This window comes from Streptomyces sp. NPDC059852 (genome assembly GCF_042731455.1).
In the GTDB taxonomy this organism is placed as follows: domain Bacteria; phylum Actinomycetota; class Actinomycetes; order Streptomycetales; family Streptomycetaceae; genus Streptomyces.
Genome location: NZ_JBHWJK010000032.1, coordinates 1 through 53404, shown reverse-complemented (window position 1 = coordinate 53404; position 53404 = coordinate 1). Strand labels below are relative to the sequence as shown.

Annotated in this window: 58 protein-coding genes (1 of these 58 cut by a window edge); 26 read left to right on the top strand and 32 right to left on the bottom strand. The window is 73.7% G+C overall.

From position 1 onward, the window contains the following. A protein-coding gene (locus ACFV46_RS29895; protein ID WP_376727831.1) for an Fpg/Nei family DNA glycosylase crosses the window boundary here: on the top strand, positions 1-489 show its 3' portion. 375 nt of this gene lie to the left of the window's left edge; 489 of the gene's 864 nt are visible here — the last part of the coding sequence; its start codon lies beyond the left edge, outside the window; its stop codon occupies positions 487-489. A 4-nt stretch (positions 490-493) separates the two neighbouring features. On the opposite strand, the gene ACFV46_RS29890 is transcribed toward ACFV46_RS29895, so the two are convergent. The 5 genes from ACFV46_RS29890 to ACFV46_RS29870 all read right to left on the bottom strand — a co-directional run bounded on the left by ACFV46_RS29890 (position 494) and on the right by ACFV46_RS29870 (position 5156). Continuing rightward, positions 494-2599, bottom strand: coding sequence for a caspase family protein (locus tag ACFV46_RS29890; protein WP_385500526.1), 2106 nt, complete (start codon positions 2597-2599; stop codon positions 494-496). Beyond that, the gene (locus tag ACFV46_RS29885; RefSeq protein WP_361936622.1) at positions 2596-3003 is read right to left on the bottom strand and encodes a hypothetical protein; all 408 of its coding nucleotides are present in this window, start codon (positions 3001-3003) and stop codon (positions 2596-2598) included. Before ACFV46_RS29885 ends, ACFV46_RS29890 begins: the two co-directional genes overlap by 4 nt. A gap of 140 nt (positions 3004-3143) precedes the next feature. Next, entirely contained in the window at positions 3144-3797 is a 654-nt protein-coding gene (locus ACFV46_RS29880; RefSeq protein WP_385500523.1) for a zf-HC2 domain-containing protein, read from the bottom strand. A 151-nt stretch (positions 3798-3948) separates the two neighbouring features. After that, positions 3949-4464: a hypothetical protein gene (locus tag ACFV46_RS29875; RefSeq protein ID WP_361936618.1), complete on the bottom strand. Its 516-nt coding sequence runs from the start codon at positions 4462-4464 to the stop codon at positions 3949-3951. Positions 4465-4610: 146 nt separating this feature from the next. After that, entirely contained in the window at positions 4611-5156 is a 546-nt protein-coding gene (locus ACFV46_RS29870; protein ID WP_361936616.1) for a sigma-70 family RNA polymerase sigma factor, read from the bottom strand. A 212-nt stretch (positions 5157-5368) separates the two neighbouring features. On the opposite strand from ACFV46_RS29870, the gene ACFV46_RS29865 reads away from it, so the two are divergent. Next, complete coding sequence (locus ACFV46_RS29865) at positions 5369-6514, top strand: CapA family protein (protein ID WP_361936614.1); 1146 nt, start codon at positions 5369-5371, stop codon at positions 6512-6514. A gap of 6 nt (positions 6515-6520) precedes the next feature. Here ACFV46_RS29865 and ACFV46_RS29860 read toward each other — a convergent pair whose 3' ends face one another. After that, positions 6521-6994 carry a MarR family winged helix-turn-helix transcriptional regulator gene (locus ACFV46_RS29860; RefSeq protein ID WP_385500522.1) on the bottom strand — a complete coding sequence of 158 codons (474 nt, stop codon included), beginning with the start codon at positions 6992-6994 and terminating at the stop codon, positions 6521-6523. A gap of 57 nt (positions 6995-7051) precedes the next feature. Between ACFV46_RS29860 and ACFV46_RS29855 the strand changes: the two genes are divergently transcribed. Then, on the top strand, positions 7052-7867 hold the full coding sequence (locus ACFV46_RS29855; protein WP_385500520.1) for an alpha/beta fold hydrolase: 816 nt from the start codon (positions 7052-7054) through the stop codon (positions 7865-7867). A gap of 19 nt (positions 7868-7886) precedes the next feature. Here ACFV46_RS29855 and ACFV46_RS29850 read toward each other — a convergent pair whose 3' ends face one another. Beyond that, a complete protein-coding gene (locus ACFV46_RS29850; RefSeq protein WP_361936608.1) occupies positions 7887-8348 on the bottom strand; it encodes a universal stress protein in 462 nt (153 codons plus the stop codon). A gap of 199 nt (positions 8349-8547) precedes the next feature. Here ACFV46_RS29850 and ACFV46_RS29845 point away from each other — a divergent pair, with 199 nt between their 5' ends. Further along, positions 8548-9399: a polysaccharide deacetylase family protein gene (locus ACFV46_RS29845; RefSeq protein ID WP_376727825.1), complete on the top strand. Its 852-nt coding sequence runs from the start codon at positions 8548-8550 to the stop codon at positions 9397-9399. A 31-nt stretch (positions 9400-9430) separates the two neighbouring features. On the opposite strand, the gene ACFV46_RS29840 is transcribed toward ACFV46_RS29845, so the two are convergent. Further along, positions 9431-10090: a class F sortase gene (locus ACFV46_RS29840; protein ID WP_385500518.1), complete on the bottom strand. Its 660-nt coding sequence runs from the start codon at positions 10088-10090 to the stop codon at positions 9431-9433. Positions 10091-10421: 331 nt separating this feature from the next. Here ACFV46_RS29840 and ACFV46_RS29835 point away from each other — a divergent pair, with 331 nt between their 5' ends. Beyond that, positions 10422-10910, top strand: a complete 489-nt coding sequence (locus tag ACFV46_RS29835) for a hypothetical protein (protein ID WP_361936602.1) — start codon at positions 10422-10424, stop codon at positions 10908-10910. Between the two features lie 99 nt (positions 10911-11009). Here the strand turns inward: ACFV46_RS29835 and ACFV46_RS29830 are convergent, their stop codons facing one another. The 3 genes from ACFV46_RS29830 to ACFV46_RS29820 all read right to left on the bottom strand — a co-directional run bounded on the left by ACFV46_RS29830 (position 11010) and on the right by ACFV46_RS29820 (position 13126). After that, complete coding sequence (locus tag ACFV46_RS29830) at positions 11010-11519, bottom strand: hypothetical protein (RefSeq protein WP_361936600.1); 510 nt, start codon at positions 11517-11519, stop codon at positions 11010-11012. A 225-nt stretch (positions 11520-11744) separates the two neighbouring features. Beyond that, positions 11745-12509 carry a hypothetical protein gene (locus ACFV46_RS29825; protein ID WP_361936598.1) on the bottom strand — a complete coding sequence of 255 codons (765 nt, stop codon included), beginning with the start codon at positions 12507-12509 and terminating at the stop codon, positions 11745-11747. 17 nt (positions 12510-12526) lie between these two features. After that, on the bottom strand, positions 12527-13126 hold the full coding sequence (locus ACFV46_RS29820) for a hypothetical protein (protein ID WP_385500515.1): 600 nt from the start codon (positions 13124-13126) through the stop codon (positions 12527-12529). 241 nt (positions 13127-13367) lie between these two features. Here ACFV46_RS29820 and ACFV46_RS29815 point away from each other — a divergent pair, with 241 nt between their 5' ends. The 7 genes from ACFV46_RS29815 (at position 13368) to ACFV46_RS29785 (ending at position 21535) form a co-directional block, all read left to right on the top strand. Further along, positions 13368-14348 carry an SCO0930 family lipoprotein gene (locus ACFV46_RS29815; protein ID WP_385500514.1) on the top strand — a complete coding sequence of 327 codons (981 nt, stop codon included), beginning with the start codon at positions 13368-13370 and terminating at the stop codon, positions 14346-14348. A gap of 303 nt (positions 14349-14651) precedes the next feature. Further along, positions 14652-15464, top strand: coding sequence for an SAM-dependent methyltransferase (locus ACFV46_RS29810; protein ID WP_361935266.1), 813 nt, complete (start codon positions 14652-14654; stop codon positions 15462-15464). Continuing rightward, positions 15422-17596: an EAL domain-containing protein gene (locus ACFV46_RS29805; protein ID WP_361935269.1), complete on the top strand. Its 2175-nt coding sequence runs from the start codon at positions 15422-15424 to the stop codon at positions 17594-17596. Before ACFV46_RS29810 ends, ACFV46_RS29805 begins: the two co-directional genes overlap by 43 nt. A 112-nt stretch (positions 17597-17708) precedes the next feature. Then, positions 17709-18611 carry a LysR substrate-binding domain-containing protein gene (locus ACFV46_RS29800; RefSeq protein WP_361935272.1) on the top strand — a complete coding sequence of 301 codons (903 nt, stop codon included), beginning with the start codon at positions 17709-17711 and terminating at the stop codon, positions 18609-18611. 139 nt (positions 18612-18750) lie between these two features. Then, positions 18751-19758, top strand: a complete 1008-nt coding sequence (locus tag ACFV46_RS29795) for an alcohol dehydrogenase catalytic domain-containing protein (protein WP_385500513.1) — start codon at positions 18751-18753, stop codon at positions 19756-19758. Between the two features lie 29 nt (positions 19759-19787). After that, on the top strand, positions 19788-20666 hold the full coding sequence (locus tag ACFV46_RS29790; protein WP_376727819.1) for an SDR family oxidoreductase: 879 nt from the start codon (positions 19788-19790) through the stop codon (positions 20664-20666). Between the two features lie 89 nt (positions 20667-20755). Next, positions 20756-21535: an oxidoreductase gene (locus tag ACFV46_RS29785; protein ID WP_361935280.1), complete on the top strand. Its 780-nt coding sequence runs from the start codon at positions 20756-20758 to the stop codon at positions 21533-21535. A 22-nt stretch (positions 21536-21557) separates the two neighbouring features. Here the strand turns inward: ACFV46_RS29785 and ACFV46_RS29780 are convergent, their stop codons facing one another. After that, complete coding sequence (locus ACFV46_RS29780) at positions 21558-22445, bottom strand: LysR substrate-binding domain-containing protein (protein ID WP_361935282.1); 888 nt, start codon at positions 22443-22445, stop codon at positions 21558-21560. A gap of 83 nt (positions 22446-22528) precedes the next feature. Here ACFV46_RS29780 and ACFV46_RS29775 point away from each other — a divergent pair, with 83 nt between their 5' ends. The 3 genes from ACFV46_RS29775 to ACFV46_RS29765 are packed head-to-tail and all read left to right on the top strand — an operon-like array spanning position 22529 to position 25937. After that, positions 22529-23236 (top strand): succinate dehydrogenase, encoded by a 708-nt coding sequence (locus tag ACFV46_RS29775; RefSeq protein ID WP_086867517.1) that lies wholly within the window; start codon positions 22529-22531, stop codon positions 23234-23236. A 2-nt stretch (positions 23237-23238) separates the two neighbouring features. Continuing rightward, a complete protein-coding gene (locus ACFV46_RS29770) occupies positions 23239-25194 on the top strand; it encodes a fumarate reductase/succinate dehydrogenase flavoprotein subunit (protein WP_385500512.1) in 1956 nt (651 codons plus the stop codon). Beyond that, positions 25191-25937 (top strand): succinate dehydrogenase/fumarate reductase iron-sulfur subunit, encoded by a 747-nt coding sequence (locus tag ACFV46_RS29765; RefSeq protein ID WP_361935289.1) that lies wholly within the window; start codon positions 25191-25193, stop codon positions 25935-25937. Before ACFV46_RS29770 ends, ACFV46_RS29765 begins: the two co-directional genes overlap by 4 nt. Before the next feature lie 100 nt (positions 25938-26037). Here the strand turns inward: ACFV46_RS29765 and ACFV46_RS29760 are convergent, their stop codons facing one another. Genes ACFV46_RS29760 through ACFV46_RS29725 form a run of 8 tightly spaced genes read right to left on the bottom strand, consistent with a single transcriptional unit; the run spans position 26038 to position 29595 of the window. Next, on the bottom strand, positions 26038-26331 hold the full coding sequence (locus ACFV46_RS29760; protein ID WP_361935292.1) for a gas vesicle protein K: 294 nt from the start codon (positions 26329-26331) through the stop codon (positions 26038-26040). Continuing rightward, on the bottom strand, positions 26328-26549 hold the full coding sequence (locus ACFV46_RS29755) for a gas vesicle protein (protein ID WP_361935294.1): 222 nt from the start codon (positions 26547-26549) through the stop codon (positions 26328-26330). Before ACFV46_RS29755 ends, ACFV46_RS29760 begins: the two co-directional genes overlap by 4 nt. Beyond that, the gene (locus ACFV46_RS29750) at positions 26546-27379 is read right to left on the bottom strand and encodes a GvpL/GvpF family gas vesicle protein (RefSeq protein ID WP_376727817.1); all 834 of its coding nucleotides are present in this window, start codon (positions 27377-27379) and stop codon (positions 26546-26548) included. The genes ACFV46_RS29755 and ACFV46_RS29750 overlap by 4 nt, the downstream gene beginning before the upstream one ends. Beyond that, positions 27376-27732, bottom strand: a complete 357-nt coding sequence (locus tag ACFV46_RS29745; protein WP_376727816.1) for a gas vesicle protein — start codon at positions 27730-27732, stop codon at positions 27376-27378. Before ACFV46_RS29745 ends, ACFV46_RS29750 begins: the two co-directional genes overlap by 4 nt. After that, positions 27729-27992, bottom strand: coding sequence for a gas vesicle protein GvpG (locus ACFV46_RS29740; RefSeq protein WP_376727815.1), 264 nt, complete (start codon positions 27990-27992; stop codon positions 27729-27731). Before ACFV46_RS29740 ends, ACFV46_RS29745 begins: the two co-directional genes overlap by 4 nt. Before the next feature lie 4 nt (positions 27993-27996). Beyond that, positions 27997-28755, bottom strand: coding sequence for a GvpL/GvpF family gas vesicle protein (locus ACFV46_RS29735; RefSeq protein WP_385500511.1), 759 nt, complete (start codon positions 28753-28755; stop codon positions 27997-27999). Then, on the bottom strand, positions 28752-29234 hold the full coding sequence (gene gvpJ / locus ACFV46_RS29730; RefSeq protein ID WP_376727814.1) for a gas vesicle protein GvpJ: 483 nt from the start codon (positions 29232-29234) through the stop codon (positions 28752-28754). The genes ACFV46_RS29735 and gvpJ overlap by 4 nt, the downstream gene beginning before the upstream one ends. Before the next feature lie 37 nt (positions 29235-29271). After that, positions 29272-29595 (bottom strand): gas vesicle protein, encoded by a 324-nt coding sequence (locus ACFV46_RS29725; RefSeq protein ID WP_385500509.1) that lies wholly within the window; start codon positions 29593-29595, stop codon positions 29272-29274. A 216-nt stretch (positions 29596-29811) separates the two neighbouring features. Here ACFV46_RS29725 and ACFV46_RS29720 point away from each other — a divergent pair, with 216 nt between their 5' ends. After that, positions 29812-30582 carry a GNAT family N-acetyltransferase gene (locus ACFV46_RS29720; RefSeq protein WP_385500508.1) on the top strand — a complete coding sequence of 257 codons (771 nt, stop codon included), beginning with the start codon at positions 29812-29814 and terminating at the stop codon, positions 30580-30582. Next, positions 30579-31487, top strand: coding sequence for a lysophospholipid acyltransferase family protein (locus ACFV46_RS29715; protein ID WP_385500507.1), 909 nt, complete (start codon positions 30579-30581; stop codon positions 31485-31487). Before ACFV46_RS29720 ends, ACFV46_RS29715 begins: the two co-directional genes overlap by 4 nt. Here ACFV46_RS29715 and ACFV46_RS29710 read toward each other — a convergent pair. Together ACFV46_RS29710 and ACFV46_RS29705 are read right to left on the bottom strand one after the other, a co-directional pair. Then, on the bottom strand, positions 31477-33810 hold the full coding sequence (locus ACFV46_RS29710) for an ATP-binding cassette domain-containing protein (protein ID WP_385500506.1): 2334 nt from the start codon (positions 33808-33810) through the stop codon (positions 31477-31479). The two genes, ACFV46_RS29715 and ACFV46_RS29710, sit on opposite strands and share 11 nt — an antisense overlap. A gap of 75 nt (positions 33811-33885) precedes the next feature. Beyond that, positions 33886-34884, bottom strand: coding sequence for an LLM class flavin-dependent oxidoreductase (locus ACFV46_RS29705; RefSeq protein ID WP_385500504.1), 999 nt, complete (start codon positions 34882-34884; stop codon positions 33886-33888). A 78-nt stretch (positions 34885-34962) separates the two neighbouring features. On the opposite strand from ACFV46_RS29705, the gene ACFV46_RS29700 reads away from it, so the two are divergent. After that, on the top strand, positions 34963-35454 hold the full coding sequence (locus tag ACFV46_RS29700) for a hypothetical protein (protein ID WP_385500502.1): 492 nt from the start codon (positions 34963-34965) through the stop codon (positions 35452-35454). Between the two features lie 12 nt (positions 35455-35466). Here the strand turns inward: ACFV46_RS29700 and ACFV46_RS29695 are convergent, their stop codons facing one another. The 5 genes from ACFV46_RS29695 to egtA all read right to left on the bottom strand — a co-directional run bounded on the left by ACFV46_RS29695 (position 35467) and on the right by egtA (position 40146). Next, a complete protein-coding gene (locus ACFV46_RS29695) occupies positions 35467-35682 on the bottom strand; it encodes a dodecin (RefSeq protein WP_151787197.1) in 216 nt (71 codons plus the stop codon). A 66-nt stretch (positions 35683-35748) separates the two neighbouring features. After that, positions 35749-36711, bottom strand: a complete 963-nt coding sequence (egtD, locus tag ACFV46_RS29690; protein ID WP_385500500.1) for an L-histidine N(alpha)-methyltransferase — start codon at positions 36709-36711, stop codon at positions 35749-35751. Further along, a complete protein-coding gene (egtC, locus tag ACFV46_RS29685; RefSeq protein WP_361935325.1) occupies positions 36708-37499 on the bottom strand; it encodes an ergothioneine biosynthesis protein EgtC in 792 nt (263 codons plus the stop codon). Before egtC ends, egtD begins: the two co-directional genes overlap by 4 nt. Beyond that, complete coding sequence (egtB, locus tag ACFV46_RS29680) at positions 37499-38818, bottom strand: ergothioneine biosynthesis protein EgtB (RefSeq protein ID WP_376727805.1); 1320 nt, start codon at positions 38816-38818, stop codon at positions 37499-37501. The genes egtC and egtB overlap by 1 nt, the downstream gene beginning before the upstream one ends. Next, positions 38815-40146, bottom strand: coding sequence for an ergothioneine biosynthesis glutamate--cysteine ligase EgtA (egtA, locus tag ACFV46_RS29675; protein ID WP_361935331.1), 1332 nt, complete (start codon positions 40144-40146; stop codon positions 38815-38817). Before egtA ends, egtB begins: the two co-directional genes overlap by 4 nt. A gap of 312 nt (positions 40147-40458) precedes the next feature. Between egtA and ACFV46_RS29670 the strand changes: the two genes are divergently transcribed. After that, positions 40459-41298, top strand: coding sequence for a TIGR02452 family protein (locus ACFV46_RS29670; protein WP_385500499.1), 840 nt, complete (start codon positions 40459-40461; stop codon positions 41296-41298). Here ACFV46_RS29670 and ACFV46_RS29665 read toward each other — a convergent pair. The 4 genes from ACFV46_RS29665 to ACFV46_RS29650 all read right to left on the bottom strand — a co-directional run bounded on the left by ACFV46_RS29665 (position 41283) and on the right by ACFV46_RS29650 (position 44801). After that, entirely contained in the window at positions 41283-41729 is a 447-nt protein-coding gene (locus ACFV46_RS29665; protein ID WP_361935334.1) for a type II toxin-antitoxin system PemK/MazF family toxin, read from the bottom strand. The two genes, ACFV46_RS29670 and ACFV46_RS29665, sit on opposite strands and share 16 nt — an antisense overlap. Before the next feature lie 42 nt (positions 41730-41771). After that, positions 41772-43196, bottom strand: coding sequence for an amidase (locus tag ACFV46_RS29660; RefSeq protein WP_361935337.1), 1425 nt, complete (start codon positions 43194-43196; stop codon positions 41772-41774). 125 nt (positions 43197-43321) lie between these two features. Then, a complete protein-coding gene (locus ACFV46_RS29655; RefSeq protein ID WP_361935339.1) occupies positions 43322-44248 on the bottom strand; it encodes an RNA polymerase sigma-70 factor in 927 nt (308 codons plus the stop codon). 79 nt (positions 44249-44327) lie between these two features. Next, positions 44328-44801 (bottom strand): carboxymuconolactone decarboxylase family protein, encoded by a 474-nt coding sequence (locus tag ACFV46_RS29650; RefSeq protein ID WP_361935341.1) that lies wholly within the window; start codon positions 44799-44801, stop codon positions 44328-44330. A gap of 300 nt (positions 44802-45101) precedes the next feature. Here ACFV46_RS29650 and ACFV46_RS29645 point away from each other — a divergent pair, with 300 nt between their 5' ends. From ACFV46_RS29645 to ACFV46_RS29625, 5 genes are read left to right on the top strand one after another with little or no spacing between them, the layout of a single operon-like run. After that, entirely contained in the window at positions 45102-45287 is a 186-nt protein-coding gene (locus ACFV46_RS29645) for a hypothetical protein (protein WP_361935404.1), read from the top strand. Positions 45288-45318: 31 nt separating this feature from the next. Continuing rightward, positions 45319-46026, top strand: coding sequence for a hypothetical protein (locus tag ACFV46_RS29640; protein ID WP_385500497.1), 708 nt, complete (start codon positions 45319-45321; stop codon positions 46024-46026). Further along, positions 46023-46988, top strand: a complete 966-nt coding sequence (locus ACFV46_RS29635; RefSeq protein WP_385500496.1) for a DUF6895 family protein — start codon at positions 46023-46025, stop codon at positions 46986-46988. Before ACFV46_RS29640 ends, ACFV46_RS29635 begins: the two co-directional genes overlap by 4 nt. Beyond that, positions 46985-47905 carry a DUF6895 family protein gene (locus ACFV46_RS29630; RefSeq protein ID WP_385500494.1) on the top strand — a complete coding sequence of 307 codons (921 nt, stop codon included), beginning with the start codon at positions 46985-46987 and terminating at the stop codon, positions 47903-47905. Before ACFV46_RS29635 ends, ACFV46_RS29630 begins: the two co-directional genes overlap by 4 nt. Further along, positions 47902-48978 (top strand): serine hydrolase domain-containing protein, encoded by a 1077-nt coding sequence (locus ACFV46_RS29625; protein ID WP_385500492.1) that lies wholly within the window; start codon positions 47902-47904, stop codon positions 48976-48978. The genes ACFV46_RS29630 and ACFV46_RS29625 overlap by 4 nt, the downstream gene beginning before the upstream one ends. Positions 48979-49041: 63 nt before the next feature. Here ACFV46_RS29625 and ACFV46_RS29620 read toward each other — a convergent pair whose 3' ends face one another. Continuing rightward, complete coding sequence (locus tag ACFV46_RS29620; protein ID WP_385500490.1) at positions 49042-50415, bottom strand: alpha-lytic protease prodomain-containing protein; 1374 nt, start codon at positions 50413-50415, stop codon at positions 49042-49044. Between the two features lie 211 nt (positions 50416-50626). On the opposite strand from ACFV46_RS29620, the gene ACFV46_RS29615 reads away from it, so the two are divergent. Both ACFV46_RS29615 and katG read left to right on the top strand, forming a co-directional pair. Beyond that, positions 50627-51076: a Fur family transcriptional regulator gene (locus ACFV46_RS29615; protein WP_361935357.1), complete on the top strand. Its 450-nt coding sequence runs from the start codon at positions 50627-50629 to the stop codon at positions 51074-51076. 24 nt (positions 51077-51100) lie between these two features. Then, positions 51101-53317, top strand: a complete 2217-nt coding sequence (gene katG / locus ACFV46_RS29610; RefSeq protein WP_376727796.1) for a catalase/peroxidase HPI — start codon at positions 51101-51103, stop codon at positions 53315-53317. Positions 53318-53404: the final 87 nt, after the last annotated feature.

The following is a 53404-nucleotide window of genomic DNA, read 5'->3' as shown; positions in this document are numbered from 1 at the left end:
TCGGACCCGCGGGAGGTGCCGGGCATCGGCCGCCTCGGCCCCGACCCGCTCGCCGACGACTTCGACGAGGCGCGCTTCGCCGCCCTGCTCGAGGGCGAACGCCGTCAGATCAAGGGCGCCCTGCGCGACCAGAGCCTGATCGCCGGCGTCGGCAACGCCTACAGCGACGAGATCCTGCACGCCGCGAAGATGTCGCCGTTCAAGCTGGCGGCGTCGCTGACCCCGGAGGAGGTCACCCGTCTGTACGAGGCGCTGCGGACCACGCTCACCGAGGCGGTCGAGCGCTCGCGCGGGATCGCGGCCGGGCGGCTGAAGGCCGAGAAGAAGAGCGGCCTGCGGGTGCACGGCCGCACGGGCGAGCCCTGCCCGGTGTGCGGCGACACGATCCGCGAGGTCTCCTTCAGCGACTCCTCGCTCCAGTACTGCCCGACCTGCCAGACGGGCGGCAAGCCGCTGGCGGACCGCCGACTGTCCCGGCTGCTGAAGTAGCCCCTCAGGTCAGGCCGCGCGTGGCCAGCCAGGCGATGAACACCAGGACGGCGAGGAACAGGGCCGGGATCGCCAGACAGCGCGTCAGCGTGGTCAGGGCCGTCGTGGAGGTGGCCGCCCCGCGTGTGTACCGCTCCGGACGGGCCCGCAGCTCATGACGGGCGACCGCGCCGAGGACGAGCGCGACGGCCGCGGTGACGACGGAGGCGACGAGTGAGGGCACCGTGCCCGTCCCGTCGACGAAGGAGCCGAGGCTCCGCGAGTCCCCGCTGCCGGCGTCGGCGAAGTCCCGCACGGCCGGCACCCCGGCCACGACGGCCGCCACGAACGTGGCCACGGAGGCCACGGCCGCCACCAGCGCGGCGCCGGCGACGACGGGCGCCCGACGGGAGCGCGCGGCCCCCTCACCGGACGCCCTGCCGGCCCGGGGCGCCGCCGCCGGCCGGCTGCCGCCCTGCACGACCCGCGTCTCGGCGTCGCGGCGATCCGCGCTCTCGGAGGGGGCGGGCCGTGTCCGCTCCGGGTGCCGTGGCGGGGTCCCCGGGGTCGCGGCGAGCCGTGTCTCGTCGGCGGAGCGGGGAGGGGTCTCGGGCGGGTGCCGTGGCGGGGCTTCCGGGGAGGCGGCGAGCCGGGTCTCGTCGGCCGAGCGGTCCCGGGTCCCGGCCCCCGCCGAGGCGACGCGCGCCGGGGTGGCACGCCCCTCGTCGTCCGGGTGCCGCCGTGCCTGTTGCGGGTCAGGGACCCCGTTCGCCCGCGTGTGCTCCTGCCGGTGGGCGCCCGTGTCGCCGGGAGGGGGCGCGAAGGCGGGGCGGGGAGACGTCCCCGTGCTCCGCGCGGCGGACCGCGCCTGCGGCTCCCTCTCGGCCTCCACATGGATCACCGCCTCGTCGGCCACCCCCTTCAGCAGGATGTCCGCGCTCAGCCGGCCCTCGGCCGCCGGGTCGAGCGTGACGTCCAGGCCGTCGGTCACCTCCGTGACCCGCAGCCAGGACTCCGTCGGCTGCGGCACGCACGCGCGGGCGAGCGGGAGGCCGCCGAGCGTCACCGTCCTGTGCGGCACCGGCGCGTCCCCGCGCAGCAGGCCGAAGTCGAGCCGGGACGTCGACGGCTGGAGCCGTGTCTCCCGCAGATGGGCGCGCGCGGTGTCCGCGATCTGGCGCATGTCGTTGTCGGCGACGTCCAGGAGGGCCTGCCGCGCGCCCTCGGCGACGGGCAGGGACTCGCTCGCCAGCCGGTAGCGCAGCTCCGCGACCGCTCCCATCCGGGTGAAGTGGTTCTTGCTGCGCAGTGCCGCCCGCCAGGACTCGGGGACGGGCTCGGCCGCGATCTCCACCCGGCGGTGGCGCCGGCTGTGCGCGAGGTGCAGGTCGCCCTGCATCTCCACGGTCTTGCCCGGCGTCTGATGGGGGTTCTGTCCCCGCACCCGGTCGTAGACGTAGTCGTACAGATCGTCCAGGGAGATCTCGCCGTCCGCGTCGAGGTCCGCCTCCCCGGTGTCGAGGCCCCGCACCACGGCACCGGTGAACACGGAGGGGCGCGGGGCGCGGTCCTCGGTGAGGTCGCCCCCCTCGACGGCGTACTCCATGGAGCTGGACGCGGTGATGACGGCCCAGCCGCGCCCGCCGGCCGGCTTGTCCGTGGCGAAGGAGTCGAGGACGTTCACGTCACCGGTGGCCCGCACCCCGGACGAACTGCGGGAGAAGGCCCCGCCGTAGCAGCAGTCCAGGAACAGCACGGTCCGGCCCGCCCGGCTGCGCGACATGCACCGGCGCACGAACTGCGCCGGCACCGCGGTCGCCTCCAGCAGCTGCGGCTCGGTGTCGCTGGCGGCGAAGTACAGCTCGCCGGACTCGCTCATGATGCCGTGGCAGGAGAAGTGCACCACGAGGGTGTCGTCGCGGCGCCGGTCGGAGAAGAAGTGCTCGATGCGCCGGCGCAGCACGTACGAGGGCTGGTTGCTGACGACGTCCACGTCGAAGTCGCCGATCCGGGGGTCGCTCAGCACCTCGGCGAGCGCGTCGGCGTCGTGCCCGGGCGCCTTGAGCTGCTTCAGCGCCCGGTCGTCGTACCGTTCGTTGGCGATGATCAGCGCGTGCCGGGTGTCCGTCATGGCCGGGCCTCCGTCGTGGCGGAGTGGCGCTCGACGAAGGCCCGCAGCGCCTCGGTCACCTGCTCGTCGGACGCCTCCGAGATCTCCAGGACGTCGTCGTCCATGACGAGCCGCAGCGCCGGGCGGCTGTCCTCGCGGGTGCGGCGGACCCGGCCGAACCAGTCCCGCAGGACGGTGACCACCTGGTTGAGCGCGGTGACGGAGGTGCCGAGCGTGACCAGCAGGGCGCCGAGCTGGGCGGGGTCCACGGCCCGCGCGCCGGGCGGTGCCGGTGCGCCGGGGACGGCCGTCACCCGGTCCACATCGAGCTGGAGGAGTTCCTGGCGCAGATAGCCGGTCAGCTCCGCCACCCGTTCGGGGTCGGCTTCCGCGTCGCTGAGGAGAATGCGCACGGTGCGTTCCACGGGATCAGCCCCTTCGCGGTGTTCCTGCGAACGGTGGCTCCACGTCCTTCTTCCAGTTTCCGCTGCTCACAGGGGTGGGGCAACTGCACGCACGGGCCCCCGGGCTGATGGAACTTCACGGTTCAACCGTGCCGTCCGTGTCATCCGGGCTTGATCGTCACCAGGTGCTCGCCGTCCGAGGTGCGCACCTCGTAGCGCGCGATCTCGTCGGTGTGCATCGCCGAGGCGCCCTTCATGGTGTTCTCGCGGGCGTCGTGGTGGGCGGCCGACCAGCTGGTCACCGTCTCCTCGGCGCCGTCCCGGCCGACGGCGATCAGATGGCAGGCGCGCGGTCCGGCGCCGTCCTTCACCTTGAGCTCGACCTGGGTGCCGTAGACCTCGTTCTCGGTCCTGACCTGCGCCCACACCCCCGAGCGCGCGTCTGTGGCCTCGACGACCTGGAGGGTGTGTTCCTCACCGGTCGTCATGAGCGCCACGCCGGGGCCGGCCAGGGCGATCACCACCGAGGCGGCCAGGGCGTACAGCGTGCGCCGGCGGCCGGCGCGGTGCCGAGCGGCGACCGCGTCGAGCAGCCGGTTCAGCAGCTGCGGGCCCGGCTGGGCCATGGGGTGCACGAAACGGGGCGTGGACCGCCGGTACAGCATCAACTGGCGGGTGACGGGCCCGAACTCGGTCACGTGTGCGCTGCACCGCGCGCACTCCATGAGGTGGTCCTCGAAGCGGAACGCCTCCGCCTCGCTGAGCACGCCGAGCGCGTACGCGGCGACGTCGCGATGCCTCTCCAGGGACCTCATGCCGAATCCTCGTGCCGTTGGGTGTGGGGTGTGTTACTCCGTGCGCCCATTGGTACGCACCGGACGGCCGAAACACTCAAGCCACCCACAGAATCGCAACCAAGGGATTCGGAGCGCTCGGCGCCGAGGATTGGTCCCGGGGGAGAAGTTCTCAGAAAAGATGGATGGCCAGGTGTCCGAGGGGCAGTCCGAGCTGCCACGCGGGCGTCCAGACCTTGGGTCCCTCGTCCTCGCCGGCCGACGTGCCACCCCCCGGCACCGCGTTCAGATCGGGAGCGAGCAGCTCCGTCTCCTGCAGCCAGCGCCAGGCCGCCTCGGCCAGCCGCAGATCGGGGGCCGGCCCGCCCGACGCGGCGGCCCGCGCCGCGAGGTCCGCCATCGTCTCGCGCACCCAGTGCTGCCACGGCTGGTCGTAGGCGGTCAGGGACAGCCAGGTCTCCAGCTGGGTGACGACCCGGATGCCGGACAGCTCGCCGTCGGTGTCGGACAGGAAGATGGTCAGCGCCAGCGCGTCCCGGCCCGCGCGGAACTCGAAGGACGTCGGTGGCATCAGATCACCGGTGCGCAGCAGCTCGTCGGCGATGTACTCGGCGTACAACCACGCCATGGGGACGGTGAGTTCACCGCCGCCTGTGCCGTCCGTGCTCTCCTGACCTGTGTGCAGCATCCCTTCCTGCCTTCCTCCGGTGGGTGCGTCGCCCCACCCCGGGGTCGTGGGCCGTTGCCCTATCCGGAACACGGATGGGAACAGCCGATTACTCAACCGGGGTGTTCAGCAAGGCGCTTTACGGAGGTTTGACTCGGCCGTCGGTTTCACCGCAGGTCGGGCGCGTATCCCGGAAGCACCCTGCGCAGGGCGCGGAGCGCGTAGTAGGCGCGCGACTTCACCGTACCGGGCGGAATCCCGAGGGTCCGGGCCGCTTCCGCCACACTCGCCCCCTGGAAGTACACCAGCACCAGGACGTCACGGTGCTCGCGAGTGAGAGTCTTCACAGCCTCGCGGACGTCGAGCGCCTCGGCGGCCCGCTCGGCGTGATCGGACATCACGCGGGCGTTCTCCAGGATCGCGTCCCCGACCTCGGCCGGCCGCGCCTGCCGGGCCCGCCGCGCGTCGATCGCGAGCCGCCGTGCGACGGTCATCAGCCAGGGGCGGACGGAGTCGAAGTCGTCGGCGCGCAGGGCCTCGGGATGCTGCCAGGCGCGCACCAGCGTCTCCTGCACCAGATCCTCGGCGCGCTGCCGGTCTCCGTCGCAGAGCCGGAGGAGGAGCGCGAAGAGGGGCCGGCCGTGCTCCCGCTGCAGTGCGGCGAGCTCGTGCTCGGCGGTCGTCCTGTTCGTGAGGGTGGTTCCGGCCGTCATGGCCGTATCGCAACGCAAGCCCGGACCGGGGGACAGGGCGCGCGCAACGGCCTGCGGCGGACGGTCGATCGCGTCGGTGAACGGTGCGGTGAACGGTCCCTTCCGCCTGCGGCGGGTGCGCGGACGGGCTAATCGGAGTGGCCGAATTGTTTGCGATGGTGTCCCGCTTCGTACCTATTTGATGCGTATATACGACCACAAGGGGTGAGCTGATGATCGCACGCAGTCGGCTTGTGGCCATCGCTGTCACAGCCGTCCTCGCCGCAGGCGCCGCCTGCCAGGCCCACAACCGCGAGGTCGCGGCCCGGCCGGGTCCGTCCTCCGGTCCCCGCGGCTTCACGCTCGTCGCCACCGGCGACGTGCTGCCGCACACGTCCGTCATCGACCGCGCGCGCTTCGACGCCGGGGGCAAGGGGTACGACTTCCGTCCGATGTTCGCCGGGGTCAAACCCGTTGTCTCCGCCGCCGACCTGGCGCTGTGTCACATGGAGACCGTGTACGGCGAGAACGGCGAGTACACCGGTTACCCCCTGTTCAAGTCGCCGCCCGAGGTCGCCCGGGGTCTCGCGGCCACCGGCTACGACGGCTGCTCGACGGCCTCCAACCACAGCCTCGACGACGGGGCCGCCGGCATCCTGCGCACCCTGAACGCCCTCGACCGGGCGAAGGTGAAGCACGCGGGCACCGCGCGGGCCGAGGGCGAGTCGCGCACCGCGACCGTGCTGCGGGCGGGCCCGGCCACGGTGGCGCACCTGGCGTACACCTACGGCGTCAACGACCTCCCGCTGCCCGCCGGTCAGCCCTGGGCGGTCAACCTGATCGACCAGGAGAAGATCGTGGCGGACGCCCGCGCCGCCCGGAAGGCAGGCGCCGACGTCGTGGTGGTGTCCCTGCACTGGGGCACCGAGTGGCAGGACGCGCCGGACGACGAGCAGTTGACCCTGGCCCGCGACCTCACCGCCTCACGCAGTGGCGACCGCCCCGACATCGACCTGATCCTCGGCACCCACGCCCATGTCCCGCAGGCCTACGAGAAGGTCAACGGCACCTGGGTGGTCTACGGCATGGGCGACCAGATCGCCGGCGCGATGTACAACGACCAGGGCGTGCAGGACCCGCGTGGCAACGAGTCCACCCTCGGCCGCTTCACCTTCGCCCCGCCCGGGAAGAAGGGCGGACGCTGGGAGGTGACCAGGGCGGAGTTCCTGCCGCAGGTCTTCGACGTCGACGCCGGCCGGGTGGTCGATCTCAACCGGGCCATCGCCGACGGCGCGGACCTGAAGGGCGTGCGCGACCGCATCCGGGACGTCGTCCTGAGCCGGGGCGGGGCCGAGGACGGTCTGCGGATGGCCGAATAGTGGCGGTCAGCCGCCGTCGGCGCGCTCCATCAGCCGCAGCAGCTCGCCGAGCACCCGCACGCACGCCGTCACGTCGGCGTCGGTCAGATCGCCGCCGGTCCCGCGCAGCGCGCGGTGCTCGCGCGCGAGCACGGCCGTGATCGCCCGCCGTCCGGCGCCCGTGAGCCGGATCAGGGAGGACCGCCGGTGGGCCGGGTTCGGGACGCTCTCCACCAGTCCCCGCTCCGCGGCCTCGTTCACCGTGCGCTGCACGAACTGACGGCTCACCGCCAGGGCGCGGCCCATCGATGGCACGGTCAGCGGCCCGCGCCGGTGGAGCAGGTCCAGGACCGCCCGGACCGTGACGGACAGGCCCTGGGCGGCCGCGCCCCGCTCGACGCTGTGCTGCGTGAGCCGGTACAGCGGGCCCACCAGGTCGAAGACCTCGGTCAGCCGGTGGGCCAGCTCGTCGGGGGGAAGGGGCTCGGCGGTGTCGTTCACCCCGCCATCATGACACCTCGGTTGTCAAAACGGCGACGGGATGACACCTTGGTTGTCATGACAGCTGCTGCGGAACCCAGCTCCTTCGCCTCGGCCGACGGCGACCTCGCCTACCTCGACACCGGCTCCGGCGACCCCGTGGTCCTCGTCCACCCCGGTTACGTGGACCACCGCGCCTTCGCCGACCAGATACCGGCGCTCGCCGCCCACCACCGGGTGATCGCCCCCGACGTACGCGGCCACGGCCTCTCCGCCAACGCCACGAAGCCCTTCCGCTGGGCCGACGACCTCGCCGCCCTGCTGCGCCACCTCGACGCCGGCCCCGCCGTCCTCGTCGGCGTCTCCATGGGCGGCGTCATCGCCACCGACACCGCCCTGGAACACCCGGAACTGGTCCGCGCGGTGGTCACCTGCGGCGCCGCCACGGGCGACTTCACCTACACCGACCCGTGGACCAAGGGCATCCAGGCCGAGTACGCGCGCACCCTCGGCGCCGGCGACATCGAGGGCTGGCTGCGGGCCTTCCTGCGGGTGATCCCCGGCGAACACCGCGACCCCGACGACGTCGACCCGCAGATCGCCCGGCGCCTGCGCGAGATGGCCCTCCACACCATCTCCAAGCACACCCCGGACGAGAAGGACTGGCTCGTGCCGGTGACCGGCTCCTGGGCCCGGCTGCCGAAGCTCGACGTCCCGCTCCTGGCCCTCAACGGCTCCCTGGAACCCGCCGACATGCTCGACGCCGCCGAACGGCTCGCACGGGCCGTCCCGCAGGGCCGCACCGCCACCATCGACGGCGTGGGCCACTACCTGAACATGGAGAAGCCGGACGACTTCAACGCGATCGTGCTCGACTTCCTGCGCACCCTCTGACCGCGGCCCGGCACGGCGGCTACGGCACCACGGTCACCGGCCAGCGCCCGGCCTTGACCAGCCGTACCGCCACCGACCCGACGATCCGGTGCCCGGCCTGCTCCGACGCGCCCACCACCACCGCGTCCGCCTTCAGCTCGTCGGCCGCCTTCACCAGGCCGCCGTAGGGGTCGCCGCGGAAGGTGTGGAACTCCCAGCGCAGATCGAATATCCCCTTCACCCGCTCGGTCGCCTCCCGCACATAGGCGATCAGCTCCTCGGCGATCTCGTCCGTCGTCTCCCCGACCGGCGCGCCGAGCGCGACCCCCGCCGTCACCACCGGCTGCACGTACACCAGGGCGAGCAGCGCCCCCTGCCGGCGCGCCAGCCCGGCGGCGTAGGCCGTCGCGCGCAGCGACGACTCCGAGCCGTCCACGCCGACCACGATGACCTTGGGCCCGTCGGTACCCCGCTCGAACCGCTGCGCGTCCTGTTCCGTCACGGCACGGAGGTTATCGGAAGTACCTGCTCCGGCCGCCGGGCAGGCCGCTCGACGGGCGGGACGGCCACCGCCTCAGGGGTCGTCCGCCGCCGCTGACCGGGGGAGGTGGGTGTCCCGGACTCGGCCGCCCGGGTGCTTCGATGCCGCCGTCCCGGTGCCGCACTGGTGCGCCGGTCACCGGCCGGGCGACCCATGAGTCATGACGAAGGATCAGCTGCCCCCGCGTCTGCTCACCCGCCGCCGTCTGCTGTTCGCGGGAGCCGCCGCCGTCTCGGCCGCCGGCACCGCCGGAGTCCTCGCCGCGGTCACGGGCGGCGACGAGCCGGTCCGGGCCCCCGCCCCGGCCGCGGGCCCACCGGCGCGCGCCGCCCAGAAGCCGAACTCCTACCGCCTGCAGCCCCTGACCGGATACGGCCCGCCCCGGGCGGCCCCCCACCGGGCCCTGGTGCGGCACGCGCCGCTGCTGCGGATGCCGGCCCGCGGCCGCACCATGCTGCTGACCTTCGACGACGGCCCCGACCCCCGCTACACCCCGCGGGTCCTGGACACCCTGCGCGCCTACGACGTGCGCGCCACGTTCTTCGTGTGCGGCGAGATGGCCGACTACAACAAGGACCTCGTGGCCCGCATGGCCGACGAGGGCCACGTCGTCGGCAACCACACCTGGTCGCACCCGCTGCTGACCCGGCTCAGCCGCCGCCGGATGCGCGAGGAGATGGAACGCACCAGTGATGTCGTGGAGGACGCCTGCGGCGAGCGCCCCGCCTGGTTCCGCGCCCCCTACGGCGCCTGGAACCGGACCGCCTTCCAGCTCGGCGCCGACCTGGGCATGGAGCCCCTGGCGTGGACCGTGGACACCCTCGACTGGACCACGCCGGGCACCCGGAGGATCGTCCACGCGGTCCGGGACGGCGCCGCCCCCGGTGTCGTGGTGCTCTCGCACGACGCCGGGGGCGACCGTTCGCAGAGCGTCGCGGCCCTGCGGACCTATCTGCCGGAGCTGCTGGACGCCGGGTACCACCTGACCGTCCCCGACCCGCGGCTCGTCTGACGCCGCCGGCCCGCCGGCCGGCCGGGGCCCCTCAGCGGACCTCGACCAGGCCGGCGAAGACGACCACGTTCCCGTCGTAGCCGCTCTGCTTGGAGAAGCCGCCGCCGCAGGTGATGACCCGCAGCTCGGCGGTGCCCTTCGAGGCGTACACCCGGTCGCCGGGGAAGTCGTTCTTCTCGAACACCTCGATGCCGTAGATCTGGAAGACGGCCGTCTTGCCGTCCTCGCGGGCGATCTCGATCCGCTTGCCCTTCTCCAGCGACCCCAGCCCGTAGAACACGGCCGGCCCCTGCGTGTTGTCGACATGGCCGACGACGACGGCCGTGCCCTTCTCGCCCGGCGTCACCGAACCGGTGAACCAGCCCGCGAGGTTCGGGTCCTCCGGCGGCGGCGCGGCGACCCAGCCGTCCGCGTCCAGCCCCACGGGGATGATCGGCGCGTCCACCTGGATCCCGGGGATCCGCACCCGGTTCGGCATGGCGTACGGCAGGGGCCGTACGGAGTCGGCGAGCCGGCCGGGCAGACGGCTGTCGGCCGCCGCCGCCGACGCCGGCTGGGGCGGGCCGACGTCGAACTCGCCGGACCCGTTGCGGATGAGCGCGAGACCGGTCAGCAGCACCAGCGCTATCACGCCCCAGGGAGCGCGCGTCCTGCGCCGCTCCTCCGCTTGCTCCAGCTCGGACCCAGACATTCGGTTACCCCTCTCGACCCGGCCGTCGCCGTGTCTTTCGCGCATAACGGCACGCTAAGTCCCCCGCGGTCGGGCGGCGACGGGGCAGAGACGAACGGGTGGCGCGGCGATTTTCGGTGCGCCATACGAGGTGCGGTCCCCCGAGAAATTCTGACGGTACGTGACCTGCGGTGATCGTTCTCCCGGGGCGATCGCCCGGCGTGTCCCCTCACCAGGACGGACCAGCGCCGAAATGCGGCCCCGGGCACGGCATCTGAGGGTCTTTCTGGGAGGCGCTTTCTCGCCGATCGGACCGGGGACGGGACCCGGGGCGTCTTCCGCGGAGGATCACATGCGTACCACACGTACCCTGGCGGCCGCTGCCACCGCGGTTGCCGCTCTCGGCGTCGCCGCCCCGGCGGCCGTCGCGCGGGACGGCATGCCCGGCCCCAGCAACATCGTGGCGCTGCCCAGCGTCATCGCCCGCGGCGGGCAGCTCACCATCACCGTCGACGGCTGCCACTCGGGCGGCACCGCGACCTCGGACGCGTTCCGGCCCACGACGCTGTCGCCGACCGGTGGCAGCACCGCCCGGGGCACCGCGACCGTCGACCACAAGGCCCGTCCGGGCGCGCACAGCATCACCGTCAACTGCGGCGGGCGGACCCTGACGAACCCCGCCGCCTTCACCGTCGTCGGCGGTGTCCGCGGCGGCCTCGGCGGCAGCTCGTCGACGGGGGCGACGCCGACCGACATGGCCATCGGCGGCGGCCTGATCGCCGCGGCGCTCGCGGGCGGCGGCGTGTTCTGGATGCGCCGCCGGGCGGAGAGGACGATCTGACCGGCCGCCCCTTCGACCGCCGCACGCACGTCCACGGACCTTCGCCCCGGCCCCCTTTCGTGGGGGCCGGGGCGAAGGTCCGTGCGGGGGAGGGCTGCGTCAGGCGTCGCTCTCGTCGGTGCGCCGCCGGGAGAGGTGGTACGCGGTGCCGATCGCGCCGGTGACGAGGGCGGCGCCCAGCCCGATCTCCTCGAGGTCGAATCCGGCGAACGTCCCGCCCGCGCCGGCCTTGACGCCCTTGTCCGTCACGGGCCGGTGCCACGGCTCGGGCCGGCCCCCGGCGATCCGGAGGTCGGCGCTCTGCCAGAACGTGCCGCAGTAGAACGACACCTCGTACACCGCGCCCCGCTTCGCGTCCCGGTCGACGGTGACCCGTGCCGTGGTCCGCCACCGGGGGATCACGACCGTGTCGAAGACCCCGGACGAGACGGTCACGCTCTGCTCGCAGCCGTTGGCGTGCAGCCTCACCTGTCCGCCGGGCTCCACCGTGCCGGGCACCACCCTGGCCCAGAATCCCGAGTCGTCGCCGCTCGCGTGGGCGGCCGGCGCGGCCGCGGCGAGGGCGCCGAAGCCCAGTAGCGCGGCCGACGCGACACGTATCGCTCGCATGCTGTTCCTCCCGGTCCCCGAGGAGCGGCGGCGGACCTTCTTCCGCCTGCGCCGGACACGCACCTCGATGTCCGGAACGCTAGGAACGGGCGCACACCTGCGCGATCGCTGTCGTACGAATGGGGCAACCGTGTGGGCCGCCCAGGGGAACGCGTTGCTGCGGCCGGGCGACGCGGCCCGCGTGGCGGCGTGCGTCCCCCGGCGCGGCGGCGGGGTGAGGGCGCGTCAGTGCTTGGCGCTCGGGAACAGGTCGAGGAACGGCTGCGCCGCGTCGGCTGCCCCGTGGTTGTAGGGAGAGTCGAAGTCCCAGATCAGGAAGAGCAGGAACGCGATCAGCGCGGAGAACAGCCCGGCGAGGACCAGCTCACGGGGAGTGCGCCGGATCTGCAGGGCGAACACCATGCCGATGGTGATCACCGCCCCGGCCAGCAGCCCGAACCACACCACGCCCGGCATGGTGGCGCCGGTGGAGTCGCCGCGGGCGATGCGCGCCTGGTCGGCCGCGGTCACCTGGTCGACGAGCGGCTGGTACGCCTGGGCCTCGAAGTCCGTCCTCGGCTCGTAGTCGGTGACGTCCTCCCGCAGGCGCTGGAACAGCGCGGTGCCGCGGTCGGTGAGTTCGCCGTCGTCCGCCATGGCCTTCCACTCGGTGGTGACGACGTGTCCGACATAGGCGTTGACATCCTCCCGAATGCGGTCGCGGACCTCGGGCGGATAGACGCGGACGCGCTCGGTGATCTCGTGCAGCGCCACGGCCTCCGCCTGGACGTGGTCCTGGGCGGCGCTGCGGCCCTCCCAGACGCCCGCGATGGCCAGGCCCAGGACGATGGCGTACACCACGCCGATCCACATCGTCATGTACTCGATGACGTCCGGGGTCTCGGAGGGGTCCTCGTCCTCGGGGGCGGTCCTGTGCCGCACAAGGGTGATGATCACCACCACACCGCAGGCGGCCAGCATCGCGAGGGTGAGAACAAGCCATTCCGGCAAGGGGATCCTCCAGGGGGTCAGCGGGGGCGCAGGGCGGCGACCGCGGCGATGGCGGGGGCCGCGATCAGCAGGACGAAGGTCAGGGGTGACGGGGCGCTGTGCGCCGCCTGCCGCTGCGGGGTGGCGCGGTGCGGCGGGTAGTGGACGCGGGTCGGCCTGGGTTCGGGCGCGGGCGGCGGCGGTTTCGGCCGGGGCTTCGGCGGGGGTGCCGGGACCGGGGCGGCCTTGGGCGCCGGCGGCGGCGCGGGGGCCGGCGGGGGCGGGGGCGGTGTGGGCCGGGGTGCCGGGGGCTTGGGCTCTGGTTCGGGCGTGGGCTTCGGCGTGGGCGTGGGCTTCGGCGTGGGGGTCGGCGGGGGCGGGGGCGGTGGCGGCGGTTCGGGTGTCGGTGTCGGCGTCGGGGTGGGCGTCGGGGTCGGCGGGGGACAGTGCGGCGGGGTGGGCCAGGTGAGGCTCCCGGCGACCGCCACGGCCTGGACCCCGCCGGGTCCCGTGTCCGCGTAGGCGCAGGCGTCGGCCACCGCGGCCCCGGCCGGTGCCGTCACCAGCAGCCAGGTCAGCACCGCCACGGCCAACAGCCGTGCAGTGAGGGTGGATTGTGTGGGTTCGGGTCCGTGCACGACGAAGATCTTGATTCCCTGCCGATCGCCACACGCCGAGGATCGGGTGGATTGCCCCGAACGGGGGACGGGCCGCGGCACGCGTGTGACCAGACGTACGGGTGGGACGAGAGGGGTCTCACAGGTTCCCGAAAGAATTTCGGCCGCCCGTTGAACACGCAGGGGGTCTCCCTGCGTACTCCTCGTCGTGCGGCGGCGCAGCAGGGCGCTGCGACACCCGTGTGATTCTGGGGAGTTGACGATGAAGACCTCGTGGCGGAGCGCCTCGCTCGCGGTGAGCGCCGTGGCGCTGCTGGCGCTGACGACGGCATGCGGGCAGGAGACGACCCCGCCGGCGAGCAGCCAGAACGTGGGAGCCACGGCAGCCACGGGCGGCGGCTACGGATCCGCGGGCACCGGTCTGGGCGGTGCCGACGCCGGCGCGCCGGGCGAGGAGGGCATCGGCGCGCAGACGTCCACCGCCGGTGAGCTGTCCGTCTCCACCAACGCGGAGCTCGGCAAGGTGCTGACCGACAGCGGCGGTCTGACGCTCTACCGCTTCGACAAGGACACCGCCGAGCCGGCCAAGTCCAACTGCGACGGCGAGTGCGCCAAGAAGTGGCCGCCGGTCCCCGCCGACGACGCCGAGGCCGGCGCCGGCATCGACAAGGCCCTGCTCGGCTCGGTCGCCCGGTCCGACGGCACCAAGCAGCTCACCGTCGCGGGCTGGCCGGCGTACCGCTTCGCCAAGGACATCAACGCCGGTGACGTCAACGGCCAGGGAGTCGGCGGCACCTGGTACGCGCTCGCCCCCGACGGCAAGAAGGCGCAGGGCGGTGCCGGCGCGCAGACCAGCGACCTGCCGGGCCTGTCCACCCGCAAGGACCCCAAGCTCGGCGAGATCGTCATCGACGGCAACGGGCACACGGTGTACCGCTTCATGAAGGACTCGCCCTGGCCGATGAAGACGGCCTGCACCGGCGAGTGCCTGAAGAAGTGGCCGGTCATCAAGCCCGTGGACGCCAAGGACACCAAGGGCATCGACCTCAAGGGATCCGGCCCCCGCGGCCAGGGCTACGTGGTCTTCGACCGGCCCGACGGGATCAGGCAGCAGACCATCGACTGCGTGCCGATCTACACCTTCGCCGGGGACAAGAAGCCCGGTGACACCAACGGTCAGGGCGTGGGCGGCACCTGGTTCGCCATCCGCCCCGACGGCAAGCCGGTCGGCGCGTCGGAGTAGTGAGGATCAGACCTCCCCAGGGTCGATCCACGCGCACGGCCCCGGTCCGCCCCCTGAACCCACCGCTCAGGGGGCGGACCCGTGTGCTGTCACGGGCCTTTGCGCGTTCTCCCGGATTCCTCCGCTTCGCGGCCCTGTGGAATGCTTCGGCGGTTTTCCCGGGAAGTGCGGGGGTTCCGGCGCGGCACGTGCCACCGGCAGTGACCGGGAACGGATGGTCAATTTCCGTTTCCGCTCGCTCCATTGGCGGGCGATCAGTAGCCTCAGCTCGAACACCGGATCGCCTACGCGTTGGAGAGTCAGATGGAGCGTCCCGCCTGGGCCCCACGGAACATCGACATCTCGGTCCCCAGCGTCTCGCGCATCTACGACTACTACCTGGGCGGTTCGTACAACTTCGAGGTCGACCGGGAAGCGGCCCGCAAGGCCATGGAGTTCATGCCGGGCCTGCCCAAGATCATGCAGGCCAACCGGGCGTTCATGCGGCGCGCGGTGCGCTTCGCCGCCGGTGAGGGCGTCACCCAGTTCCTCGACATCGGCTCCGGCATCCCGACGTTCGGCAGCGTCCACGAGGTGGCCCGCGCGGCCGACCCCCGGGCCCGTGTGGTGTACGTCGACCACGACCCGGTGGCCGTCGCCCACAGCGAGGCCGTCCTCGCCGGTGACGAGGGCACGGGCGTCGTCGCCGCGGACCTGCGCAAGCCCCAGGAGATCCTGACCAGTTCCGAGGTCGAGCGCCTCATCGACCTGAACCGGCCGGTCGCCGTGCTCCTCGTTGCCATACTGCACTTCGTGGAGGACGAGGACGACCCGTACGGAGCGGTGGCCGAACTGCGCGACGCGCTCCCGCCCGGCAGCATGCTGGTGCTCACGCACGCCTCGTACGAGGGCATCCCGCTGTCCGAGGAGAGGGCCAAGGGCGCGGTGGACGTGTACGAGGACATCCGCAACCCGCTGATCATGCGTTCGCGCGAAGGGATCGCGCGGTTCTTCGAGGGGTACGACATGGTGGAACCCGGACTGGTGCCGATGCCGCTCTGGCGCCCGGACACCGCACCGGAGGACGACGACCGATGGGCCTTCTCCGGGTTCGCCGGCGTGGGGCGTACGGCGTGAGCGGGGGTCTCGACGAGCCGGAGGACAGACTGCGCCGGTTCGCGACGATCTGGAGCCGGGCCGTCTTCCCGGTGACCGCGACGTCGTCGACCCGGCCGGAGTTCGAGGCGCAACTGCTGCCGCTCGCCCGGCGGTTGAGCGACGCCCTCAAGGCACGGGCGTTCGACGCCGACGAGGGCAAGGCGGTCGGCGCGGCCCTGGTCGGCGTCCACTGCACCGACCCGGAGGCGCTCAGCCGCTCACTGGACTGCGTCGACGCCTACCTGGTGCTCTACTGCGGCGGCGACGGCGACCAGGAGGACCTGCGGGCCCGCTCGGCACGGCTCCAGCACGCCATGGCCGCCGGGTACGCCCAGGCGCTGCGCGCCCGCACCCTCGCCGAGCAGGAGGCGATCTCCGCGGCCGCGCTCACGGCCCAGGGCGTGGTCGCCCAGGCCCTGCACGCCACCGAGGCACGGTTCCGCGCGGTCTTCGAGGGCGCGGCCATAGGCATCGGCATCGCCGACCTGGACGGCAACATCCTCCAGGTGAACGGCGCCCTGCTGCGGATGTTCGGCGTCTCCGGGCAGACCATGCAGACCCGCAACGTCCTGGACTGGACCCACCCCGAGGACGCCCCCCAGACCTGGAAGCTCTACGAGGAGCTGGTCCGCGGCGAGCGCGAGCACTACCACCTCGAGAAGGCGTTCTACCGCCCCGACGGGACCGTCCTGTGGACCAACCTCACGGTGTCCCTGCTGCGGGACGCCGACGGGGCCCCGCAGTACCAGCTGGCCCTGATGGAGGACACCACCGAGCGCCGGCTGCTCAATCTGCGGCTGCGCTACGAGGCCACCCACGACGCGCTGACCGGCCTGCCCAACCGCACCTTCTTCTTCGAGCGGCTGGAGAAGGCGCTGGCCGCCGGCGAGGGGCAGCGCTTCGGCCTGTGCTACCTCGACCTGGACGGCTTCAAGACCGTCAACGACAGCCTCGGCCACGCGGCCGGCGACCGGCTGCTCGTCGAGGTCGCCGACCGGCTCCAGTCCTGCGCCACCCGGCCCGGCGAGATGGTCGCCCGGCTCGGCGGCGACGAGTTCGTGGCCCTCACCACCGGCCCCGACACCGAGCGAGAGGTCGACGAGCTCGCCTCCCGCATCATGAACGCGCTGCTCGCGCCGATCAGCGTCGACGGCCGGGAGCTGACCGTGCGCGGCAGCATCGGCGTCGTGGAGGGGCCGGCCGGGGAGCGCAGCGCGGCGGAGGTGCTGCGCAGCGCCGACATCACCATGTACCGGGCCAAGTCGGCGGGCGGCAACCGCTTCGAGCTGGCCGACCCGGAGGCCGACGCCCGCGCCATCACCCGGCACGGCCTGACCACGGCACTGCCGACCGCCCTGGACCGGGGCGAGTTCTTCATCGAGTACCAGCCGCTGGTCCACCTCGGCGACGGCAGTGTGCGCGGCGCGGAGGCCCTGGTGCGCTGGCTGCACCCGCAGCACGGCATCCTCGGCCCGGACCGGTTCATCCCGCTCGCCGAGCACACGGGCCTCATCGTGCCGCTCGGGCGGTGGGTGCTGGAGCAGTCGGTCCGTCAAGCGCGCGCCTGGCGGGAGCGGTACGACGACGGCGGCCCGCTCCGCATCAACGTCAACCTCTCGCCCTGCCAGCTCACCCACCCCGGGCTGGTCCAGGACACCGTCGACATCCTGGAACGCGCGGGCGTGCAACCCGACGCGCTCTGCCTGGAGGTGACCGAGTCGGCCCTCATCGGCGCCGACGACGCCCTGCTCAAGCCGCTGCGCCGGCTGGCCGAGATGGGCGTCGACATCGCCCTGGACGACTTCGGCACCGGCTACTCCAACCTCGCCAATCTGCGCCGGCTGCCGGTGAGCGTCCTCAAGCTGGACCGGTCGTTCACCCAGAGCATGCAGCGGTTCCCCGCCGACCCCGTCGACCTCAAGATCGTCGAGGGGATCGTCTCCCTGGCGCACAGCCTGGACCTGGCGGTGACCGTGGAGGGCGTGGAGACCGGCGCCCAGGCCGAGCAGCTGCGGATACTGGGCTGTGACACCGCGCAGGGCTGGTACTACGCCCGCCCGGGCCCGCCGGACCGGCTGCACGAACTGGCGCTGGTCGACGCGACGGGGTGAGCGGCGCCGGGCCGTGGGGTGCCCGGCGGCCCGGCCCCGCGCGGTCGGATAGCGTGACGAGGAAGACGGCGGCGCCGCGTCCGTACAGGCCGCCGGGAAGGCGGGTCCGGCCATGCGCGACAGGCCGATCGATCTGGACCTGCGCAAGGTGCGCTACTTCGTGGCGGTCGCCGAGCGCCGGCACTTCGGGCAGGCGGCCGTCGCCCTGCACGTCACCCAGCCCGCCCTGTCCCGCCAGGTGCGCCAGCTGGAACACGAGCTGCGTGTCGAGCTGTTCACCCGCAGCACCCGCGAGGTCGCGCTGACCCCGGCCGGTGAGCAGTTCCTGCGCGACGCCAAGGCCCTCCTCGCCGCCTCCGAGGCCGCCCAGGAGCGCGCCCGCCGCATCGGCGCCGGCGAGGACGCGCTGGTCGTCGGCTTCATGCTCGGCACGGACGTCGGCCCGGCCCTCAACGCGTTCTCCGCGCGCTTCCCCCACGTCTCCGTCGAACTGGTGCGTCTGCGCTGGTGGAGCCAGGCGCGGGCCCTGCTGGACGGGAGCGTCGACGTGGGGTTCGTCCGGCCGCCGCTGGAGACCGACGGCGTGGACCTCCTCCCGCTCTACACCGAGCGCCTGAGCGCGGTCCTGCCCGCCGGCCACCCACGGGCACGCGACGGCGAGGTCGCCCTCGCGGACCTCACCGGGGAGCCCGTTCTGGAGTACGCCGAGGCGAGCGAGGCGTGGTCGGCCGTCTGGAACGCCGACCCCCGGCCCGACGGCACCCGCCCGGACCACGGCCCGGCCTTCCACGACATGGAGGAGCTGCTGGGCTACGTCCGGGGCGGGCGCGGGATCGCCTTCGTCCCCGGGTCCGCCGCGGCCGCGTTCCCCCGGTCCGACATCGCCTACGTGCCCGTCACCGGCGTACCGCCCGGACAGGTCTCCCTGGCCTGGCACGCCCGGCGTCCCTCGCCGGCCGTGACCGGCTTCGTCGAGACGGCCCGCGCCGCCGTCGCCGGCCGGGACGGCGCGTAGACCTGGGGTGATGCCGGCTGGGCATCAATGGCACCGGGACCGGCATTGGACGGGAGGGTGACGGGGCCCAAGACTCGGAAGGGCCGGGACCGGGGCGAACCCACCGGCGTCCTTCCCCCAAGCCCCCTTGGAGCCCGCCATGCGTGCTGCCGTAGCCACCGGCGCCAACCTGCCGCTCACCCTCGACGACCACGACATCCCGCAGCCCGCCGCCGGCGAGGTCCTCGTCAAGGTCACCGCCTGCGGGGTCTGCTTCTCCGACCTGAGCCTGCTGCGCGGCCACTACCCCTTCGCCCGGTACCCGGTGATCCCCGGGCACGAGATCACCGGCGTGGTCACCGCCGTCGGGGAGGGCGTCACCTTCCCCGAGGTCGGCACGGCCGTCGGCGGCCAGTTCCTGTACGACTCCTGCGGTCACTGCGACTACTGCGTGCGCGGCGACCAGATCCTGTGCCCGTGCAAGCGGATCACCGGGGTGGTGACCGACGGCGGCTACGCCGAGTATGTCCTGCTCAAGGCCGGGTTCGCGACCCCGCTGCCGGACGGCCTCGACCCGGTCGCCGCGGCCCCGCTGATGTGCGCGGGCCTGACCGCCTTCAACGGGCTGCGGCAGGCCGGGGCGACGGCGGGCTCCCGCGTCGCGGTCGTCGGCCTCGGCGGTGTGGGCGCGCTCGCCGTGCGCTACGCCGTCGCGATGGGCGCGAGCGTCGCCGTGATCGGCCGCTCCCGGCGCGGCGAGGACCAGGCGAAGGCGCTGGGCGCCGACCTGTTCGTCGCCACCGGCGAGTCCGACCCGGCGGAGGCCCTGAAGACGTGGGGCGGCGCCGACGTCGTCCTCAACGCCGCCCCCTCCACCGAGGCGGCCGCCGCCACCCTCGGCGGCCTCGCGCCCGACGGCACCCTGCTGCTCCTCGGCTACGGCCCCGACCCGCTGACCCTGCCGACCCAGCCCCTGATCCTCAACCGGCTGCACGTGGTCGCCTCGCCGTCCGGCTCCCCGCACGACCTGCGCGACACCCTCGCCTTCTCGGCGGCCCACGGCATCCTCCCCGAGGTCACCCCGATCACCCTCGACCAGGCGCCCGGCGTCCTCGACGCGATGGCCGACGGCTCGGCGCACGGCCGCAGCGTGATCACCTTCGCCTGACCAGCACTCCACTTCCCAAGGATCGAGCCATGCCCTCCACCATCCTCGTCACCGGTGCCTCCAGCGGCTTCGGCGCCCTGACCGCCCGCGCCCTCGCCGACGCCGGCCACACCGTCCACGCCGGCATCCGGCAGACCACCGGCCGCAACGCCCCGGCCGTCGCCGACGCCCGCGCCTACGCCGAACGGCACGGCGTCGACCTGCGCCCCCTCGAACTCGACGTGTCGAGCCAGGAGTCCGTGGACGCGGCCGTCGCCGAGGCGGGGCGGATCGACGTCGTCGTCCACAACGCCGGGCACATGGTGCTCGGCCCGGCCGAGTCCTTCACCCCGGAGCAGATCGCGGAGATCTACGACACCAACGTCGTGTCCACCCAGCGCGTCAACCGGGCCGTGCTCCCGGGGATGCGGGAACGGCGGGACGGCCTGCTGGTGTGGGTGGGCTCGTCCAGCACCTACGGCGGCACCCCGCCGTACCTCGGCCCCTACTTCGGGGCCAAGGCCGCCATGGACCACCTGGCCAAGAGCTACGCCGTCGAACTGAGCCGCTTCGGCATCGACACGGCCCTCGTCGTCCCCGGCTCCTTCACCTCCGGCACCAACCACTTCGCGCACGCCATGCACCCGGAGGACACCGCCACCGCCGAGGCGTACGACGCCCTGTACGGCGGCCTCATGGACGACGTGGGCAGGGCCCTCGCGGCCCTGGCACCGGACGACGCCGACGTCCGGGACGTCGCCCGCGCCATCGTCCGTGTCGTCGGCACCCCGAAGGGCGAGCGGCCGTTCAGGACCACCATCGACCCGGCCGACGACGGCTCCGAGCGGGTCAGCGACGTCGCCGACGCCGTCCGTGCCGAGTTCTACCAGCGCATCGGCATGCCGGACCTGCTGTCCGTCCGCGGCTGACGCGGCGTACGACGGCCGTCGGGCGGGCCGGCCCCGCAGGGGGCAGCATGAGCGCAGGGGGTACTCACGTCCGATCGGAGTGGGGCAGCATGAGTACGGAACTGCAGGGCAGGACCGCCGTCGTCACCGGAGCGAGCAAGGGCATCGGACTGGCGGTCGTGGAGGCTCTCGCGCACGCCGGGGCGAAGGTCGTGGCGGGGTCGCGCACCCCCTCCGACCGGCTGGAGGAGCTGGTGAAGGAGGGCTCGGTGACCTGGGTGCCGGTCGACCTCGCCGAGCCCCGGGCCGCCGAGGAGCTCGTCGCCGCGGCGGGCGGACGCGTCGACGTGCTGGTCAACAACGTCGGCACGGCACCCGCCCGCACCGACGGCTTCCTGTCGGTCACCGACGAGGAGTGGACGCGCACGATCGACCTCAACCTGCTCGCGGCCGTACGGGTCACCCGGGCCGCGCTGCCCGTGATGCTGGACGCCGGTGACGGCTCGGTGATCACGGTCGGCTCCGTCAACGCCACCCTCCCGGACCCGCTGGTCATCGACTACAGCGCGGGCAAGGCCGCCCTGGTCGCGTTCTCCAAGGCGCTGTCGAAGGAGGTCGGCCCGAAGGGCATCCGTGTCAACACCGTCAGCCCCGGCCCGGTCGAGACGGAACTCTGGCTGGGCGGTGGGGGAGTGGCGCGGACGGTCTCGGCCGCCGCGGGCATCACCTCGGAGGAGGTGGTCGCCCAGGCGTCCAAGGCCACCGTCACCGGGCGCTTCTCCCGGCCCGCCGAGATCGCCGACCTCGTGCTCTTCCTCGCCGGCGACCACGCCCGCAACATCACCGGCAGCGACCTGATCATCGACGGGGGCTTCATCCCCACCTGGTGAGGGACGGGCTGGCCGGGGACGCTCAGCGCTCCAGCAGCATCCGCTGCAACTCCCGCGCGGCCCGCGGCGGCGCCACGTCGCTGCGGTGGGCCAGCGCGATCGTCCGGTGCAGCCCGGGCCGGGCCAGCGGGGTCACCCGCAGCCCCCGGCCCGACCGCGCCGCCACCATGCGCGGGACGACGGCCAGGCCCAGGCCCGCCCGGACGAACCCCAGCACCGCGTCCATCTCGCCGCCCTCGACCGCGAAATCCGGTTCGAAGCCCTCGGCGCGGCACGCCGCCACCGTGAGTTCCCGCAGGTCGTAGCCGTGCCGGAACATCACGAGGCGCTCGCCCTCCAGGTCGGCGATGCGCACCGTGCGCCGGCCGGGGCCGCCGGGTGCGGGCGCCTCCGGCGAGGACACGACGACCAGGTCCTCGCGCAGCAGCTCCACCGTCGTCAGCGCGGGGGAGGGCGTCGGCAGGGGCAGGACGACCAGGGCGAGGTCGAGGGCGCCGCGCGCCAGCTCGCGCACCAGGTCGTGCGAACCGCCCTCCTCGATCAGCAGCCGGATGCCCGGGTAGCGGTCGTGGAAGGCGCGCAGCACGTCCGGGAGCAGGCCCGTGCACAGGCTCGGGGTGGCGCCGAGCCTGACCCGGCCGCTGCGCAGCTGCACCAGCTCCTGCACCTCGTGCCGGGCCGTGTCGGCGTCGGCCAGGATGCGCCGGGCCAGCGGCAGCAGGGCCTCCCCGGCGTCCGTCAGCGTGATGTTGCCCCGGGCCCGCAGGAACAGGTCCGCGCCCAGCTCGCGCTCCAGGGCCTTGATCTGCTGCGACAGCGAGGGCTGGGCCACGTGCACCAGATCGGCGGCGCGGGTGAAGTGCCGGGTCTCGGCGACCGCCACGAAGTACTGGAGCTGCTGGAACTGCATACCGCCATCATAGGTGACGGCTATCGAAACGAGGCGCACCATGTCTTGGACCGATCGGGCCGTTCGGCCCTAGCGTCCTAGTCATGGCTCTGGCAACGCGGACGGACCGACGGCCGTCCTTCGCGCGCACGGTGTGGGACTCGACCGTCGGCAAGAAGACCGTGATGGCGGTCAGCGGACTGATCATGCTGCTGTACCTGGTCGTCCACATGATCGGCAACCTGAAGATCTTCTTCGGCGCCGGCGACTTCAACCACTACGCGCACTGGCTGCGCACCGTCGGCGAGCCGTTCATGCACTACGAGTGGACGCTGTGGATCATCCGCGTCGTCCTGGTCGTCGCCGTCGTCGCCCACGCGGTCTCGGCCTACCAGCTCAGCCGCCGCGACATCAAGGCCCGCCCCAGCAAGTACGTCCACAGGAAGCCGCGCGCCTCCTACGCCACGCGCACCATGCGCTGGGGCGGGGTCATCCTCGGCCTCTTCATCGTCTGGCACCTCCTGGACCTGACGACCGGCACCGTGCACGCGGGCGGATTCCAGGAGGGACGCCCGTACCAGAACGTCGTGGACACCTTCTCCACCTGGTACGGCAACGTCATCTACATCGTGGCGATGCTCGCCGTCGGCCTGCACATCCGGCACGGCTTCTGGAGCGCCGCCCAGACCCTCGGCGCCGGCAGCCGCACCCGCGACCGCGCCCTGAAGGCCACGGCCAACGTCCTCGCGCTGCTGCTCACGGCCGGCTTCATCGCCGTACCCGTGGGCGTCATGACCGGAGTGGTGAGCTGAACATGACCTACCCCGACTACACCGCCTACACGACCGGCGAACCCGTCGCCGACACCAAGGCCCCCTCCGGCCCCGTCGCCGAACGCTGGGACACCCGCCGCTTCGAGGCCAAGCTGGTCAACCCCGCCAACCGGCGCAAGCACACCGTCATCGTCGTCGGCACCGGCCTCGCGGGCGGCTCCGCCGGTGCGACGCTCGCCGAACAGGGCTACCACGTCGTCCAGTTCTGCTACCAGGACTCCCCGCGCCGCGCCCACTCCATCGCCGCGCAGGGCGGCATCAACGCCGCGAAGAACTACCGCAACGACGGCGACTCCATCCACCGCCTGTTCTACGACACCGTCAAGGGCGGCGACTTCCGCGCCCGCGAGTCCAACGTGCACCGGCTCGCGCAGATCTCCGTCGAGATCATCGACCAGTGCGTCGCGCAGGGCGTGCCGTTCGCCCGCGAGTACGGCGGCCTGCTCGACACCCGCTCCTTCGGCGGCGTCCAGGTCTCCCGCACCTTCTACGCCCGCGGCCAGACGGGCCAGCAGCTCCTGCTGGGCGCCTACCAGGCGCTGAGCCGGCAGATCGCCGCGGGCAACGTCGAGATGCACCCCCGTACCGAGATGCTCGACCTGATCGTCGTCGACGGACGGGCACGCGGCATCGTGGCCCGGGACCTGATCACCGGGAAGATCAGCACCTACTTCGCGGACGCCGTCGTCCTCGCCTCCGGCGGCTACGGCAACGTCTTCTACCTGTCGACGAACGCCATGAACTCCAACGCGACCGCCATCTGGCGGGCGCACCGGCGCGGCGCGTACTTCGCCAACCCCTGCTTCACCCAGATCCACCCCACCTGCATCCCGCGCACCGGCGACCACCAGTCCAAGCTGACCCTGATGAGCGAGTCGCTGCGCAACGACGGACGCATCTGGGTGCCCAAGGCCAAGGGCGACAGCCGCCCGCCGCACCAGATCCCCGAGGACGAGCGCGACTACTACCTGGAGCGCATCTACCCGTCCTTCGGCAACCTGGTCCCGCGTGACATCGCCTCCCGCGCCGCGAAGAACGTCTGCGACGAGGGCAGGGGAGTGGGCCCCGGCGGCCAGGGCGTCTACCTCGACTTCGCCGACGCGATCCAGCGCATGGGCCGCAAGGCCGTCGAGGCCAAGTACGGCAACCTCTTCGACATGTACCAGCGGATCACCGACGAGGATCCGTACCAGGTGCCCATGCGGATCTACCCCGCCGTGCACTACACGATGGGCGGCCTGTGGGTCGACTACGACCTCCAGACCACGATCCCCGGCCTGTTCGCGATCGGCGAGGCCAACTTCTCCGACCACGGCGCCAACCGCCTCGGCGCCTCCGCCCTGATGCAGGGCCTCGCCGACGGCTACTTCGTCCTGCCCGCCACCATCAACGACTACCTCGCCCGCAACCCCCACCACGAGCAGGTCACCGACGACCACCCCGCCGTCCAGGAGGTGCTGGCCGAGACCGAGGACCGGCTCAACCTGCTGCTCGCGGTGGACGGCGACCGCACCCCGGACTCCTTCCACCGCGAACTCGGCGAACTGATGTGGGAGTTCTGCGGCATGGCCCGCACCGACGCCGGACTGCGCAAGGCCCTGGAGCGCATCCCCCAGATCCGCGAGGAGTTCTGGCGCCGCATCAAGGTCCCCGGCACCGGCGAGGAGTTCAACCAGTCGCTGGAGAAGGCCAACCGCGTCGTCGACTACCTGGAGCTCGCCGAGCTCATGTGCCTCGACGCGCTGCACCGCACCGAGTCCTGCGGCGGCCACTTCCGCGAGGAGTCCCAGACCCCGGACGGCGAAGCCGCCCGCAAGGACGACGAGTTCGCCTACGCGGCCGCGTGGGAGTTCACCGGCACCGGCGAGGCTCCGACCCTGCACAAGGAAGACCTGGTCTTCGAGTACGTCCACCCCACCCAGCGGAGCTACGCATGAAGCTCACCCTGCGCGTCTGGCGGCAGAAGAACGCCGAAGCCGAAGGCGCCATGTCCACGTACGAGGTGGACGGCATCTCCTCCGACATGTCCTTCCTGGAGATGCTCGACACCCTCAACGAGGAGCTCATCCTCAAGGGCGAGGACCCCGTCGCCTTCGACCACGACTGCCGCGAGGGCATCTGCGGCGCCTGCTCGCTCGTCATCAACGGCGACGCCCACGGGCCCGAGCGGACCACGACCTGCCAGCTGCACATGCGGTCCTTCAAGGACGGCGACACGATCGACATCGAGCCGTGGCGGGCGTCCGCCTTCCCGGTGATCAAGGACCTCGTCGTCGACCGGTCGGCGTTCGACCGGATCATCCAGGCCGGCGGCTACATCACCGCGCCGACCGGCGCCGCCCCCGAGGCGCACGCCACGCCCGTGCCCAAGCCCGACGCCGACCTCGCCTTCGAGCACGCCGAGTGCATCGGCTGCGGGGCGTGCGTGGCGGCCTGCCCCAACGGCGCGGCGATGCTGTTCACCTCCGCCAAGGTCAACCATCTGAACGTGCTGCCCCAGGGCGCCCCCGAGCGCGAGACCCGCGTCCTCGACATGGTGGCCCAGATGGACGAGGAGGGCTTCGGCGGCTGCACCCTCACCGGCGAGTGCGCCACGGCCTGCCCGAAGGGCATCCCGCTGATGTCCATCACCAGCATGAACAAGGAGTGGCTGCGGGCCACCCGGAAGGCCAAGAGGTAACACCCTCGGGGCGCGGCCCCCTACGAGACGTTCGCCGAGCGGTGCGGACGGGCGGGACCGGGAGAGGTGCTCCTCCCGGTCCCGTCTGGTGTTCTCCGGGTCACCGGCCCGGATCGGCGAGGAGCGGGCCCAGCGGGCCGAGGTCCAGGTTCAGGTCGCCGCGCCGCAGCCCGTGCTGCGCGCACAGCTCGTCCATGCGCTCGTCCAGCAGCATCAGCGCGGTGCCGAGCCTGTCCTCCTGCTCGGCGCTGAGCGTGCCCTCGTCGAAGCGCCGCACCGCCTGCCGCTCCATCAGCTGCCGCAGCAGCTCCACCACGGTCAGGACCAGCGCCGCCAGATCGTTCGAGACCCGCTCCGGGTCCAGGTCCACGGCGTGGGCGCGGGGCGCGGTCACAGCGGCCCGCTGTCCGGCCAGGGCGCGGGCACCCGCTCGCTCACCGACGCCAGCAGGGCGTGCAGCGAGATCCGCACCAACGGCACGTCGGCGATGGCCAGCACCAGGTCGCCGCTGACCACGACACCGGTCGCCAGCACCCGGTCCAGCAGATCGACCAGGGGCACGCCGACGGGCGCGCACGGCTCCGAGCCGTCCCACGGCACCGGCACACTCATGCGACCACCTCCACCGGGTCCGGCCGGGCGAAGGAGTACGGGATCCAGGGGCCCGACACCGTGACCTCCAGACCGGTGGCCCCGGTCTCGCGGGCCAGCCGGCCGACGGCGCGCAGGAACTCCTCGCGCCGGGCGTCGTCGACCAGATAGGCGGCGTTGAGCAGTTGCGGCACGCTCGTGCCGGTCAGCCGCTCGCTCTGCGGCCGGTGCCGGGTCGCGGCGACGGCGTGGGCCCGCAGCTCCCGGTCGACGGCGTGGGCCCGGGCCAGCGCCTGTTCGCGCGTCTCCCGTTCGGTGCGCCGGCGGGCGCTGGCCCGGCGCAGGTACGACCGTCCGTCGGCGGCTGCCTCGCCGGCGGCCGAGTCCGTGGCGCCGGCCGCCGGGCCGTGCACCTTCACCGCCCACTCCGTGCGGTCGCGCAGCCGCTCCAGCAGGGCCCGCAGGGACGCCTGCCGTGCGGTCACGGCCCGGACCGCGTTGCCGTCGTCGAGGTACAGCGTCGCCATCGGCAGTGGGACGACGGAGCCCGCGCCCGCCGCCGCCTCCACACCCCGGTGGTGGGCACGGGCGCAGCGCTCCAGCACGTCGGGCCGGTTCAGCCGTTCCGCGAGCGCCTCCGCGCCGAAGTCCGCGGCGGGGACCTCCTGCACGACCAGATGGAGCGGTCCCGCGGCCAGGGTGCGCAGCGGGCCGCCGCCGTCGTGGCCCGGCGTCCGCGCGAGCACGTCCGGGGGCGCGGGGGCGTCCGCCACCGCGAAGACGCAGAGGAGGGTGGGGGACGCCGGCTCCACGTCGGGCGCGGTCGCCCGGCCGGCCGGGAGCGTGCTCATCGGGACACCTCCGTCGCGTGGGGGCCGGTGTCGGGGCCGCGTTCCTCCAGGGCCTCCAGGCGGGCGCGCAGCCGGGCGTTCTCCTCGGTGAGCGCGTCCCGTGCGGCGCGTGAGGACAGCGCCGGGTCGGTCTCCCACCAGTCGATGCCCGCCTTCTTCGCCGTCTCGACCGAGGCGATGAACAGACGCAGCCGGATGGTCAGCAGCTCGATGTCGAGCAGGTCGATCTTGATGTCGCCGGCGATGACGATGCCCTTGTCCAGCACGCGCTCCAGCAGATCCGCCAGGCTTCCGCCGGCCGGCCCGGCGGGCTGCGGGTCCAGGCCGGACGGCCAGGTGGAGAGGTCGGTCACCGGGCGCCTCCGTGCGGCGGTCGCCCGCCGTGCCGGACGGGACGGTCGAGGCGTGCGAGGAGCCGTTCCTCCTCCGCCTCGAAGGCCGCCTCGTCGATGAGACCGTCGTCCAGGTCCCGGTTCAGCGCCGCCAGCCGGGCCTGCACCCAGCGCGGGTCGCACGCCTGGCGTTCGGCCTCCCGGCGCAGCTGCTCGGCGACCCACAGCGTGCCGCGCACGGGGGCCACGGGCAGCAGCAGGATCTCGGTCAGGAGCCCCATCGGGTCACCGCCCGGCCGGCGCGGTCGGCGGGTCCACGAAGCTGTAGCAGGGCAGCGGGCCGGTGAGGCTGAGCGTCAGCCGGTCGCCGACGGCGCCGGCCTGCTCGGTCACGGCCTCGCGGAAGCGCTGTTCGTCGGCGGCGCGGACCAGGAACGACGTGCTCAGCACCTGCTCGTCGTCGACGGGACCCCGCGCGGTGCGCACGGCGAGCGGGACCAGCCGGGCGAGGACGTCCCGTGCCGCGCCGCGCGCCTCCCGGGCGACGCCCTTCGCCAGGGCCTCACCGAGGCGCACGTTCGCCTCGTAGCCGGGGCGCTGCCGGGTGCGCCGGGCGAGCGCCCGCAGGGAGCCGTCCCGGCGGACGAGGTCGGCGAAGTGCCCGGGCACGACGGTGCCCTTCACGTTCATCTCGACGCAGCCCCGTACCGCCTCCAACTGGTCCGTCAGATGGGCCCGGTGCGTGCGCAGCCGGTCGAGCAGTTCCTCCGGGCCGGAACCCAGCACGGCGAACCGCATCGGCAGCACCGGTCCCTGTGCGGCCAGCTCCGTCAGCACCGCCTGGTGGGCCGTCAGGTCCCGGCGCCGGGCCCGCAGGGACGCCGGCGCGTCCGAGACCGCCGCGCACAGCCCGGACCCGGTCAGCAGCCGCACCCGTGCCCCGTCCACTCCGGGCGTGCTCGGAGGACGGGCTCCCTCGGGGGCGATGCCGTAGACGTACAGCGTGCCGGCGGTGGTGGGGGCGGCGGTGGCCGTCACGGTCATTCCTCCTCGGCCGCGCGGCGCCGGGGCCGCGGGCGGTCGTCGTCACTGCGGCGCTTGCGGGCGGGCCGGCGGGCGGGTTCGGCGGCCTCCGCCTCCGCCGCGGCCTCCGCCGCCTCCTCCTCGGGCATCTCGGCCTCCGGGCTGAGCACGTCCCGCACCTTGTCGGTCAGGGAGCGGGCGGTGCGCTTGGCGCCGGCCTTGCCGATGGTCCTGGCGACCGGCCCGCCGAACAGCTCCGGCACGGTCTTGGAGCGCGGGTCGCGCTCCAGGTCGAGGCGGTTGCACGCCTCGGCGAAGCGCAGGTAGGTGTCGACGCTGGCGACCACGATGCGGGCGTCGATCTTGAGGATCTCGATGCCGACCAGCGAGACCCGCACGAAGACGTCGATCACCATGCCGCGGTCGAGGATCAGCTCCAGTACGTCGTAGACGTTGCCCGCGCGAGGCGCGCAGACGATCTCGTCGCTGTGGACGGTCATGCGGGAGGTCCTTCCCGTGGGGCGGTCGCGCGCGCGGTCACTGGTCCTGGGCGCCGCGCCGGTACCGTGCGATCCGCCGGTACTGCTGCAGTTCGCCCGCCCGGTCCAGCTCCACCTGGTAGGTCGCGAGCAGACTGGTGGTGTCGGGGATGCGCGCCAGCTCGAGCACGTCGATGTCGACGACCCAGCCGCCGTCCTCGCCGCGGCAGACGGCGGACACCCCTTCCAGGGGATGCCCGATCAGCTCCGTCAGCGCCTCGGCGGCGCTGCGGGCCGCCCCTCCCGCCCCGCGCACGGTGCGCCGGCGCGGGGCGGACGAGGCGGAACCCTTGCGGCGCTCGCCGGTTCCCGATTCGGTCATGGACCCACTCTCGCCAACAGGGCCGGTACGCGCGTGCGCAGCTAGGCCGTCCGGGCCCGCCCGCCCGGCGCGAGCCGTTCAGCCACCCCACACCCCCACTCCCCGCGCCGGACACGCGCAGGTCAGCCGCGATCGGGAGAACAGGGTCGGCGCACCGCGCGACACCGCACGGGCGTCCCCGCCCCGCCGCACCGGCCCCGTGACCAGGAGAGAGCCATGACCGGCGCTTCCACGCTCGCCCGCCCCCCGCAGCCCACGGCACCCACCCGCTACACCGTCCGGCTCGCCCGCGACGAGGAGGACGTCCGCGCCGCCCAGCGGCTGCGGCACGACGTCTTCGCGGGTGAGCTGGGCGCCTCGCTGTCCACCCCGTCGCCGGGGCTCGACATCGACGCCTTCGACGCGTACTGCGACCACCTGCTCGTCCACGAGGAGTCGTCCGGGCAGGTCGTCGGAACCTACCGGCTCCTGCCGCCCGAGCGGGCCGCCGTCGCCGGACGGCTCTACTCGGAGACCGAGTTCGACCTCACCGCGATCGACGCGATCCGCCCGGACCTGGTCGAGGTCGGCCGCTCCTGCGTCCACCCCGGCCACCGCGACGGCGCCGTGATCGGCCTCATCTGGGCGGGCATCGCCCGCTACATGGTGGACCGCGGCCACGAGTGGCTGGCGGGCTGCTGCTCGATCCCGCTCGCCGACGGCGGCACTCTCGCCGCCGCCACCTGGGACCGGGTCCGCACCCGGCACCTCGCCCCCGAGGAGCACCGCGTACGGCCGCTGCGGCCCTGGCGGCCGGCCGGCCCGGCGCCCGCCCGCCGCGTCGAACTCCCCGCCCTGCTGCGCGGATACCTGCGCCTGGGCGCCCAGGTCTGCGGCGAGCCCGCGCACGACCCCGAGTTCGGGGTCGCCGACCTGTACGTGCTGCTGTCGATGCGCCGGATCGACCCGCGCTATCTGCGGCACTTCCTCTCCCTCGTCCCGGCGTGACGGCCCCGACGGGCGGAGCGGCCGCCGCCGCGCACGCGGCCGGGGCCGGGACCTTCTGGCGGCCCGGCGCCCCCTGCACCCCGCGCACCTGCGTGGAGCGCGCCGCGCGGACACGGGCCCTCCCGTGGGCCGTCCTGCGGCTGACAGCCCTGCTGGTCCTGCTGGCCGCCGGACTGACCGTGCGTCTGGTCACCGCGTCCCTGGGCATCCGCCTGCCACCGGGCCCGGTCCGCCGCTGGTGCCGCGGGGTGGTCCGGGCCGCGGGCGTCCGGGTCCGGATCGACGGCGGGGCCGTACCCCCCACCGGCGTGCTGATCGTCGCCCGGCACGTCTCCTGGCTGGACATCCCCCTGCTGGCAGCCGTCCGCCCGGCACGGATGCTCGCCAAGTCGGAGATCCGCTCCTGGCCGGTCGCCGGCCGGCTGGCCGCCCTCGGCGGCGTCCTGTTCATCGACCGGGACCGGATCCGCGCGCTGCCCGGCACGGTCGCCCGCATCGCCGGGGAGCTGCGCTCCGGCGACGCGGTCGCCGTCTTCCCCGAGGGCAGCACCTGGTGCGGTCGGGCCGGGGGCCCCTTCCGCCGGGCCGCCTTCCAGGCCGCCCTGGACGCGGCCGTCCCCGTCCTGCCCGTACGCCTGCGCTACCGGGGCGCCGGCGGCCCGCCGGCCACCCTCCCGGCCTTCGTCGGCGACGACACGCTGCTCGGCTCGGTCTGGCGGGTGGTCCGGGCCCGGGGCCTGAGCGCGGAGGTCGAGGTACGGGCGCCCCTCGTGCCCGGCCCGACGACCGACCGCCGCGCGCTGGCCGGGGCGGCCGAGACGGAGATGGGGTCGCCGGGGGACGCCGCCCCCGCCGTGGAAGCGGTCCTGGCAGAGGACGGCCTCCCCGAGGAAGTCACGGCATGACACGCGCCAGATACGGAGCCGTGGCGCTCTCCGCCGTCGCCGCCACCTCGGCCGGCGTACCGGCGGCCACGATCCGGCCGCCCGCGTCGCCGCCGCCCGGACCCAGGTCGATCACCCAGTCGGCGCCCGCGACGACGGACATGTCGTGCTCCACGACGACCACGGTGTTCCCGGCGTCGACCAGGCCGTGCAGCTGACGCATCAGCACCTCGACGTCGGCCGGGTGCAGTCCGGTGGTCGGCTCGTCCAGCAGGTACAGCGTGTGCCCGCGTCGGCCCCGCTGCAGCTCGCTCGCCAGCTTGATGCGCTGGGCCTCGCCGCCGGACAGCTCCGTCGCGGGCTGCCCGAGCCGGAGATAGCCGAGACCTACGTCGAGGAGCGTGCCGAGACTGCGCGCCACGGCCGGGGTGTCCGCGAAGAAGTCCGCGGCGGCCTCGACCGTCAGGTCCAGCACCTCGGCCACATCGCGCCCCCGGTACCGCACCTTGAGCGTCTCCGCGTTGTAGCGGGCGCCACCGCACTCCGGGCACGGCGCGTACGTGCTCGGCAGGAACAGCAGCTCCACGCTGACGAACCCCTCGCCCTGACAGGTCTCGCAGCGTCCGCCCGCCACGTTGAAGGAGAACCGCCCGGCGCCGTACCCCCGCGCACGGGCCTCGTCGGTCGCCGCGAACACCTTGCGCACCACGTCGAACAGCCCCGTGTAGGTGGCGAGATTGGAACGCGGGGTACGGCCGATCGGCCGCTGGTCGACCGAGACGAGCCGCCCCACGCCCGGCAGCTCCTCGGTGATCTCCCCGATCAGCGTGGACTTGCCCGACCCCGACACCCCGGTGACGGCCGTGAACACCCCGAGCGGGAACGCGGCGGTCACCCCGCGCAGATTGTGCCGGGTGACCGGCCCGACCGTCAGCCGGCCGCGCGCCGTCCGCACCGGGCGCCGGGCGGCCGGGGCGTCGCCGAACAGGAAGCGGGCCGTCGCCGAGTCGGCGACCGACGCCAGCTCCGCCACCGGCCCGCTGTGCAGCACCCGCCCGCCGTGCTCCCCGGCCCGCGGCCCCACGTCCACCAGCCAGTCCGCGCCCCGCATCACATCGAGGTGGTGCTCCACCACGAACACCGAGTTCCCGGCCTCCTTCAGCCGGGCCAGCACCCGCAGCAGCGCCTCCGTGTCCGCCGGGTGCAGGCCCGCCGACGGCTCGTCGAGCACGTACACCACACCGAACAGCCCGGACCGCAACTGCGTGGCGAGCCGCAGGCGTTGCAGCTCGCCCGCCGACAGCGTGGGCGTGGCCCGGTCCAGGCTCAGATAGCCGAGGCCCAACTCGACCACGGGCTCGATCCGGGCCCTGAGGTCCCCGGTCAGCACCCGCGCGGTCTCCGACGCGCCGCCGTCCAGCGTCTGCGCCAGCTCCACGAGCGGCAGCGCGGCCAGCTCGGCGATCGTCCGGCCCGCGAACGTCACCGCCAGCGCCTCCGGCCGCAGCCTGCTGCCCCCGCACACCGGGCAGGGCGCGGCGGTCAGGAACCGCTCCGCCCGGGCCCGCAGCGTCGCGCTGCGCGAGTCGGCGAACGTCTTCATGACGTACCGCCGGGCGCTCATGTACGTGCCCTGGTACGGGCGTTGGATACGGTCGGCGTCGCGCACCGGGTGGACCGTGACGACGGGCTGCTCGTCGGTGAACAGGATCCACCGCCGCTGCTCGGCCGGCAGCTCCCGCCACGGCCGGTCGACGTCGTACCCCAGCGCGTCGAGGATGTCGCGCAGGTTCTTGCCCTGCCAGGCCCCCGGCCACGCGGCGATCGCGCCGTCCCGGATCGACAGCGACGGGTCGGGGACCAGGGACTCCTCGGTCGTGCGGTGCACCCGGCCCAGCCCGTGGCACTCCGGGCACGCCCCGGCCGCGGTGTTCGGCGAGAAGGAGTCCGAGTCGAGCCGCTCCGCGCCCGGCGGGTAGTCGCCGGCCCGCGAGTACAGCATCCGCAGCGAGTTGGACAGATTGGTGACCGTGCCGACCGAGGACCGCGACGTCGGCGCGGAGCGGCGCTGCTGGAGCGAGACGGCGGGCGGCAGCCCGGTGATCTCCGCGACCTTCGGCGCGCCGACCTGGTGGATCAGCCGGCGGGCGTACGGGGCGACCGACTCGAAGTAGCGGCGCTGCGCCTCGGCGTAGATCGTCCCGAAGGCCAGCGACGACTTCCCGGAGCCCGACACCCCGGTGAACACGGCCAGCACATCGCGCGGCACGTCGACGTCCACCCCCTGGAGGTTGTGCTCGCGGGCGCCGCGGACGCGGACGAAGGGGTCGTGCGGGGAGTGCATGGGGCGGTGCTCCGGGAGGACGGCGAGGACAGGGCTCCTCAGCCTAGGCAACCCGCGCACGGGCCGCCCGCCGCGTCAGGCGCGGACGATCCCGGCCAGCCGCCGGTAGGAGTCCACGAGGGCGTCCCGGTCGTACGTGCTGGTCGTCACCAGCACCTCCTGGGCGCCCGTCTCCTTCAGCAGCGTCTCCAGCTCGTGCGCGACCTGCTCCTCGGTGCCCACGACGTGCCCGGTCATCCCCCGCTCGTAGAACTCGCGCTCCCGGCCGGTGAGGGCCAGCGCCTCCACCCGCTCGGCGGGCGGCAGCGGCGGGAAGGTGCCGTGCGTACGGGAGTACGCCATCGACCAGGCCTCCGGCACGAGCAGCCGGCGGGCCTCCTCGGGCGTGGCGGCCACCGCGACGGTGCCGGAGATCACGACGTACGGCTCCGCCGCCCACTCCGACGGCCGGAACCGCTCCCGGTACCGGTCGACGCCACGCCGCATCCGCTCCCGGTCGCGCAGGTCCCCGATCACCATGGGCAGCCCGGCGCGGGCCGCGATGTCGGCGCCCTCGCCCATGGCCAGCACGAACGGCGGCACCGTCAGCCCCTCCGGGGGCCGGGCGTGCACCCCCGTCGGCGAGGTGCCGCGGAACCAGCCCAGCAGCTCCTCCAGCTGGCCCGCGAAGTCCTCCGCGTCCTCCTTGTCGCGGCCCAGCGCCCGGCGCACCCCGCCGGTGAAGCCGACCGAGCGGCCCAGCCCCATGTCGATCCGGCCCGGGAACAGGGACTCCAGCACACCGAACTGCTCGGCCACCACCAGCGGCCGGTGGTTGGGCAGCATCACCCCGCCCGTGCCGACCCGGATCGTACGGGTCGCACCGGCCACGGCGGCCGCCAGCACGGTCGGCGCCGACCCGGCGACCCCGGGCACCCCGTGGTGCTCCGACACCCAGAAGCGGTGGTAGCCGAGCTCCTCGGCCGCCCGTGCCAGCCGCACGGTGTCCCGCAGCGCCTCCGGGGCCGTGTACCCCTCGCGTGTGCGGGAGCGGTCGAGGACGGAGAAGCGGGTCGAGGCGATCACGGAGCTCATACAGGGTTCAACACCGGGCGGCGTGGGAGATTCCTGCCCGGCGGGTCCGGCGGCACGACCGGTCGTACCCTGGCGGACGTGACCGACAGCAGCCGACGCCCGCTCGCCGTGTTCGACCTGGACAACACCCTCGCCGACACCGGGCACCGCCAGCACTTCCTGGAGCACAAGCCGCGTGACTGGGACGGCTTCTTCGCCGCCGCCCCCCAGGACCCGCCGCTCGAGGAGGGGATCGCCCTGGCCCGCGAGAGCGCGCGGGAGTGCGACATCGTCTACCTGACCGGCCGGCCCGCGCGCTGCCGGCGCGACACGCTCGCCTGGCTCGCCGCGCACGGCCTGCCCGACGGGGACCTGCACATGCGGCGCAACGACGACCGCAGGCCCGCCCGGCGCACCAAGCTGGAGACGCTGCGCCGCCTCGCCCGCACCCGGGAGATCCGGGTCGTGGTCGACGACGACGAGCTGGTGTGCGAGGACGCCCGAAGGGCCGGCTTCAGGGTGGTGCTCGCGCGCTGGACGGCACCGTCCGCCACCCTGAAGGAGGCACAGGAGCGCGAGGGACGCACCTGAGGCGAGGCGGTCCTACTCGGACTCCTCCAGCCGGAACCCGACCTTCATGGTCACCTGCCAGTGCGCGATGTCACCGCCGTCGAGCTGGCCGCGTACATCGGTCACCTCGAACCAGTCCAGGTTCCGCAGGGTCTGCGAGGCCCGCGCGATGCCGTTGCGGATGGCCTGGTCCACGCCGTCGGGCGAGGTGCCGACGATGTCCGTGACCCGGTAGGTGTGGTTCGACATGTGGGTGCTCCTCTCACACGCGTCACTCCACCGTGCCCCACCGCGGGGCATCGCGCGAGCCGTCCGTCAGTGCGCCGTGCTCAGCGAGAGCGCGAACCGGCCCTCGGTGTCCGTCCACCAGTGCGTCAGCTCCAGACCGGCCGCCGACAGTTCCGCGCGCACCCCGTCCCGGCGGAACTTCGCCGACACCTCGGTGCGCATCTCCTCGCCCGCCGCGAAGTCCACGGCGAGGTCCAGCGCGGGCACCTTCACGCTCTGCGCGGTCCGGGAGCGCAGCCGCATCTCGATCCACTCCTCGCGGGCGTCCCACACCGCCACGTGGTCGAAGGCGCCGGGGTCGAAGTCGGCGCCCAGCTCCCGGTCGATCACGGCGAGGACGTTCTTGTTGAAGGCGGCCGTCACCCCGGCCGTGTCGTCGTAGGCGGCGACCAGGACCCGTTCGTCCTTCACCAGGTCCGTGCCGAGCAGCAGCGCGTCACCGGGGGAGAGCAGGGCCCGCACCGAGGCGAGGAACACCGCGCGCTCCGGCGGCAGCAGATTGCCGATGGTGCCGCCGAGGAACGCCACCAGCCGGGGGCCCGGCGTGTCCGGCAGGTCCAGGCCGGCCGTGAAGTCGGCGATCAGGGCGTGCACCTCCAGACCCGGCCGCTCCTCGACGAGCGCCCGCCCGGCCTGGGTGAGGGCGCTCTCGCTGACGTCGACGGGGACGTACGTGTGCAGCCCGGTCAGGGCCTCGATCAGGTAGCGGGTCTTCTCGGAGGAGCCGGAGCCCAGCTCGACGAGGGTGCGGGCGCCGGTGGCGGCGGCGATCTCGCCGGCCCGGCCGGTGAGGATCTCCCGCTCCGCGCGCGTCGGGTAGTACTCGGGCAACTCGGTGATCTTCTCGAACAGTTCGCTGCCCTGGGCGTCGTAGAACCACTTCGGCGGAAGCGTCTTCGGTGTGCTGGTCAGGCCCGCGAGGACGTCGGCGCGCAGCGCGGCCGAGGTGGCGTCCTCGGGGAGGGTGCGGGTGATGCGGAACGGACTCACGTGCTGGGCTCCTTGCGTGGTGCGTAGGCCAGGGCGCCGCTCGGTTCCTTGAGCGGGGTGAGCAGGACGTCGGCGCTGCTCGCGGCGAGCAGGGTGTGGTCGGGGACCTTCTGCCAGTGCGGGTCGTCGTCGTAGGGCTCGGAGGCCACGACGGTGCCGCCGCCGGTGCGGCGCAGGTACCAGAGGGTGTCGCCCCAGGTGGTCGCGGTGATGGTGGTGCCGTCGGTGAGGAGCAGGTTGAGCCGGGAGCCGGGGGCCGCCTCGGCGACCTCCAGGACCGTGTCGGCCAGCGCCTGCCCCTGTTCGTCGCCGGCGCGCAGCCGTGCGAGCACCAGGGCCCACACGAACGCGGAGTCGTTGCGCGCCTCCATGGACAGCAGGTCCACGGCGGGCAGGGTCGGTGTCAGCGGCGCCAGCGAGCCGGGCCAGCCCTTCACCGCCCCGTTGTGGCTGAACAGCCACGCCCCGGCGGCGAACGGGGCCGCCGCGGCCTCCTGGTCGGCGCCCGGCACGGTCGCGTCCCGCACGGCGGCGAGCAGCGCGGTGCTGCGCACCACCCGGGCGAGGTCCGCGAACGAGGGGTCGGCCCACATCGGTCCGGCGCGCCGGTACCGCGCCGGCACCGGGTCCTCGTCGGCGTACCAGCCGACGCCGAAGCCGTCGGCGTTGACGGTCCCGTACCGCTGGTGCCGTGGCGCCCATGCCTGCCGGTACAGGCCGTGCGGGGGCTCCACGAGGAGCCGGCCGAGCGGCTCCCCGGGGCCCACGTAGGCGAGGTGACGGCACATCAGGCGCCCTCGGCGGAACGCGCGGTGCGGAACCCGGAGAAGATCTGCCGGCGGATCGGGTAGTCCCAGTTGCGGAACGTGCCCCGGCAGGCCACCGGGTCCACGGCGAAGGACCCGCCCCGCAGCACCTTGTACTCCGGCCCGAAGAACACCTCCGAGTACTCCTTGTACGGGAACGCCTGGAAGCCGGGGTACGGCAGGAAGTCGCTCGCCGTCCACTCCCACACGTCACCGATCAACTGCCGTACGCCCAGCGGCGACTCGCCCTCCGGGTAGCTGCCCGCCGGGGCGGGCCGCAGATGGCGCTGGCCCAGGTTGGCGTGCCGGGGGGCCGGGTCGGCGTCGCCCCACGGATAGCGCGTCGAGCGGCCGGACACCGGGTCGTGCCGGGCGGCCTTCTCCCACTCCGCCTCGGTGGGCAGCCGCCGTCCGGCCCAGCGGGCGTAGGCGTCGGCCTCGTACCAGCACACGTGCAGCACCGGCTCGTCGGGCGGTACGGCCTCGGTGACGCCGAAGCGCCGCCGCAGCCACTGCCGGCCGTCCCGGTGCCAGAACAGCGGGGCGTGGATGCCGTGCTGCCGGATGTGCGCCCAGCCCTCCTTCGTCCACCAGCGCTCGTCGTCGTAGCCGCCGTCGTCGATGAACGCCTGGTAGGCGCCGTTCGTCACGGGCGTGGTGTCGATGTGGAAGGACGCCACCTCGCGCCGGTGCGCGGGGCGTTCGTTGTCCAGAGCCCACGGCTCGGTGGACGTGCCCATCGTGAACGGGCCGCCGGGGACCAGGACTTCGGACGGCCCGGTGAACGGGGGCGCCGGGTCCGGGTCGGGGGCGGTCAGGGCCTGCGGGCCCCTGCGGAGCTGATGCGTGATCAGCATCGTCTCGTCGTGCTGCTGTTCGTGCTGCGCGATCATCCCGAACGCGAAGCCGGCCTCGGTCAGCCGCGTCCCGTGGAACGCGGTGCCCTCCAGCAGGTCCAGGACCCTGCCGCGCACCTCGGACGCGTACGCCCGGGCCTCGGCCGGAGGCAGCAGCGGCAGCGAGGGGCGCTCGGACCGGGGGTGCTCGAAGGCGTCGTACAGGCCGTCGATCTCGGGGCGCATCGCGTCCCGTCCGGCGACCGCCCGGAGCAGCCACTGCTCCTCCTGGTTGCCGATGTGGGCGAGGTCCCACACCAGCGGGGACATCAGCGGCGAGTGCTGGGCGGTCAGGTCCGGTTCTTCGACGCAGCTGGTCAGCAGGGTCGTACGGGCACGGGCCGTGGTCAGGGTGGTGAGGGCCCGCTCGCGGAGCGTCTCGGCGTCGAGGGCGGGGTCGGTCATGGGGTGTCCTTCCCGTGCGGGGTCCCCGCGTGCGAGCGGGGCCGGGGGTGCGGGCGGTCCGTGCCGCGGTGCCCGTCGAGCAGGTCGTCGGCGGGGCAGCGGCCCCGGGCGACATAGCGGTCGTGGTAGGCCGCCACTGCGTCCGTGACCGCGGTGTCCGCGCCGAGGCGCGGCAGGGCCTCCTGGGCCGCCGTGAAGCAGAGGACCGCCACCTCGTGGAGCTCGGGGTCGGCCAGGCCCGAGCGGGCCGCACCGGCCCACAGCGGGTTGTGCGGCGCGGGCAGGGACAGGCTCCGCTCGGCGAGCGGCTTCACGGCCCGGTAGGCGGTCTCGGCCGCCTGCGGGTCGTCGAAGAGCGCGGTGGTCACGGCCAGCGGGACGATCCAGCCGTCGTCACCGGGCTGCGCGTCGATCATCCGCAGCTCCAGATGGCCACGCGGCCTGACCGGCGGGAACAGGGTCGTCAGGTGGTAGTCGAGGTCCGCCCGGGTGGGCGGCCGCGGCGCACCCGACCGGGTCCACTCACGGAAGGACAGGCCCTCGGGCACCTCCCACGGACCGTCCTCGCGGCGGACGCACATCACGGGCGCGTCCAGCACGTGCCGCGCCCAGCCGGCCCTCGGGTCGCCGTTCAGCGGGGGCGCGCCCGCGCGGCCCGGGCCGATGTCCATCCAGAACCGCTGTCGGGTGGAGACCCAGCCGGTGGGTTCCCGGCCGGCCAGCGGCGAGTTGGCGAAGGCGGCGACGAGGACCGCGCCGAGCTGGTGGGCGAGCCACCAGCGCCGGCCGTGGCCCAGCGGGCCGGGTTCCTCGTACCCGGCGTCCAGGCAGACCTGCACGGAGGCGGAGGTGCACATCATGGCGCGTCCCGCCGGGCCCCGGCGGTCCAGGGCCGTCTCCATGGCGTCGTAGCGCGGCTCGCGCAGGAACCGGCGCGGGGGGTGCCAGGGGTCGGTGCCGAGGCCCGCGAGGGCGAGTCCCTGGCCGGCCAGCACCGCGCGGACGGCGGCGAGGTCGGCGGAGACGATGCCGACGCACTCGGTGAGCGAGCCGGCGGGGGGCGAGCTGAGCTCCAGCTGCCCGCCGGGCTCCACGGTGAGCGCCGACCTGAGAGGCAGGGAGCGTACTGCGGCGAAGGCCGCTTCGAGTCGTTCGGGTGTGACGGGGAGCCGCGGGTCGCGCAGCTCCTGCACTATCCATTCCACTTCCACCCCGAGCGTGCGGGGCGGGCCAGTCTTGAAGCAGATGCCCCGGACCAGGGCCTCCACTTCGGCTTCGGTGACGACGGAGCGGGAACGCTCCGTACAGTCACTGACCGAGTCGGACATATCGGGATCCTCCTGAGAGTCCACGATGCCACCGGCCCCCGGATCTCGCGGGCCGGAGCGGCACACTCGTCCCACCCAAGACGTTCACGACGACTCGCACAAGAGTGCGTACTCGGCATGTTCGAGGTCGGTAATCTCCCTTTTGATGGCCTGTCCTGGGGCTTTCCCGCTGTTTCGTGGTCCCGGCGGGCCGCCGGAATTCCTGTTGCGGCGCAGCACCAGGATCGCCCAGGATGCTCAGGTGAGCACGACGGGGGAGGGCACGAGCGGCCCGCGCGGTCGCGGGTTCATGGCGCGCACGGGGGTGGCGCCATGAGCGCGCGCCTGCGCGGCATCGCCAAGGAGACCGAGCAGATCGTCGCGGCAGGCTCCTACCGCGCGCCGGACGGGCGCGAGGTGTCCATCGCCGCCGCCGTCCGCGCGGCCCGCGAGGGCACGCGGATGTACGGCCCCGACCCCGTCCCCGTGCCGGACAGGGCCCCGGTGACGACGTCGTTCGAGGTCACCGGGGAGAGCAGCCTGGAGGCGGCCCGCCGCCTCGGCGCCGGCACCGCCGTGCTGAACTTCGCCTCCGCCCGCAATCCCGGCGGCGGCTTCCTGAACGGCGCGCAGGCCCAGGAGGAAGCCCTGTGCCGCGCCTCGGCCCTCTACGCCTGCCTGCGGGCGGCGCCAGGCTTCTACGACCACCACCGCGCCCGGCGCGACCCGTTCTACACGGACCGTGTCATCCACGCGCCGGGCGTGCCCGTCTTCCGCGACGACCGGGGCCGGCTGCTCGCCGAGCCGTACACGGCGGGCTTCCTGACCGCCGCCGCGCCCAACGCGGGCGTCGTACGGCGTACGGTCCCGGAGCGCGCCGGCGAGCTGCCCCGCACGCTCGCCCTCCGCGCCGAGCGGGTGCTGGAGGTCGCCGCCGCGCACGGCTACCGGCGGCTGGTGCTCGGTGCCTGGGGCTGCGGCGTCTTCCAGAACGACCCGGCGCGGGTCGCGGAGGCGTTCCGGGGCCTGCTGGGACCGGGCGGACGGTTCGGCTCCGCGTTCGAGCGCGTGGTCTTCGGCGTCCTCGACCGCACCCCGGACGGCGCGACCCGAGCGGCGTTCGCCCGGGCCTTCCCGCCGGGGCGGGCCCAGGCGGGTCAGGTCCAGCCGTAGCGCTCGTGCAGCCGGCGCCGGACCAGGTCGAAGCGGCCCCGGTCCAGCGCGCACGCCTCCCGGCGCATCCCGTCCTCGTGCAGGCGCAGCACCCGGTCGACGCCCACCCAGGAGTCCCGGCCGGTGCGGTCCCAGGGGCCGCTGCCGATGGCCACCCACTCACGGTCGCCGTCGTGCCGCTTGCTGGACAGCTGCACCGCGAGGAACGTCCCGGCGGCCTCCCGCGCCACCACGAGCACCGGGCGGTCCTTGCCCCGGCCGTCGTTCTCCTCGAAGGGCACCCAGGTCCAGACGATCTCCCCGGGATCCGGGTCGCCGTCGTGCGCGGGCGAGTACTCGGTGCGCACCGTGCCGACGGCGCGCGGGTCGGCCTCGGTGGTGGCGGAACGGCCGTGCCGGCCCGGGACGTTCTCTTCGGTGTACGTGTTCACGCAGGCACCCTAGGGGGTGTCGTGCGATGCGCCTCCACAGGGTCAGCCGGCCGCGACCGGTGCCGTCTCGCCCTGCTGCGGGGGCCACAGTTCGTGCCAGCGCAGCTCCGACTCCAGCTGCGCGGCGAGGGAGATGAGCAGCGGCTCGCTGTGGGCCGGGCCGAGCAGCTGGCCGCCGACAGGCAGGGAGCCCACGAAGCCGGCGGGGACGTTGACACCGGGCCAGCCCAGCACGTTCCACGGCCACGCGTACGGGCAGGCGGCGATCATCGCCCGGTCGGTGGCGAAGCCGCCGAGCCCGGCCAGCGCGCCGATCCGGGGCGGGGGAGCGGCGGTCGTCGGCGCGAGGACGACGTCGTAGGTCTCGTAGAACCGGCCGATCCGGCGGTGCAGGACCGCCTCCGCGCGCCGGGCCGCCCGCAGCGGGGGCCCGCCGAGCAGCCGGCCCAGCCGGACGGCGCCGCGGGTGCGCGGGTCCAGGAGCGCGGGGGAGGGCACGTCGGCCGCCCACTCGGCGATCCCGGCCGTGGCGCGCGGCACGAACGTCAGCCCGATCCGGCCGTACGGCGGGTCGGCCTCCTCCACGTCATGGCCCAACGCGGCGAGCCGTGCGGCGAGTTCGACGACCTTGACCCGCACCTCGGGCTGGAGCCGGGCGGGCACCGCGGTGAACGGCGGCTTGAGGGAGAGCGCGATCCGCAGCCGGCCCGGGTCCCGGCCGACGGCGCCCGAGGCGTGGACGGCGGGCGGGCGGTGCGGGTCGCGCGGGTGGTTGCCGGCGGCCGCGTCCAGCAGCAGCGCCGCGTCGGCGACCGTGCGGGCGAGGGTGCCGTTGACGGTGATGCCCTTGAAGGACTCGCCGCGCGGCCAGGTGGAGATGCGCCCCCGCTGGGGCTTGATGCCGATCAGATGCGTCCAGGAGGCCGGGATGCGGACCGAGCCCGCGCCGTCCGAGCCCAGGGCCGCCGGCACCAGACCCGCCGCCACCGCCGCGGCCGACCCGCCGGAGGAGCCGCCCGGCGTGTGGTCCGGGTCCCAGGGGTTGCGGGTGGCGCCGAAGGCGGGCCCCTCCGTGAACGGCCACTGTCCCAGCTCGCAGGTGTTGGTCTTGCCGACGATCACCGCCCCGGCCGCGCGCAGCCGCCGTACCGCCTCCCCGTCCGCGGCGGCCGGCGGGAACTCGCCGCGGCAGCCGAACGCGGTGGGCTCGCCCGCCACGTCCATGTCGTCCTTGACCGCGATCGGCACACCGAGCAGCGGCAGCCGCTCGCCGGAGGCCAGCCGCTCGTCCGCCGCCCGGGCCTCCGCGAGGGCGGCCTCGGCCCGGACCACACGGAACGCGTTCAGCGACCCCTGCGTGGCCTCGATGCGCGCCAGCGCCTCGGTGACCAGAGCCCGCGAGGTCACCTCCCCGTCGGCCAGCGCGCGGGCGGACTCCACGAGACCTGCGGCACGGTCGGGCGTCATACGGGGCACCTCCGGGACGACGATGTCTACCGAACGGTAACCTCCGGCGGGCCGGGGCGAAACGTTTTCGCCCGGTGTGGCTCCCAGCACCTGGAAGCCGCACCGCCGCCCGCGCGGACGGGCCGTCAGCCCGCGACCGCGGCCACATACGGGGCCAGCTTGGCCGGATTCATGACCCACATCAGCCGTTCGATGCCGCGGTCCGAGACGTCCGCGCACAGCAGCGCCACCGGATGGTCACCGCGCCGCACGAGCACCGCGGGCCTGCCGTTGGCCTCCACCCAGCGCACCTGGGCGTCCGGCCAGAACCGCGGGGCGAAGGCCACGAGGTACCGGGCCACCCGCTCCCGCCCGGCGACCGGGATCCGGGACGCCCCGCGCATCCCGCCGCCGTCCGCGTAGCTGACGACGTCCTCGGCGAGGAGGTCCTCCAGCGCCGACAGCGCGCCGGTGCGCGCCGCCTCGAGGAACGTCTCCAGCAGACGGCGGTGCGCGCCGTCGCTCACCGGCTCCCGGCGCGCCGCCTTCAGGTGCTTGCGGGCGCGGCTCACCAGCTGACGGGTGTTCGGCTCGCTCGTCTCCAGGATCTCCGCGATCCGCCCGTACGGGTAGTCGAAGGCCTCCCGCAGCACATAGGCGGCGCGCTCCAGCGGGTTGAGCCGCTCCAGGAGCAGCAGGACGGCCAGGTCGACGGCCTCGGCCCGCTCCGCGCCCAGCTGCGGATCGGCACGGGTGTCGACCGGCTCCGGGAGCCACGGCCCCACGTACGTCTCCCGCCGTCTGCGGGCGGACTGGGTGGAGTTGACGGCCAGGCGGGTGGTGACGGTCGTCAGGAACGCGGCGGGTTCCCGGACGGCCGAGCGGTCGGTGCGCTGCCACCGCAGCCAGGTCTCCTGGAGGATGTCCTCGGCGTCCGCCACGCTGCCGAGCATGCGGTAGGCGATGCCGAAGAGCTGGGGGCGCGCCGCGACGAATTCCTTCATCGCGTGCTCGAGCGAGTCCCCGTCCACCCTGGCGCGGTCGAGGGATTCCCGGTCGTCCCCGTCGCCCATCGTGCCTCCCGTGCCGGACCACTCACCATGCTAGGTGTCCGTCCGCCGGGGCGCCCCGGCGGACGGACACCGGCGCAGGTCAGCCGAACATGCCCGGACGGTAGTCCCCGGCGGGCTGCCGGTTGACGACGTTGACGCGGTTGTAGGCGTTGATGAGGGCGATCAGCGAGATCAGCGCCACGAGTTGCTCCTCGTCGAAGTGCTTGGCGGCCCGCTCCCACGCCTCGTCGGTGACCCCGCCGGACGCGTCGGCGATCCGGGTGCCCTGCTCCGCCAGTTCGAGCGCGGCGCGCTCGGCCTCGGTGAAGACGGTGGCCTCCCGCCAGGCCGCGACCAGGTGGAGGCGCTGGGCGGTCTCGCCGGCGTGCGCGGCGTCCTTGGTGTGCATGTCGGTGCAGAAGCCGCAGCCGTTGATCTGGCTGGCGCGGATCTTCACCAGCTCCTGGACGGTGCCGGGCAGAGACGAGTCCGAGATCGCCTTTCCTGCGGAGTTGACGTGCTTGAGCACCTTGCCCGCCAGCGGGCTGCCGAAGAAGTCGAGACGCGGTTCCACGGTGAACTCCCAGAAGTAAGAGGGGATGCACCTCACTGACCGATCCGGCCCGCCGGATGTGACATGCGGGCCGTGTGGCCTGCGTCACCACGGCTGCCAGGGCCGTCACTTCACCGTCCGTCGCGCTCAACACCGGGCAGGGGCTGGTTACTTCGGCGAGCGAGCCGCCGCCCCCACGCGCCGTGATCCCTGATGTTGAACATGTGACGTATGTGCACTTGTGAGAAAAGATGCGCCTTCTGAGGTGATGTGGTCATCTGGGTTGTGGAGGCTATGGCTGACCCCAGAGGAGATGGTGATATGCCTTCCATGGACAAGGCGACCAAGGACACGACCGGCGTCCGCACGGACCTCGACGCGGCACTCGACCCCGCCGAGCCCGACGGAGTGTTCCGTGACAGCCGGGAGTGCGCCGCCCTGGCGCTGCTCTCCGCAGACAGCCAGCTGCTGCTGTCCCCGCCGACCCCGCGCCCGAAGAAGGGCTAGAGGACCGGCGAACCCGACAGGAGCACGCTGAATGGAGCAGTCAGGCACTTCGGCCCTCTTGCAGGGCGCGGTGCAGGACCTTGCGTCCGACGTGGTCTCCGCCCTCCGGGGCGGGGACCATGTGCGCATGTCCGGCACCTCCGCCATGGACGACGTCGAGGGCAGTCTCACCCTCGCGGCCGTGCGGGTACTGGGAGCGGATCTGCTCCTCCCGCACGTCCTCTTCCCCGCCCCGCCCGACCCCGAGGCGCTCGCCGCCTTCCGCCGCACGGCCGAGGCGTACCCGCCCCGCCCCGACGCCGGCCCGACCGTCCACTGGAGCCACTGGGCGATGCGCCGCACCCTCACGCGCCTCGGCTCCCCCTCGCCCGCACCACCCGGCACCGACGCCGGCGAACCCGGGACCGCCTGGCTGGAGACGGCCACCTGGCAGGCGCTGACCCATCAACTCGCCGTCCTGGCCGCCCTGGCCGTGCCCGGGGAGGACAGCGCGGTGGCCCGGGTGGCCCGCGGCAGGCCCGTGGACCTGGCCCGCGGCTTCGTCCGGGCGGTTCGCCGCCGGGACTGGCAGCAGGCGGCGGGAGCGGGACGCTGGCTCACCCTCGTCGACGGCGTGCCGGACACGCTCGGGCTGGAGGCGGGCCTGGACTTCGTGGAGCTGATGGGCGGCACCGATCCCCGGGTCGCGCTCCAGGTGCAGGCCGCGCGGGTCATGCGGGCGGCCGGAGCACTCGTATGACGGCGACGGACGTCGCGCGGATCCGGGAGGTGGGCGCCGCGGCGCTCGCCTGGCTGACCGCCCACCGCGACGAGTTCGCCCTCGGGGAGGGCGCGCTCGCCGTCGACGGCCAGGTCGACGCCACCTGGAAACCCCTCGGGGAACTGGCCCAGACCTGCGCGAGCGTGTGCGCGGGCACCCCGGCCGGCGACCCGCTGCACGAGGCCGCCGCCGGCCTGCTGCGGTTCGCCTGGCGCCAGACCGGCCAGGGGGAGCTGTTCCTGCGCCTCCAGCGCCTGGAGCCGTTCGCCACGTACCCCCTGGAGATCTACTCCGTCTTCGCCTCCGCCGGGTTGCGGCACCCCGGCTACGAGACGGCCGCCGCCACCACGGCCCGCACCCGCGGCTGGCGCCTGACGGAACAGGACCCGACCCGCCGGCTCGGCGTGCTCAAGGCCGAGCGGCGCGCCGGCATCCACCGGCCCGAGGACGCCGAGCGGGTCCTGCGGCACACCTGGCTGGGCGGCCTCCCGGAACCGTGGACGTTCGAGCGGTCCGCCGGGTACGCGCTCACCCACGTCGTCTTCCACCTCACCGACTGGGGCCGCGCCCCCGACGCCGTCCCCGCGGACCTGTCCGCCTACCTCGTCCACTGGCTGCCCGCCTGGCTCGACACCTGCCTCGACGCCGGGATGTGGGACCTGAGCTGCGAACTGCTCGTCGTCGCGGCGAGTCTGCCGGACCCGCCCGACCCCGGCGTCCTACGGGACGCCTGGCCCCTGATCGCCGACGCCCAGCGCGCCTCGGGCGCCCTCCCGCAGCAGGAGTACGGCGACGGCCGGGAGCCGGACTTCCTGCACTGCTACCACTCCACGCTCATGGCCGCCTTCGCCACCGCGCAGTGCCTCACCCGCCTGACCGCCGGGGCCGCCGCCGGCACCGGCGGACACCACCGGTACAGGGGACAAGGAGTGCCCGGATGACCGACACCCGTCTCATGCACACCGTCGGCGTCCGCGCCCTGGAGTGGCTGTGGGCCCACCGCGACGGCTTCCGCCTCGAACCCGACGCCGACCCCGAGATCGGCTTCCTCGACCGCTTCAAACCCGTCGGCGAACTCGCCCTGATCTGCCGGGTCCTGTTCCGGGAGGGCGTGGCCGGGTCCCGGCAGGCCGACCTGGCCCGCCGGCTCCTCGACCACTCCTGGCGCGAGACCCTGGACGGCGGCCGCATGCTGGCCCGCGGCCAGCGCGTCGAACCGCTGTCGCCCATCCCCTTCGAGGTGTACCTGCCGTACAAGGAACTCGGGTACACCGAGCCCGAGGTGGAGCGCGCGGTGCGCCTCTACCACCGGCTGGACAGCTGGTCGGCGCTCGAGGTGGACCCGAACCGGCGGCTCGGACTGGCCGCGTTCCAGCGCCGCTTCGGCCTCGCCCCGCGCACCCCCGAGGCGGACCTCGCGGGCGCCACCTGGCTGGGCCACACCCCCGAACCGTGGACCGTCAGCGGCCACATCGCCTACGACGTCACCCACACCGTGTTCCATCTGACCGAGTGGGGGGCGCGCCCCGAAGGGCTGCCGCCGCACATCGCCGACTACCTCACCACCTGGCTGCCCGTCTGGATCGACGACTGGCTGGACCTGGAGCGCTGGGACCTGCTCGGCGAACTCCTCGTCGTCGACACCTGCCTGCCCCGCCCCACCCTGGACGAGCGGGCCTGGGCGGGCTTCGCCGCCGCGCAGCAGGCCGACGGCGCCATGCCGGCCGTGCGGTCCATGCCCGAGGGCGACCCGGACGAGGTGTTCGACCTCGTGTACCACCCGACGCTGGTGGCCGCGTTCGCCTCGGTGCTGGCCACCTCCCGCGCCCTGACCGCCCTCACCCACGCCACCGCATGAGCGCCCCCGCGGCGCCCTGGCCGGGCGCGGCCGAGGACACCGTCCGGCGGGCCGCCGCCCCTCGCGGGGACCACGACGGCCTGACCGAACGGCTGGTGCGGGCCGTCGACGCCGTGGACGCCCCCGACGTCGTCTTCGCGGTGTCCCGCGACGGCCGCCGCACCCTCCACTGCGGGGGCACCGCTGTGTCCCCGGCGGTGCCCCGGCAGGACCTGCGCTACGAGATCGGCTCGGCCTCCAAGGCGTTCACCGGACTGCTGTTCGCGCGGCTCGTCGACAGTGGCCTGCTGACCGGGGGCGAACCCGCCGCGGCCTGTCTGCGACCGGGCCGCCCGGCCGGCGCCGACCCCGTGACCCTCGCCCACCTCGTCACGCACACCGGGGGACTGCCCGCCCTGCCGCCCGGCTTCCACCGCAGCGCGCTGCCCGCCTGGCGCACCAACCCCTACGGCCGCTACCCCGCCGAACGGGTCGTCGACGCCTTCCTGCGCCACCGCCCCCGGCACCGGCCCGGCACCCGCTGGCACTACTCCAACTTCGGCGTCGCCGTGCTCGGGCACGCGCTGGCCGCCGTGACCGGCACGCCGTGGGAGGAACTGCTCGCCGGACAAGTGCTGCGCCCGCTCGGCCTGAACGGCACCTCGACGCGTCCGCAGGACCCGACGACCGACGCGGCCGGGCACGCCAAGGACGGCCGCACCCCCACCCTCCCCTTCGACGCCGGCGGCTTCGACGCGGCCGGTGCCGTCCGGGCCACCCCACACGACCTGCTCACCTTCCTGGAGGCGCACCTCGACCCGGCCGGTTCCCCGGCGGCCGGCGCGCTGCGCGCGGTGCGCACCCCGGTGCTGCGGCGCGGCCGGGGACACGTCCACGAGCACACCGTGGCGTGGTTCCGGCACCCCACCGACGGCGGCCCGATGTACTTCCACAGCGGGGCCACCCTGGGCCAGCAGGCCTTCCTCGGGTTCCGTCCGGACAGCGGGACGGCGCTGGTCGCGGTGTGCACCCGCCGCTACCGGGCCCGCGACCCGTTCGTGCCCACGGCGTACGCGCTGCTCGCGGAGGACTGACGGAGGACCGACGCACCGCGGCCGGTGCGGGGCCCAGCCCCGCACCGGCCGACGTGCGTTCCGCTACACCCGCTGCCAGAGGGCGGGTGTGCCGTCCGGCGCCCACCGGGTCTGCGCCTGGTGGCTCTGGAGGCACTGGTAGCGCACACCGGCGACGGTCACCGTGCTGCCGGCCTCGTAGACACGGCCCGCCGCCCACTGGTCGTTCGCCGGCTCGTCCTGCGTGGCCTGCGTGCCCTTCTGCGCGGTCGCCGTCTTCAGGACCAGGCCGAAGTCGCTCAGGATGGGGTTGACCGGCTGGTAGTAGGTGGTGCCGCCGCTCGTGCAGTCGCCCGAGCCGCCCGAGGTCACGCCCTGGGCCTGCGACCCGGACAGGTAGGAGCCCCCGGAGTCCCCGGGTTCGGCGCAGACCGTGGTCCTGGTGACCCCGTCGACCGTGCCCTCGGAGTAGCGCACGCTCGTGTCGTGCTGCTGGATGGTCCCGCAGTGCCAGCCGGTGGTGGAGCCGGAGCGGCAGATCGACGCCCCGACGAGCGCCTGCACGGAGCCGGTCACCTGGGTCCGCTGCCCTCCCTCGCCCTTGACGTCGGCGGTGGCGGTCCAGTCGCTGTTCGCGGCCACCCACGACATGTCCTTGCCGGGGAACGTGGAGGCCTGGAACTCGCCCTGCGCGGACTGGTCGGCGCCCGTGGTCCTGTTCCCCGGCTGGCCGCAGTGGCCGGCGGAGACGAAGCCGTGCTGCTCGCCCTTGGTGACGGAGAACCCGATGGAGCAGCGGGCGGAGTTCTCGATGTAGTACGCCTCGCCGCCCACGATGTCCGCCAGTGGCCGGGGCCGCTCGGCCGACACGACGACGGCGACGCCGGCGTCCTGGGCGCCGGCGGCCTTGATGAACGAGGTGGCGGCCGTGCGCCGGGCCGCCTGCACGACGACCCGGTTCGACGGCAGGTCCACGAACCAGACCGTGGCGTCCTTGGTCGCGGCGCGCGCGGCGGCCTTGTCCAGCTTCTGCTTGACGGCCTGGAGGTCGGCGAGCGGCCGCTGCACGACGGCCGCCTTGGCGCCCTGCGCCTCGATGGCCGACACGTCCGAGGAGTGCGTCGTCGCCACGGTCAGCTCGGCGGCGGTCGACCCGGTCAGCCAGGCGCCGGCGAAGCGCTGCCCGAGGGAGAGGCGCAGCCGGCCCGCGCGCACCCCGGCCTCGGCCTCGTTGACCAGGCGCTCGGCCGCCTGGGCGGACGTCAGCTTCAGATCCCGCTCCAGGGCCCGCAGCACCTGGGCCGGGGGCCGGTCGGCGCCGACCGTCTGGGCGGCGGTGGACGCGGGCAGCGGCGCGGGAGGCGGAGCGGCCGCCGCGGCCGTGGTCATCGCGGTGACGGCGAGGACGCCGAGAGCGGTCAGGGCGGCGCGGCGGCCGTCCGTGGGTCTGCCGAGCATGCGTGAGTACCTCCATCGAGTTCGCTTGGGTCTGCGACCAAGGGAGGCCTTGACGAGAAGTGATCAGTAAATGTCAGAAAAGATGGTTTTTAGCGCTATGGAGGGGCGCGTCGGGAGTCATGTGCACCAGTGACCGCACCTCCTGCGGGCCCCCAGACTTTCATCGTTCGTTTTCTTGAGTCGTTCGTGTTTAGCGCGATAGGTTGTCGCCATGACCGCAGCCCCGACTCCGACCCCCGCCGAGGAGCTCCGTGGCGCCGGCCTGCGGGTGACCGCCGCGCGTGTCGCGCTGCTGGAAGCCGTCCGCGCCGGTGACCACCTCGGCGTCGAGGCCATCGCCTCCGGGGTGCGCGATCGCGTCGGTCATGTCTCCCTCCAGGCCGTGTACGAAGGGCTTCACGCCCTCACCGCGGCGGGACTCATACGTCGTATCGAACCGGCGGGCAGCCCCGCCCGGTTCGAGGGCCGCGTCGGTGACAACCACCACCACGTCGTCTGCCGCTCGTGCGGTGTCGTCGCCGACGTCGACTGCGGGGTCGGCGAGGCGCCCTGTCTGACCGCCGCCGACGACCACGGCTTCGCCATCGACGAGGCCGAGGTCATCTACTGGGGCCTGTGCCCCGACTGCTCCACCCCCACCGGTGCGCCCCGCGCACTGTGATTCACCTAGTCCGGAAGGTTTCCCATGGCTGAGAACTCCGATGCGATCGTCACCGACGCGAAGGCGGAGGGCACAGGCGGCTGCCCCGTCGCGCACGATCGCGCCCCCCACCCGACCCAGGGCGGCGGAAACCGCCAGTGGTGGCCAGAACGGCTCAACCTGAAGATCCTCGCCAAGGACCCGGTCGTCGCCAACCCGCTCGGCGCGGAGTTCGACTACCGCGCGGCGTTCGAGGCCCTCGACCTCGACGCCGTGAAGCGTGACATCGCCGAGGTCCTGACGAACTCGCAGGACTGGTGGCCCGCCGACTTCGGCAACTACGGCCCGCTGATGGTCCGTATGGCCTGGCACAGCGCCGGCACCTACCGCATCAGCGACGGCCGCGGCGGCGCCGGCCGCGGCCAGCAGCGCTTCGCCCCCCTGAACAGCTGGCCGGACAACGGCAACCTGGACAAGGCCCGCCGGCTGCTGTGGCCCGTCAAGAAGAAGTACGGCCAGTCCATCTCCTGGGCCGACCTCATGATCCTCACCGGTAACGTCGCCCTGGAGACCATGGGCTTCGAGACCTTCGGCTTCGGCGGCGGCCGCGCCGACGTCTGGGAGGCCGACGAGGACGTCTACTGGGGCCCCGAGACCACCTGGCTCGACGACAAGCGCTACAGCGGCGACCGCGAGCTGGAGAACCCGCTCGGCGCCGTCCAGATGGGCCTCATCTACGTCAACCCCGAGGGCCCCAACGGCAACCCGGACCCGATCGCCGCGGCCCGCGACATCCGTGAGACGTTCCGCCGCATGGCGATGAACGACGAGGAGACCGTCGCCCTCATCGCCGGTGGCCACACCTTCGGCAAGACCCACGGCGCCGGCCCGGCCGACGCCGTCGGCAACGACCCCGAGGCCGCCGCCATGGAGCAGCAGGGCCTCGGCTGGAAGTCCACGCACGGCACCGGCAAGGGCGGCGACGCGATCACGTCCGGCCTGGAGGTCACCTGGACCACCAAGCCGACCCAGTGGACCAACGACTTCTTCGACATCCTCTTCGGCTTCGAGTGGGAGCTCACCGAGTCCCCGGCCGGCGCCAAGCAGTGGGTGGCCAAGGACGCCGAGGCGATCATCCCCGACGCCCACGACCCGTCGAAGAAGCGTCTGCCCACGATGCTCACCACCGACCTGGCGCTGCGCTTCGACCCGATCTACGGCCCGATCTCGAAGCGCTTCCACGAGAACCCGCAGGAGTTCGCGGACGCCTTCGCCCGCGCCTGGTACAAGCTGACCCACCGCGACCTGGGCCCGAAGTCCCTGTACCTCGGCCCCGAGGTCCCCGCCGAGACGCTGCTGTGGCAGGACCCGCTGCCGGAGGCCGAGGGCGAGCCCATCGACGCGGGCGACGTCGAGGTCCTCAAGGCCAAGATCCTCGAGTCCGGCCTGACCGTCTCGCAGCTCGTCGGCACCGCCTGGGCGTCGGCCTCGACGTTCCGCGGCAGCGACAAGCGCGGCGGTGCCAACGGCGCCCGCATCCGCCTCGAGCCGCAGCGCGGCTGGGAGGTCAACGACCCCGACCAGCTCGCGCAGGTCCTGCGGGTCCTGGAGGGCATCCAGAGCGAGTTCAACACCGGCGCCAAGAAGGTCTCCCTCGCCGACCTGATCGTCCTCGGCGGTTCCGCGGCCGTGGAGAAGGCCGCCAAGGACGGCGGGTTCGACGTCCAGGTGCCGTTCACGGCGGGCCGCGTCGACGCGACGGAGGAGCACACCGACGTCGAGTCGTTCGCCGCGCTGGAGCCGTCGGCCGACGGGTTCCGCAACTACCTCGGCAAGGGCAACCGCCTGCCCGCCGAGTACCTGCTGCTGGACCGCGCCAACCTGCTCACGCTGAGCGCCCCCGAGATGACCGTCCTGGTCGGCGGTCTGCGGGTGCTGGGTGCCAACCACCAGCAGTCGCAGCTCGGCGTCTTCACCGACACCCCCGGCGCCCTGACCAACGACTTCTTCGTCAACCTGCTCGACATGGGCACCGAGTGGAAGTCGACGTCCTCGGACCAGACCACGTTCGAGGGCCGGGACGCCGCCACCGGTGAGCTGAAGTGGGCCGGCAGCCGCGCCGACCTGGTCTTCGGCTCCAACTCCGAGCTGCGCGCGCTCGCGGAGGTCTACGCCAGCGACGACGCCAAGGAGAAGTTCGTGAAGGACTTCGTCGACGCCTGGGTCAAGGTCATGAACCTCGACCGGTACGACCTGGTCTGATCGTCCGATCACTCCCGCGAGACGTGCGGGGCGCCCCCGCGGCCCCCCCGGCGTGTCGGATGTGGCCGCCCCAGTGGGGGGGCCCAC

What these genes read in the sequence shown, in the direction of transcription:
- ACFV46_RS29890 (WP_385500526.1), bottom strand. Translation starts at nt 2,599, where the DNA reads ATGACGGACACCCGGCACGCGCTGATCATCGCCAACGAACGGTACGAC.
- ACFV46_RS29880 (WP_385500523.1), bottom strand. Translation starts at nt 3,797, where the DNA reads ATGAGGTCCCTGGAGAGGCATCGCGACGTCGCCGCGTACGCGCTCGGC.
- ACFV46_RS29875 (WP_361936618.1), bottom strand. Translation starts at nt 4,464, where the DNA reads ATGCTGCACACAGGTCAGGAGAGCACGGACGGCACAGGCGGCGGTGAA.
- ACFV46_RS29870 (WP_361936616.1), bottom strand. Translation starts at nt 5,156, where the DNA reads ATGACGGCCGGAACCACCCTCACGAACAGGACGACCGCCGAGCACGAG.
- ACFV46_RS29865 (WP_361936614.1), top strand. Translation starts at nt 5,369, where the DNA reads ATGATCGCACGCAGTCGGCTTGTGGCCATCGCTGTCACAGCCGTCCTC.
- ACFV46_RS29855 (WP_385500520.1), top strand. Translation starts at nt 7,052, where the DNA reads ATGACAGCTGCTGCGGAACCCAGCTCCTTCGCCTCGGCCGACGGCGAC.
- ACFV46_RS29845 (WP_376727825.1), top strand. Translation starts at nt 8,548, where the DNA reads ATGACGAAGGATCAGCTGCCCCCGCGTCTGCTCACCCGCCGCCGTCTG.
- ACFV46_RS29840 (WP_385500518.1), bottom strand. Translation starts at nt 10,090, where the DNA reads ATGTCTGGGTCCGAGCTGGAGCAAGCGGAGGAGCGGCGCAGGACGCGC.
- ACFV46_RS29835 (WP_361936602.1), top strand. Translation starts at nt 10,422, where the DNA reads ATGCGTACCACACGTACCCTGGCGGCCGCTGCCACCGCGGTTGCCGCT.
- ACFV46_RS29830 (WP_361936600.1), bottom strand. Translation starts at nt 11,519, where the DNA reads ATGCGAGCGATACGTGTCGCGTCGGCCGCGCTACTGGGCTTCGGCGCC.
- ACFV46_RS29815 (WP_385500514.1), top strand. Translation starts at nt 13,368, where the DNA reads ATGAAGACCTCGTGGCGGAGCGCCTCGCTCGCGGTGAGCGCCGTGGCG.
- ACFV46_RS29810 (WP_361935266.1), top strand. Translation starts at nt 14,652, where the DNA reads ATGGAGCGTCCCGCCTGGGCCCCACGGAACATCGACATCTCGGTCCCC.
- ACFV46_RS29805 (WP_361935269.1), top strand. Translation starts at nt 15,422, where the DNA reads ATGGGCCTTCTCCGGGTTCGCCGGCGTGGGGCGTACGGCGTGAGCGGG.
- ACFV46_RS29800 (WP_361935272.1), top strand. Translation starts at nt 17,709, where the DNA reads ATGCGCGACAGGCCGATCGATCTGGACCTGCGCAAGGTGCGCTACTTC.
- ACFV46_RS29795 (WP_385500513.1), top strand. Translation starts at nt 18,751, where the DNA reads ATGCGTGCTGCCGTAGCCACCGGCGCCAACCTGCCGCTCACCCTCGAC.
- ACFV46_RS29790 (WP_376727819.1), top strand. Translation starts at nt 19,788, where the DNA reads ATGCCCTCCACCATCCTCGTCACCGGTGCCTCCAGCGGCTTCGGCGCC.
- ACFV46_RS29785 (WP_361935280.1), top strand. Translation starts at nt 20,756, where the DNA reads ATGAGTACGGAACTGCAGGGCAGGACCGCCGTCGTCACCGGAGCGAGC.
- ACFV46_RS29780 (WP_361935282.1), bottom strand. Translation starts at nt 22,445, where the DNA reads ATGCAGTTCCAGCAGCTCCAGTACTTCGTGGCGGTCGCCGAGACCCGG.
- ACFV46_RS29775 (WP_086867517.1), top strand. Translation starts at nt 22,529, where the DNA reads ATGGCTCTGGCAACGCGGACGGACCGACGGCCGTCCTTCGCGCGCACG.
- ACFV46_RS29770 (WP_385500512.1), top strand. Translation starts at nt 23,239, where the DNA reads ATGACCTACCCCGACTACACCGCCTACACGACCGGCGAACCCGTCGCC.
- ACFV46_RS29765 (WP_361935289.1), top strand. Translation starts at nt 25,191, where the DNA reads ATGAAGCTCACCCTGCGCGTCTGGCGGCAGAAGAACGCCGAAGCCGAA.
- ACFV46_RS29755 (WP_361935294.1), bottom strand. Translation starts at nt 26,549, where the DNA reads ATGAGTGTGCCGGTGCCGTGGGACGGCTCGGAGCCGTGCGCGCCCGTC.
- ACFV46_RS29750 (WP_376727817.1), bottom strand. Translation starts at nt 27,379, where the DNA reads ATGAGCACGCTCCCGGCCGGCCGGGCGACCGCGCCCGACGTGGAGCCG.
- ACFV46_RS29740 (WP_376727815.1), bottom strand. Translation starts at nt 27,992, where the DNA reads ATGGGGCTCCTGACCGAGATCCTGCTGCTGCCCGTGGCCCCCGTGCGC.
- ACFV46_RS29735 (WP_385500511.1), bottom strand. Translation starts at nt 28,755, where the DNA reads ATGACCGTGACGGCCACCGCCGCCCCCACCACCGCCGGCACGCTGTAC.
- gvpJ (WP_376727814.1), bottom strand. Translation starts at nt 29,234, where the DNA reads ATGACCGTCCACAGCGACGAGATCGTCTGCGCGCCTCGCGCGGGCAAC.
- ACFV46_RS29725 (WP_385500509.1), bottom strand. Translation starts at nt 29,595, where the DNA reads ATGACCGAATCGGGAACCGGCGAGCGCCGCAAGGGTTCCGCCTCGTCC.
- ACFV46_RS29720 (WP_385500508.1), top strand. Translation starts at nt 29,812, where the DNA reads ATGACCGGCGCTTCCACGCTCGCCCGCCCCCCGCAGCCCACGGCACCC.
- ACFV46_RS29710 (WP_385500506.1), bottom strand. Translation starts at nt 33,810, where the DNA reads ATGCACTCCCCGCACGACCCCTTCGTCCGCGTCCGCGGCGCCCGCGAG.
- ACFV46_RS29705 (WP_385500504.1), bottom strand. Translation starts at nt 34,884, where the DNA reads ATGAGCTCCGTGATCGCCTCGACCCGCTTCTCCGTCCTCGACCGCTCC.
- ACFV46_RS29695 (WP_151787197.1), bottom strand. Translation starts at nt 35,682, where the DNA reads ATGTCGAACCACACCTACCGGGTCACGGACATCGTCGGCACCTCGCCC.
- egtC (WP_361935325.1), bottom strand. Translation starts at nt 37,499, where the DNA reads ATGTGCCGTCACCTCGCCTACGTGGGCCCCGGGGAGCCGCTCGGCCGG.
- egtB (WP_376727805.1), bottom strand. Translation starts at nt 38,818, where the DNA reads ATGACCGACCCCGCCCTCGACGCCGAGACGCTCCGCGAGCGGGCCCTC.
- egtA (WP_361935331.1), bottom strand. Translation starts at nt 40,146, where the DNA reads ATGTCCGACTCGGTCAGTGACTGTACGGAGCGTTCCCGCTCCGTCGTC.
- ACFV46_RS29670 (WP_385500499.1), top strand. Translation starts at nt 40,459, where the DNA reads ATGAGCGCGCGCCTGCGCGGCATCGCCAAGGAGACCGAGCAGATCGTC.
- ACFV46_RS29660 (WP_361935337.1), bottom strand. Translation starts at nt 43,196, where the DNA reads ATGACGCCCGACCGTGCCGCAGGTCTCGTGGAGTCCGCCCGCGCGCTG.
- ACFV46_RS29655 (WP_361935339.1), bottom strand. Translation starts at nt 44,248, where the DNA reads ATGGGCGACGGGGACGACCGGGAATCCCTCGACCGCGCCAGGGTGGAC.
- ACFV46_RS29645 (WP_361935404.1), top strand. Translation starts at nt 45,102, where the DNA reads ATGCCTTCCATGGACAAGGCGACCAAGGACACGACCGGCGTCCGCACG.
- ACFV46_RS29640 (WP_385500497.1), top strand. Translation starts at nt 45,319, where the DNA reads ATGGAGCAGTCAGGCACTTCGGCCCTCTTGCAGGGCGCGGTGCAGGAC.
- ACFV46_RS29635 (WP_385500496.1), top strand. Translation starts at nt 46,023, where the DNA reads ATGACGGCGACGGACGTCGCGCGGATCCGGGAGGTGGGCGCCGCGGCG.
- ACFV46_RS29630 (WP_385500494.1), top strand. Translation starts at nt 46,985, where the DNA reads ATGACCGACACCCGTCTCATGCACACCGTCGGCGTCCGCGCCCTGGAG.
- ACFV46_RS29625 (WP_385500492.1), top strand. Translation starts at nt 47,902, where the DNA reads ATGAGCGCCCCCGCGGCGCCCTGGCCGGGCGCGGCCGAGGACACCGTC.
- ACFV46_RS29620 (WP_385500490.1), bottom strand. Translation starts at nt 50,415, where the DNA reads ATGCTCGGCAGACCCACGGACGGCCGCCGCGCCGCCCTGACCGCTCTC.
- ACFV46_RS29615 (WP_361935357.1), top strand. Translation starts at nt 50,627, where the DNA reads ATGACCGCAGCCCCGACTCCGACCCCCGCCGAGGAGCTCCGTGGCGCC.
- katG (WP_376727796.1), top strand. Translation starts at nt 51,101, where the DNA reads ATGGCTGAGAACTCCGATGCGATCGTCACCGACGCGAAGGCGGAGGGC.